The sequence below is a fragment of the Azospirillum sp. TSH58 genome, assembly GCF_003119115.1.
GTDB lineage: Bacteria > Pseudomonadota > Alphaproteobacteria > Azospirillales > Azospirillaceae > Azospirillum.
The window spans coordinates 278775-335917 of the sequence record NZ_CP022367.1 but is presented as its reverse complement, the minus strand read 5'-3'; the positions used below and the strand labels follow the sequence as shown (position 1 = coordinate 335917).

Below are 57143 nucleotides of genomic sequence, written 5' to 3'. Positions count from 1 at the left end.
GTCGAGGCCAACCTGAGCGGCCTCGCCCTGGTCGGCGACGTGGCGCTGCATCTGGTGCTGCCGGCGGTGACGCTGGGGCTGTTCTACCTCGCCATCTACGCCCGGCTGATGCGGGCGGCGATGCTGGAGGTCTACGGCCAGGACTTCGTCCGCACCGCGCAGGCCAAGGGGGTGCGGCCCCGCCGCATCGCGTGGCGCCATGTGCTGCGCAACGCCCTGCTGCCGATCGTCACCACGCTCGGCGTGCAACTGGGCTCCATCCTCGGCGGTGCGGTTCTGGTCGAGACCGTCTTCTCCTGGCCGGGACTGGGCCGGCTGGCCTTCGCCGCCCTGTTCCAGCGCGACCTCAACCTGCTGCTCGGCATCCTCTTCTGCTCGTCGGTGGTCGTGGTCCTCGTCAACATCGCGGTCGATCTCGTCTACACGCTGCTCGACCCGCGCATCGAACTCGGCTGACCGATGGCGCTTCCCGACACTGTTTCCCTGCCCACGCCGCGGACGGACTTCCGCGACCGCGCCATCGGACGGCTGCTGCGCCGCCCGTCGGCGCTGCTGGGGTTGATCCTGCTGGCCGGCATCCTCGCCATGGCCGCCTTCGCCAACGTCGCCTTTCCCGGCGACCCGCTGGACATGGCGGGAATGCCGCTGCTGCGTCCGGGCGAGGACGCCGCGTTCCCGCTCGGCACCGACATGATGGGCCGCGACCTGGCGTCGGGCATTTTCCACGGCGCCCGCGTCTCGCTGCTGATCGGCGGGGTGGCGGCGCTGGTCTCGCTGGTGATCGGCATCGGCATCGGCGCGCTGTCCGGCTATTACGGCGGCCGGGTCGACCGGGCGCTGATGCGGGTGACCGAGCTGTTCCAGACCATCCCGCCTTTCCTGTTCACCTTGGCGCTGGTCGCCATCCTGCAGCCGTCCATCGCCACCATCACCGCAGCGATCGGCATCACCTCCTGGTCGGGGCTGGCGCGGCTGGTGCGGGCGGAGGTGCTGCGCCTGCGCAACAGCGAGCTGGCGCAGGCCTCGATCATCCTCGGCGCGTCCGACGCCCGGATCATCTTCCGGCACATCCTGCCGAACGCGCTGGCGCCGGTGATCGTGTCGGCCTCCATCCTGGTGGCGACCGCCATCCTCACCGAATCCTCGCTGTCCTTCCTCGGCCTCGGCGATCCCAACGTCGTCAGCTGGGGCGGCATGGTGGGGGCGGGGCGCGAGACGATCCGCACCGATCCGCACGTCGCCGCCATCCCCGGCGTCGCCATCGTCATCGCCGTGCTGGCGCTGAACCTGCTGGGCGACGGCCTGAACGACGTGCTGAACACCAAGGGAGAGCGGCGATGAGCGACGCCGTGGCAAAGGAGCCGGTCCTGGCCGTCGACGGGCTGTCGATCGGCTTCCAGACCCGCCGCGGCCTGCTGCCGGCGGTGCGCGAGCTGTCCTTTTCGGTCGGCAGCGGCGAGATGCTGGCCATCGTCGGCGAGAGCGGCTGCGGCAAGTCGCTGACCGCGCTGGCGCTGCTCGGCCTCGTGCCGCCGCCGGGCCGGGTGACCGGCGGCACGGTGCGGCTGGAGGGCCGCGACCTGCTGGCGCTCGACGAGGCGGCGCTGCGGCGGGTGCGCGGCGCCCGCATCTCGATGATCTTCCAGGAGCCGATGACCGCGCTCAACCCGGTGCTGACCGTGGGCGAGCAGATCATGGAGGCGATCCTCGAACATGAGCCGGTCAGCCGCAAGGCGGCGCGCGAGCGGACCCTGGCGCTGCTGGAGCGGGTGCGCATCCCCGATCCGGCGCGCCGCTTCGCCGAATACCCGCACCGCCTGTCGGGCGGCATGCGCCAGCGGGTGATGATCGCCATGGCGCTGGCCGGCGCCCCGGCCGTTCTGGTCGCCGACGAGCCGACCACCGCGCTCGACGTCACCATCCAGGCGCAGATCCTCGGCCTGATCGACGAGCTGCGGCGCGAGCAGGGCACCGCCGTGGTCTTCATCACCCACGACCTCGGCGTGGTGTCGCGCTACGTCGACCGCGTGCTGGTGATGTATGCCGGCCGCAAGGTGGAGGAGCGCGCCACCCGCGATCTCTTCGCCGATCCCCTCCATCCCTACACCCGAGGCCTGATCGCGGCGCAGCCGCGCGCGGGCGCCGGTCCGGCCGGCGCGGTGCGGCAGCGTCTCGCCGAGATTCCCGGAACCGTGCCGGCGCTGGCGGCGATGCCGTCCGGCTGCGCCTTCGCCCCGCGCTGCCCGCTGGCCGGCGAGCGCTGCATCCAGGCCGTTCCGCCGCCGCGCCGGGCCGGAAGCGGCCTCGTCGCCTGCCATCACGCGGGAGAGAACCATGCCGTCTGACACCGCTCTCGCCGCTTCCGCGCCGATCACCGCCGGAGCCTCCACCGCCACCCCGGTGCTGCGGGTGAGCGGGCTGTCCGTCGAGTACCGGACGTCGCGCGGCGTGGTCCACGCGCTGGACGACGTGTCCTTCGACCTAGCGCCCGGCGAGACGCTGGGCATCGTCGGCGAATCCGGCTGCGGGAAATCGACCCTGGCGCGGGCGGTGGTCCGGCTGCTCGACCCCAGCGCCGGCACCATTCGGCTGGGGGACACGGACATCACGCACGCCTCGCGGCGGCGGATGCGCGCGGCGCGGCGGGACCTCCAGATGGTGTTGCAGGACCCGGCGGCCTCGCTCGATCCGCGCTGGACGGTCGGCGATCTGCTGGCCGAGCCGCTGGAGATCCACGGCATCGGCACGCGGGCCGAGCGGCGCGCGCGCGTCGCCGACCTGTTGCGCAAGGTGGGGCTGCCGCCGGAAGCGGCGCAGCGGCGGCCGCACGAATTCTCCGGCGGCCAGCGCCAGCGCGTCGGCATCGCCCGCGCGCTGGCGCTGGAGCCGAAGGTCGTGGTTCTGGACGAACCCGTCTCGGCCCTCGACGTCTCGGTCCAGGCCCAGATCCTCAATCTGCTGACCGACCTCCAGCGCACGCTGGGCGTCAGCTTCCTGTTCATCGGCCACGACCTGTCGGTGGTGGAGCACGTCTCCGACCGCGTGGCGGTGATGTATCTCGGCCGGATCGTCGAGCTGGGCGGCCGCGACAGCCTGTGGCGCCGGCCCGCCCACCCCTACACCCGCGCCCTGCTCGACGCGGCCCCACGCATCGACGGACCCTCCGCCCCCTCCGGACCGGGGCTGATCGGCGACACGCCCAGCCCCTACGACCTGCCGTCGGGCTGCCGCTTCCACACCCGTTGCCCGATCGCCGCCGATCGTTGCCGGCGCGAGGCGCCGGTCACGCGGGCGTTGTCGCCGGGCCACCTCGTCGCCTGCCATTTCGCGGAGGGTGGGGCGGAGGCGTCTCCCCTGCAACCAGCGGGCAGTACCTGAGTGTAGGTTCCCGCCCGGCCATCCGGCCGGGGGAGCGGCGCGATTCCGGCCACCGATCCCGGCAAGAACGGACGGCCCGGTCCATCGGCATGGCCGGAATCGTGGTGTCTTTGACATTCCAGCCAAGCGAGCCACCGCATAATCTGACTCCAGCGCGCAAACACCCGGCGGTTCGAGGTCGGGGATTGCGGCTTCGGGACAGGGCAGGGGCGGCGAGGCGGACAGGGACATGCTCACCATCGGTTTCGTGGTGTTCGACGATTTCCAGGTGATGGGCATGGCCGCGCTGTCGGCCTTCGAGATGGCCAATCTCGTGCTCGACCGCCCGGCCTACCGGGTCCATGTGCTGTCGGAGCGGGGAGGGCCGGTGCGCAACTCGCTGGGCTTCGCCATCGAAACCGAACCGTTCGGCGACGGCGTCTTCGACACGACCGTCACCATCGGTTCGCTGCGGGTCACGCCATCCACGCCCGGCCTGCTCACCTATCTGCGCGACGCCGCCGCGGCCTCGCGCCGGGTCGCCGGCATCTGCACCGGCGCCTATGTGCTGGCCGAGGCCGGTCTGCTCGACGGGCGCCGCGCCACCACCCATTGGAACCACGCCCGGACTTTGCAGCGCCTCTATCCCAATGTGAAGGTGGAGGAGGACCGTATTTTCAGCGTCGACGGCCATGTCTGGACCTCCGCCGGGATGACGGCCGGCATTGACCTCGCCATGGCGCTGGTCGAGGACGATTTCGGGGCCGAGGTCGCCAAGGAGGTGGCACGCAAGCTGGTGGTCTATCTGCGCCGCCCCGGCGGGCAGTCGCAGTTCTCCGCCCTGCTGGATCTGGAGCCGCGCTCCGACCGGGTGCGGCGGGTGCTGGTCTATGCCAAGGAGAATTTGAGGAACGGCCTGTCGGTGGAGGAACTGGCGGAGGCGGCGAATCTCAGCCCGCGCCAGTTCAGCCGCCTGTTCCGCCAGGAGACCGGCCAGACCCCGGCCAAGGCCGTCGAGCATCTGCGGCTGGAGGCGGCGCGCGTCATGATGGAGGAGGGGCGCCATTCCATGGACGTCATCGCCCGCGAGACCGGCTTCGCCGACCGCGAGCGCATGCGCCGCGCCTTCCTGCGCGCCTACGGCCAGCCGCCGCAGGTGGTCCGCCGCGCCGTGGAGAGCGGCCGCCTGTCGGCGCTGGAGTGAGCGCCCGACCGAGCCAGGCCTTCCGAACACCTGGATATCCTACATCTGGCTAGGGCATCCCGCGATGCTTCGGCGGCGGTAGCCTTTTCCATCGTCAGAGACGGCGTTTCCTTGGGAAGGCATTGCTTTTCCTCGCCGCGCCCGCTCGCCTTTTTTCAACCGAACGGACACAGAGCCATGCAACTCACCGGCAACACCATCTTCATCACCGGCGCGACCTCCGGCATCGGCCGCGGGCTGGCCGAGGCGTTCCACACGCTGGGCAATCAGGTCATCATCGCCGGCCGGCGCAAGGCCCTGCTGGAGGAGGTGACCGCCGCCAACCCCGGCATGAAGGCCGTCGAGTTGGACATCGCCGACCCGGCCAACATCCAGGCCGTGGCCGCGCGGCTGATCGCCGAGAACCCGACGCTGAACGTGCTGATCAACAACGCCGGCATCATGCCGTTCGACGACGCCTCCGGCCCCATGGACGACGCGCAGGCGCAGTCGATCCTCACCACCAACCTTCTCGGCCCGATCCGCATGACCTCGGCGCTGATCGAGCATCTGAAGGCGCAGCCGCGCGCGGTGATCGTCAACAACACCTCCGTGCTCGCCTACACGCCGCTGGCCAACACGGCGGTCTATTCGGCCAGCAAGGCGGCGCTGCACAGCTACACGCTGTCCCAGCGCTTCATGCTGCGCGACACCACCGTCACCGTGCAGGAGATCGCGCCGCCGTGGGTCAACACCGACCTGATCAAGAAGGGCGACGACCCCCGCGCCATGCCGCTGGACGCCTTCATCGAACAGACGATGGCGGCGCTGGCCACCGACGCGGAGGAGGCCATCGTCGAGAGCGCCCGCCCGATGCGCGACAACGCCGGCCCGAACGAGCACGCGCTGGTCATGGGCTTCAACAGCTACATCGCCGAGAACCCGATCCCGGTCTGACCGGAGCGGAGGCGGAAAGGGCCGCCGGGCTGCCGTCCCGCGGTTCTTTCCTTCGCCGCCGCCAAAGGCCGCGCGCTGGGCCAGCCGGAGCCTTTGGCCGGGTGACCGGCCATACGGGGAATCGCGTATTCCCGTCAAAGGACCGCTCCCCGATGATCGGTCGGGACGAAGAAGCGTGCGAAAACAATGCGGAAGCCGGATGTCGAAACCGCTTCCCGCGCGCGCCGCCCCATGTCCCGGTCACGCAAGGGAGATCGAGATGATCCACGGCGATATCACCAGCAGCGCCGACACCGTCGGCGTCGCCGTCGTCAATTACAAGATGCCGCGCCTTCACACCAAGGCGGAGGTGCTGGAGAACGCGCAGAAAATCGCCGACATGCTGATCGGCATGAAGACGGGCCTGCCCGGCCTCGACCTCGTGATCTTCCCCGAATATTCGACCCACGGGATCATGTACGATTCCAAGGAGATGTACGAGACCGCCGCGACCATTCCCGGCGACGAGACGGCGATCTTCGCCGCCGCCTGCCGCAAGGCGAAGGTGTGGGGCGTCTTCTCCCTGACCGGCGAGCGGCACGAGGAGCATCCCCACAAGGCGCCCTACAACACGCTGATCCTGATGAACGACCAGGGCGAGATCGTGCAGAAGTACCGCAAGATCATGCCCTGGGTGCCCATCGAGGGCTGGTACCCCGGCACCTGCACCTATGTGTCGGAGGGGCCGAAGGGGCTGAAGATCAGCCTGATCATCTGCGACGACGGCAACTATCCGGAAATCTGGCGCGACTGCGCCATGAAGGGGGCGGAGCTGATCGTCCGCTGCCAGGGCTACATGTATCCGGCCAAGGACCAGCAGGTGCTGATGGCCAAGGCGATGGCCTGGGCCAACAACACCTATGTCGCGGTGGCGAACGCCGCCGGCTTCGACGGCGTCTATTCCTACTTCGGCCATTCCGCCATCGTCGGCTTCGACGGCCGCACGCTCGGCGAATGCGGCGAGGAGGAGTACGGCATCCAGTACGCCCAGCTCTCCAAGTCGCTGATCCGCGACTTCCGCAAGAACGGACAGTCGGAGAACCACCTCTTCAAGCTGGTCCACCGTGGCTACACCGGCATGATCAACAGCCACGACGGGGTGAAGGGGGAGGCGGCCTGTCCCTACGACTTCTACCGCCAGTGGGTGAGCGATCCCGAGGGCACGCGGGCCATGGTGGAATCCTTCACCCGCCCGACGGTCGGCACGCCCGAATGCCCGATCGACGGCATCCCGTGGGACGAGCCGGCGCACCGCTGACCCCCTTCTGAGAGGCGGAGGCATGGCGCTCCAGACCCACCGGATCGTTCGGGAACCCTACTATTGCCCGGCCGGCGACGAGATCGCCCTGTTCGAGGCGGCTCACGCCGACCGGCTGCCGGTGATGCTGAAGGGGCCGACCGGCTGCGGCAAGACCCGCTTCATCGAGCATATGGCGTGGCGGCTCGGCCGCCCGCTCGTCACCGTGGCCTGCAACGAGGACCTGACCGCCTCCGACCTCGTCGGCCGTTACCTGCTGGAGGCGGACGGGACGGTGTGGCAGGACGGGCCGCTGACGCTGGCGGTGCGCCACGGCGCCATCTGCTACCTCGACGAGCTCGTCGAGGCGCGGGCCGACACCACGGTCGTCATCCATCCTCTGGCCGACGACCGGCGGGCGCTGCCGCTCGACAAGCGGAACGAGCTGCTGACCGCACACCCCGACTTCCAGCTCGTCGTCGCCTACAACCCGGGCTACCAGAGCGTGGCGAAGGATTTGAAGGAATCCACCAAGCAGCGCTTCGCCGCGCTGGAATTCGGCTATCCGGCGGCGGCTGTCGAGGCCGACATCGTCGCCCACGAGGCCGGGATCGAACCGGCCCTGGCGCGTCGCGTCGTCGCGGTGGCGGAGCGCAGCCGCAACCTGCGCGGCCGCGGGCTGGAGGAGGGCGCGTCGACCCGCATGCTGATCCACGCCGGCCGGCTGATCGCCCGCGGCGTCGCGCCCGAGGCCGCCTGCCGCATGGCCATCGTCCTGCCGCTGACCGACGACCCTGACCTGCGCGACGCTCTGGCGGCGGCGGTCGGCGCCTGCTTCTGACCGGCGATGGACACTGTTGACGGAGACATTGCTTTGGCCGACGTCGAGCGCCGGCTGAGGGCCTACGGGGCAGCGTTGTGGGGAAGCGATCCGCCCTTGCGGCCCCTGGTCGGGGAGGGCGACCCGGCGGCGCTGCGGTGCCGCTTCGACGCCGACCTCGTCCGACTGCCGCCGGTCTGGCCCTCCCTGACGCTATACCGGGCGGCGCTGGCGCATGTCGGGGCCCACCGGGCCTTCTCGCGCCCTTGGCCGACCAAGGGGCTGAAGCCGCTGCTGACCATCGTCGTCTCGCTGGTCGAGGACGCGCGGGTCGAGCATCTGGCGATGCGGCGCCTTCCCGGACTGCGGCGGCTGTGGGCGCCGTTCCACCGCGTCGAGCCGTCCCCGTCCCTGATGGCGGCGGACCTGCTGGAACGGCTGGCGCGGGCCCTGTTCGACCCCGGATACCGGGACGGCAACGCCTGGATCGACAAGGGGCAGCGCCGGTTCTTCGAAGGGCCGGACCGCTGGGACGATCCGGAGTTCAGCCTGCGGCTCGGCGGCGATCTGGCCGGCGACCTCGGCAAGACGCGGGTTCAGGTCAATGTTCGGGGGCACCGCGTCGACCCCGCCTACCGCGACGACAACGGCGGCCTCTGGCTGTACGACACCCCGCCGGAGCCGCCGCGCGACGCCGACGCCCCGCTGGAGGCGGTTCGCCCGGAGCCTGCGGAGGGGGAGGGCCATCGCCGAAGCGGACCGCCGCAGGCACCACCGTCACCGGCTCCGCTCGCCGTCGCCGAAACCGCCGCTCTGCGGCCGGTGGCGCGCTATTCGGAATGGGACCACCGCATCGGCCTGCACCGGCCCGATTTCGTCCAGGTGGTGGAGTGCGAGCCGGAGCGGCGGCCCCCGCCGGACACGCCCGCCGATCCCCACCTTGTCCAGCGGGTCCGCGCCCTGGTCCGCCACGCGGTGGTGGCGCGGCCGGAGCGGTTGCGGCGGCAGCGGGAGGGCGACGATCTCGACCTCGACGCCTGCATCACGGCGACCACGGCCCGGCGCAACGGCCACGCCCCGGACATCCGGGTCTTCCAGCGGGTGCGGCGGCGTGGCCGCGACCTGTCGGTCCTGCTGCTGCTCGACGCGTCGCACTCCACCAACGATTCGGCCAACGACCCGGCCAACGATCCGGTCAACGACCCGGCGGGGGACGGCACGGTGCTGGACCTCGAACGCCGGTCGGCCGACCTGCTGGCCGGCGCGCTGGCGGCGGCCGGCGACCGCTTCGCCCTGGCGGCCTTCCGCTCCGACGGGCGGGAGGCGGTGCATTGGCTGCCGGTCAAGCGCTTCGCCGAGCCCTACGACGAGGCGGCGCGCGGGCGACTGGCCGGGCTGGACGGGCGCTGGTCGACACGGATGGGGGCGGCGATCCGCCACGCCGGCGTGGCGCTGTCCGCCCAGCCGACCCTGCGCCGCCTGCTGCTGCTGGTCACCGACGGCGAGCCGTCCGACATCGACTGCCCCGATCCGCGCCATCTGGTGGAGGACGCCCGCAAGGCGGTGCGGGAACTGGCCGGGCGGGGCATCGACGTGGTCTGCGTGGCGCTGGGCGGCGATCCCCGGACGCATCACCGCGTCTTCGGCCGGCGCAACGTGCTTCCGGTCGACCGGGTGGAGCGTCTGCCCGAGATCCTCCCGGCCGTCTATGTCCGGCTGACCGGCTGAGTCCCCTTACCGGCCGTTCAGCGCCCGCACCGCCATCGCGGCGGCGGCGGCGCGGTTCTCGACGCCGAGCTTCGCATAGATCTGTTCCAGATGCTTGTCGACCGTGCGCGGGCTGAGGCCGAGGATTTCGGCGATGTCGCGGTTGGGCTTGCCGTTGGCGACCCACATCAGCACCTCCGCCTCCCGCGGGGTCAGGGACAGCTTGTCCTTGAGCTGCGTGTCCTCGCCGGCGCCCGTCTCCTCGGCCAGTTGAAGGAGGATTTCGTCGGCGCCGGTCTGGCCGACCGGGCTCAGGCGCAGGCGGCGGCCGTCCGCGCCGGTGGCGATCACCACGCTGTCGGCCTTGCGTCCGGGACCGCCGGCCTGACGGTCGGCCAGCCAGCGCCGCGCCTCCTCCGGCAAGGAGATGCCGGTCGGGACGCCATCCCCCCCGGCGGTGCCGAAGGCCGCCTCCAGCATGCGGGTGGTCTGCGGCGTGCACCACAGCACCTCGCCCCGGTGGTTGGCGGCCAGCAGGGTGCGGCCGGTGACGTCCAGCGCCGCCCGCGTGCTCTGGGCCACGCGGGCGTTGGCGAGATGGGCGTACATGCGGGCGATCAGGGTCTCGGCGACGATGGGCTTGGTGACGTAATCGACCCCGCCGGCGGCGAAGCCCTTCAGGATGTGCTCCGTCTCGGTCAGGCCGGTCATGAAGATGACGGGGACATGGGCGACCTGGCTGCTGCGCTTCAGGTGCCGGCAGGTTTCGAAGCCGTCCAGCCCCGGCATGATGGCGTCCATCAGGATGACGTCCGGCGTCACCTGCTCCAGCAGGGCCAGCGCCTTGCGGCCGTCCAGCGCCACCAGCACGGTCACCCCGGCCTCCTCCAGCGCGTCGGTCAGGAAGCTGAGGGCTTCGGGCGAATCGTCGACGACAAGAACGACGTCACGCGGTTTGGTTACGGATTTCATCGTCATGGCTGGACTCGTCATGGCTGGACTCGTCATGGCGGGGTTTGTCATGGCCGGGCATGACTGGGCGGGAGTTGTCATGGCTGTCATCGCGGTACACCGCCTCCAGCGCGGCCATATACTGGTTCAGGTCGTAATTGCTGACGAGCGTGCGCATGCGGCCGACGAAGCGCTCCAGCTCCGGATGGGCGGCGGCGATCTCGGCGAGCTTGGCCTGCATGCCGCGCACGTAGCCGATGCGGCCGAGATGGATCAGCTCGGCGATGTGGTGCTGCGGCGGCAGCTCCGACGCGGCGAAGACCGGCGGTCCGGCGTCGGTGTCGGCCGGCGCCTCGTACTCCCACGCGATGCCGCGAAGCCGGCCGATGCAGGCCAGCAGCTTCGGGATGGACACCGGCTTGGCGGCGAACCCGTCGTGGGGCTGGTCGCCGTCGGCGCCGAAACCGGAACCGGCACCGGAGCGGTCCTCCCGCGTGTCGGCGGACACCAGGATGATGGTGGTGTCGGTGTGGCCGGCGGCACGCAGGCGCCGCGCCACCTCCAGCCCGTTCATGCCGGGCATGGAGATGTCGAGCAGCAGGATGTCCGGCCGGTGCAGCTCCGCCAGGGCGAGGCAGTTCGGCCCGTCGGTCGCCTTGAACACGGTGAATCCCAGCTCCGCCAGCAGATCGGCCAGCAGGTTGCGGTGGGCGAGGTCGTCGTCGGTGACCAGAACGGTCAGGCGCGGCCCGCGATAGCCGCGGATCGGATGGTCGGGCTGGCTGGCGGCGGTGGACAGCATCGCCGCCGACATCATCAGCCGCACCCGGAACAGGCTGCCCTTGCCGGGCGTGCTGGTCACGGTGATCTCGCCGCCCATCACCTCGGTCAGCAGCTTGGTGATGGTCAGGCCGAGGCCCATGCCGGGCACCATCGGGTTGGCGGCCGATCCGCGCTCGAACGGTTCGAAGATGCGCTCGCGGTCGGCCTCGGCGATGCCGGGACCGGTGTCCTCCACCTCGAACTCGGCGATCTGGCTGCGGTGGCGCACGCGCAGGCAGACCGAGCCGGAATCGGTGAATTTGATGGCGTTGGACAGCAGGTTGATGAGGATCTGGCGGATGCGCCCCTCGTCGGTGAAGACGACCGGCGGCAGGTCCTCCGGCGCGTCGAAGCGGAAGGCGATGCCCTTGGCCTCCGCCTGGAGGTGGAACATGCCGACGAGCTGGTCGAGCAGGTCGCCGAAGCGCACCTCGCCCCGGTTCAGCTGCAGCCGGCCGCTTTCGATCTTCGACACGTCCAGCAGGCCGTCGAGCAGGCCGGCCAGATGCTCGGCGCTGCGCCGGATGACGCGGACGGCGTCGACCCGGTGCGGCGGCATGGCGGGGTCGCGCTCCAGGATCTGCGCATAGCCGAAGATGGCGCTCAGCGGCGTGCGGAACTCGTGGCCGATGCCGACGAGATAGCGGCTCTTGGCGAGGTTCGCCGCCTCCGCCGCCTCCTTGGCCTTCTGCAGCTGGGCGTCGGTGCGCTCGTGGGCCTCGATCTCCTGGATCAGCAGGGCGGTCTGCTTCTGCGTCTCCTCCTGCGCCACCTTGCGGCTTTCCCGCGCCAGGACGAACAGCCAGGTGGCGACGCCGGCGACGATCATCAGGATGAAGAAGACCTTCCACAGCGTGCTGCCGATCAGCGCCTGCGCCTCGGCGTTGACGGAGGCGACCTCGACATAGACCAGCGACAGCACGGCGCCGACCGCCAGCGCCAGCATCAGCAGCACGCCCAGATAATGGCCGAGCCGGGCCTTCAGCGCCGTCGCCGCCCGCGGCGGCAGGACGGCGTCCAGCGCGCGGCGCAGCTGCACGCCCAGCCGGGCGTCGCTCTTGCAGCCGTCGCCGCAGCGGGCGTCCAGCGAGCAGCAGAGCGAGCAGATCGCCCCGGCATAGACCGGGCAGTGGGCCATGTCCTCCGTCTCGAAGGCGTGCTGGCAGATGCAGCAGCGGATCGCCTCCTCGCCGTTCCAGTCGTCGAAGGGGCGGCGCGCGATGTAGGTGCCGCCGCGCGTCGCCCAGGCGATGGCTGGGGCCGCGACGAAGGCGGTTCCGAAGGCGAGGAAGGGCGCGCAGACCCTCAGTGTCGGCCCCAGCGCGTCGAGGAAGGCCAGCATCGACAGCACCGTCGCCAGCAGCATGGCGCCGACGCCCACCGGGTTGATGTCGTAGAGGTGGGCGCGCTTGAACTCGACGTGGCGCGGGCTGAGGCCCAGCGGCTTGTTCACCACCAGATCGGCGACCAGCGCGCCGATCCAGGAGGCGGCGACGCTGGAATAGAGCCCCAGCACCGGCTCCAGCGTCTTGTAGATGCCGAGTTCCATCAGCATCAGGCCGATGACGACGTTGAACACCACCCAGACCACCCGGCCGGGATGGCTGTGGGTCAGGCGCGAGAAGAAGTTCGACCAGGCGATGGAGCCGGCGTAGGTGTTGGTGACGTTGATCTTGAGCTGCGACAGCACGACGAACAGGCCGGTCAGGCCGAGGGCGAGCTGCGGCGACGGCGTCACATAGTGGAAGGCGACGAGGTACATCTGCGTCGGCTCCGCCGCCATCTCCAGCGGCACGGCGTTCTGCAGCGCCAGCACCACCAGGAAGGAGCCGAGCAGCAGCTTGATCGTGCCGATGACGATCCAGCCCGGCCCGGCGGCCACCAGCGCCGCCCACCAGCGCAGCCGCTTGGCGCCGGTGGCGTCGGGGTCGTAGGGCAGGAAGCGGATGAAATCGACCTGCTCGCCGATCTGCGCCAGGAGGGAGAACACCACCGACGCCGCAGCACCGAACAGCATCAGGTCGAAAGTGCCGCCGGCCTCCGCCGCCTGGCCGGTGAAGCTGGTCCAGGCGTCGAAGGACTCGCGGTCCTGGACGGCGATGAACAGGAAGGGCAGGGCGTGCAGCGCCAGCCACAGCGGCTGCGTCCACAGCTGGAGGCGGCTGATGACGGTGAAGCCGTAGGCGACCAGCGGGATGACCAGAAGCGAGCTGACGACGTAGCCGGCGGCGAGCGGCAGGCCGAAGACCATCTCCAGCGCGGTCGCCATGATCGCCGCCTCGATGGCGAAGAAGATGAAGGTGAAGGAGGCGTAGATCAGCGACGTGATGGTGGAGCCGATGTAGCCGAAGCCGGCGCCGCGCGTCAGCAGGTCCATGTCCACGCCGTAACGGCTGGCGTAGTAGCTGATCGGCAGGGCGCTGGCGAAGATCAGGACGGCGGCGGCCAGGATGGCGAGGGCCGCGTTGGTGAAGCCGTAGCTCAGCGTGATCGCCCCGCCGATGGCCTCCAGCGCCAGGAAGGAGATCGAGCCGAGCGCCGTGTTGGCGACGCGCAACGGCGACCACCGCCGCGCCTTCCGCGCGGTGAAGCGCAGCGCGTAATCCTCCAGCGTCTGGTTGGCGACCCACCGGTTGTAGGTCCGCCGGATCGCGACCACCCTCTGGCGCCCCGCCATCGGCCCCATTCACCCTCCTGAGGATATGTTTGTTATACTGATTGTTTATCTTCCCTGTTTCCGGGCATTTTCGCTAATAAATCCTGCGTCCCCGTCAGTCTGTCAGGAACAGATCGGCCAGACAACAGAGTTAAAACACGTCGTTTCTTGCGGGTGGAGGCAACTGTTCCACTCGCTTCCGGGTGGTTGCGGGTGCTTGGGCGGTTCCAGTCTCCCGCGATTTTATAACGATTTGCCGACCGGCGCCCCTATACGCAAATCCACGTATTGCTGCGATGCACTGTTCGGCCAACCATCGGGCTGTCCTAACGCGGAACGTTCCGCCCACCCCCCAAAAAAACACCGCCTGTCCGACGGCCGCGCCCGGTTGCGCGCCGTCGTTGCAAGGCGACAACGGCGAACAGCAGGAGGTTTCATGTCCTCGGATAAGATCGATGCGGGCAAGCCCGCCGGCGGGCTGCCGTCGCCGCTCCGCCGCAAGCTCCTTCTCGGCATGGCGGCGCTGCCGGCCGTCGGGCTGCTGCCGCGCGGCGCGCTGGCCCAGGCGCTGCCGACCGACGCCGTCAACACGACGAAGCTGGCGGTCACCGACAGCACGGTGAAGGTCGGCATCCTGCATTCCACCACCGGCACCATGGCGATCTCGGAAACCGGCTCGGTCCAGGCCGAGAAGCTGGCCATCGCCCAGATCAACGAGATGGGCGGCGTGCTCGGCCGCAAGATCGAGGTGATCCAGGAGGACGGCGCCAGCGACTGGCCGACCTTCGCCGAGAAGGCGCGCAAGCTGCTGGTCGAGGACAAGGTGGCGGCGGTGTTCGGCTGCTGGACCTCGGCCTCGCGCAAGGCGGTGCTGCCGGTGTTCGAGCAGTACAACGGCATGCTCTACTACCCGACCTTCTACGAGGGGCTGGAGCAGTCGAAGAACGTCATCTACACCGGGCAGGAGGCGACCCAGCAGATCCTCGCCGGGCTGGACTGGGTGACGAAGGAGAAGGGCGCCAAGAGCTTCTTCCTCATCGGCTCCGACTACATCTGGCCGCGCACCTCCAACAAGATCGCCCGCAAACACATCGAGATGAAGGGCCAGAAGGTGGTGGGCGAGGAGTATTTCCCGCTCGGCCACACCCAGTTCAACTCGGTCATCAACAAGATCAAGCTGACCAAGCCGGACGTCATCTACGCCTCGGTGGTCGGCGGCTCGAACGTCGCCTTCTACAAGCAGATGAAGGCGGCGGGCATCGACCTGAACAAGCAGGTGCTGATGACCATCTCGGTCACCGAGGACGAGATGCTCGGCATCGGCGGCGAGAACATCGCCGGCGCCTACGCCTGCATGAAGTACTTCCAGTCGCTGCAGAATCCCAACAACGAGAAGTTCGTCGCCGCCTTCAAGGCGATGTGGGGCGCCAACAGCGTCATCGGCGACGTGACCCAGGCCGGCTATCTCGGCCCCTGGCTGTGGAAGCTGACGGTGGAGAAGGCCAAGAGCTTCGACATCGACAAGATCGCCGTCGCGTCGGAAGGCATCGAGTTCAGCGGCGCGCCGGAAGGCTATGTCCGCGTCCACGGCAACCATCACCTGTGGAGCAAGACCCGCGTCGGCCGCGCCCGCCCGGACGGCCAGTTCGACGTCGTCTACGAGACGGCGGACCTCATCGAGCCGAACCCGTTCCCGAAGGGCTACCAGTAAGGGGCGGGCAATAAGGGGCGGGGCGTCAGACCCCCACCCTGACCCTTCCCCGCTGGGCGGGGGAGGGGACGACGGCCGAACGCCGACAAGGCTCCCGCCTCCCTCCCCTGCAAGAGCGGGGGAGGGCCGGGGTGGGGGCAAGTGTGACGGGAGTTCCCATCATGTTCGAGGGCTACAGCCTGGCCGAGCTCGGGTCGATCTTTGCCATGCAGGGATTCGCGGGGCTCATTCTCTTTTCCGTTTTCGTGCTGATGGCGCTGGGCCTCGCCATCATCTTCGGGCAGATGGGCGTCATCAACATGGCGCACGGGGAGTTCATGATCCTCGGCGCCTACGTGACCTATCTCTGCTCGAACTTCATCTCCAGCACCGTGCCGGCGCTGTTCCCGGCCTATTTCTTCATCGCCATGATCCTGGCCTTCTTCGCCAGCGGGGCGCTGGGGATGCTGGTGGAATGGGGGATGATCCGCTTCCTCTACCGCCGCCCGCTCGACACGCTGCTGGCAACCTGGGGGCTGAGCCTGATCCTCCAGCAGGTCTTCCGCTCGGTCTTTGGCGCGCGCGAGGTCGGCGTGGTCCTGCCGGACTGGCTGATGGGCTCGGTCGCCGTCACCGACACCATCGAGGTGCCGATCAACGGCCTGTTCGTCATGGCCCTGACCATCGCCATCACCGTCGTCATCTACGCCGTGATGTTCCGCTCGCGCTGGGGCCAGGGCGTGCGGGCGGTGATGCAGAACCGCACGATGGCCGGCGCCGTCGGCATCAACACCGAGAAGGTCGACCGCTACACCTTCGGGCTCGGCTGCGGCATCGCCGGGGTGGCGGGCAGCGCCTTCACCATGGTCGGCTCGACCGGTCCGACCTCGGGCCAGCTCTACATCGTCGACACCTTCCTGGTGGTGGTGTTCGGCGGCGCCCAGAGCCTGATCGGCACCATCGCGTCGGCCTTCACCATCAGCCAGGCCCAGTCGACGATGGAGTTCTTCCTCAGCGGCTCGACCGCCAAGGTGCTGACGCTGCTGACCGTCGTCGTGATCCTGATGCTGCGCCCGCAGGGCCTGTTCGTCCTCAAAGTCCGCCGCTGAGGAGTCCTTCACCATGACGCGCAACCCTCAAAACGGTCTTCTCGGGCGCATCGACGGGGACGTCGCCGGCATCCTGCTGCTGGCCGCCCTGCTGGTGATCGTGCTGCCGCTGGGGCTCGACATCTTCCGGCTGAACATGGTCGGCAAGTACCTGACCTACGCCTTCGTGGCGCTCGGCCTCGTGCTGTGCTGGGGCAGCGCCGGCATCCTGTCGCTGGGGCAGGGCATCTTCTTCGGCATCGGCGGCTACTGCATGGCGATGTTCCTGAAGCTGGAGGCCTCCAGCCCCGAGGCGACGAAGATCCAGTCCACCCCCGGCATCCCCGACTTCATGGACTGGAACCAGCTCACGGCGCTGCCCTGGTTCTGGGAGCCGTTCCACAGCCTGACCTTCTCCATCGTCGCGGTGGTGGCGGTCCCGGCGCTGCTCGCCTTCATCGTCGGGCTGGCGATGTTCAAGCGGCGGGTCGGCGGCGTCTATTTCGCCATCATCACCCAGGCCTTTGCCGCCATCCTGACCATCCTGATCGTCGGCCAGCAGGGCTACACCGGCGGCATCAACGGCATCACCGACCTGCGCACGCTGAAGGGCTGGGACATCCGCACCGACGAGGCGAAGCTGGTCCTCTACTTCGTCAACGCCGCCCTGCTGATCGGCTGCATCCTGCTCTGCCTCTATGTCCGCCGCTCCAAGCTCGGGCGCATCCTGGTGGCGCTGCGCGACAAGGAGGACCGGGTCCGCTTCTCCGGCTACGATGTCGCCAACTTCAAGATCTTCGTCTTCTGCTTCGCCGCGGCGCTGTCGGCGGTGGGCGGCGCGATGTTCACGCTGCAGGTCGGCTTCATGTCGCCGTCCTTCGTCGGCATCGTGCCGTCGATCGAGATGGTCATCTACTGCGCGGTCGGCGGCCGGCTGTCGTTGCTGGGCGCGGTGTACGGCACGCTGCTGGTCAACTGGGCCAAGACGATGCTGTCGGAGAGCTTCCCGGAGCTGTGGCTGTTCGCCATGGGCGCCCTGTTCATCGGCGTGGTCATGGTGTTCCCCAACGGGCTGGCCGGGCTCTACCAGCAGTACATCGCCCCGCGGCTGCGCCGCCCGACCGTCGGCCGGGCCAAGATGCCGGGCACCGCGGCGCCGATCATCCCGCCCCACACCGCCGCCGACTGAGGAGGGACGGAGCATGGCCAACAACACCGATTACCTGCTGGCGGTCGAAGGGCTGACCGTGTCCTTCGACGGGTTCAAGGCGGTCAACGACCTGTCCTTCTACGTCGACAGCAACGAGATCCACGTCATCATCGGCCCCAACGGCGCCGGCAAGACCACGGTGCTCGACCTCATCTGCGGGCGGACCAAGGCGTCCGGCGGCTCCATCAAGTTCCGCAACAGGGAGCTGACCGCGATGAAGGAGCACCAGATCGTCACCGCCGGCGTCGGGCGCAAGTTCCAGAACCCGTCGATCTACGACGACCTGACGGTGTTCGAGAATCTGGAGATCTCCTACCCCCGTGGCCGCAGCGTGTTCGGCGCGCTCGCCTTCAAGCGCGACGCCGCGGTGCGCGACCGGGTGGCGGAGATCGCCGAGATGATCTTCCTGTCCGATCATCTCGACCAGCGCGCCGAGCATCTCAGCCACGGCCAGAAGCAGTGGCTGGAGATCGGCATGCTGCTGATCCAGGACCCCGAGCTGCTGATGCTCGACGAGCCGGTTGCCGGCATGAGCGTGAACGAGCGCAAGAAGACCGCCGAGCTGCTGAACCGCATCATCCAGAACCGCTCGGTGCTGGTGATCGAGCACGACATGAAGTTCGTCGAGGACATCGCCCACCGCGTCACCGTCCTGCACCAGGGCAGGATCCTGTCGGAAGGCAGCATGGAGCGGGTGAAGAACGATCCCAAGGTCGTCGAAGTCTATCTGGGCCATTGAGTCTATCCAGGCCATTGAGCGGGGGATCAAGAGATGCTGTCCGTCAATCAACTCCGCGTGTCCTACGGCGAGAGCGAGGTCCTGCACGGGCTGGACTTCACCGTGGCGCCCAACGAGATCGTCGCCATCATGGGCCGGAACGGCATGGGCAAGACGACGCTGATGAAGTCGCTGATGGGGATCGTGCCGGCGCGCTCCGGCGCCATCCGCATCGGCGGCGACGAGATCACCGGCCTGAAGAGCTACGAGCGGGTGGCGAAGGGCGTCGCCTATGTCCCGCAGGGGCGCATGATTTTCCCGACCATGACCGTGCAGGAGAACATCGAGACGGGGCTGAGCGTCCATGGCGGGCGCAGCGTGCCGGGGGACCTGTACGAGCTGTTCCCGGTGCTGCTGGAGATGAAGGGCCGGCGCGGCGGCAACCTGTCGGGCGGGCAGCAGCAGCAGCTCGCCATCGCCCGCGCGCTCGCCACCAAGCCGAAGGTGCTGCTGCTGGACGAGCCGACGGAGGGCATCCAGCCGTCGATCATCCGCGAGATGGCCCGCACCCTGCGCCGCATCCGCGACGAGAAGGGCCTCAGCATCATCGTGTCGGAGCAGGTGCTGAGCTTCGCGCTCGACATCGCCGACCGCGTGCTGGTGATCGAGAACGGCGAGATCGTCCATGAGGACAGCCGCGATCAGGTCGACGAGGCGAAGGTGGCGCGGCTGCTGTCGGTTTAGGGCGCGGCCAGGGATTGCCCCCTCCCTAACCCTCCCCCGCTTCGCAGGGGAGGGGACTTGGTTCTCCCTCCCCTGCGTCAGCGGGGGAGGGTCGGGGTGGGGGCACGCGCTGCCCGCACCCCACCTCTCCACCACAGAAGGATGCGCCATGACATCCGCAACGTCCGCGTCCACCGCCTGCGCCGTGGTCGCCCTGCTGACCGCCGTGGCGACGCCGCTGACCGGGTACCCCGCGGTGCCGACCGCCGGACTCGTCCTCTCGGCCGCGCTGGCCGCCGCCGCCGCCGCGCTGGCCCACCGCCAGGGCGCCGGACTCCGCCGGCTCGGCGAGCGGGCCGCCGCGCTGGCCGGCGATGCAAAGGGCGTGGGGAGCGATCCGCAACGCGACCTCGCCGCCGCCCTCGACCGCATCGCCGCCGCCGCCGAGGCCCGCGCCGCCCACGAGGCGCAGCGCGACGCCGAGCGCACGGCGACGGAGGAGCGCGCCGCCCGGCTGGAGGCGCTGACCCGCGACTTCGAAGGCAAGGTCGGCCGGCTGGTGCAGACCGTCTCCTCGGCGGCCGGCGAGATGACCGACACCGCCACCGCGATGAGCGGCACCGCCGAGCGCAGCAACCGGCTGTCGGCGGCGATGTCGCAGTCCTCGGCCCAGGCGTCGATGAACGTCCAGACCGTGGCGACGGCGACCGAGGAGCTGTCGGCCTCGATCCAGGAGATCGGGCGGCAGGTCGCCTCCTCGGCGGCCATCGCCGGCAAGGCCGTCGCCGACACCCGCCGCACCGACGCGGTGGTGCAGAGCCTCGCCGACAGCGCCGCGCGGATCGGGCAGGTGGTCGGGCTGATCCACGGCATCGCCGGGCAGACCAACCTGCTGGCGCTGAACGCGACCATCGAGGCGGCGCGGGCGGGGGAGGCCGGCAAGGGCTTCGCCGTCGTCGCCAGCGAGGTCAAGACGCTGGCCAACCAGACCGCCAAGGCGACGGAGGACATCTCCACCCAGGTCGGCGCCATCCAGTCGGCCACGGCCGAGGCGGTGGAGGCGATCCGCGCCATCGCCGGGACCATCGCCGAGATCAACGAGATCGCCTCGGCCATCGCCGCCGCCGTCGAGCAGCAGGGGGCGGCCACCCGCGAGATCGCCCGCAACGTCCAGGAGGCGGCGCGCGGCACCGAGAGCGTGGCCTCCAACATCGTCGGCGTGTCGGACGCCGCGTCCGACACCGGCATGGCGGCCGGGCAGGTGCTGGGCGCCGCCTCCCAGGTCGCCGGCCACGCCGACGAGCTGAGCCGCGAGGTCAACAATTTCCTGGCGGAGGTCAGCCTGCAATCGGCGCTGCGCCGCCGCGCCTCGGTGGCCGGGCGCCTGATGGCGGCGGGCACGGTGCGGCGCGTCCAGGGCCTGGCGCCGGGCGCACCGGCGACCGCGGCGGTCAACAAGAGCGGCATCGCCGTCACCGACGAGGCGGTGAAGGTCGGCATCCTCCATTCCGCCACCGGCACCATGGCGCTGAGCGAGGGCGGGTCGATCCAGGCGGAGATGCTGGCGATCCAGCAGATCAACGAGGCCGGCGGCGTGCTGGGTCGGCGGATCGAGATCGTGCAGGAGGACGGCGCCAGCGACTGGCCGACCTTCGCCGCCCGCGCCGACACGCTGCTGGCGCAGGACAAGGTGGCGGCGATCTTCGGCTGCTGGACCTCGGCCTCGCGCAAGGAGGTGCTGCCGGTCCTGGAGAAGCGCAACGGCCTGCTCTACTACCCGACCTTCTACGAGGGGCTGGAGCAATCCCGCCACGTCATCTACACCGGGCAGGAGGCGACCCAGCAGATCCTCGCCGGGCTGGACTGGGTGATGCGGGAGAAGGGGGCGAAAAGCTTCTTCCTCGTCGGGTCGGACTACATCTGGCCGCGCGCTTCCAACGCCATCGCGCGGCGCCACATCGAGGCCAAGGGCTGCCGCGTCGTCGGCGAGGACTACGCCGAACTCGGCGACACCCGCTTCGAGAGCATCGTCGCGCGCATCAAGGCGGCCAGGCCCGACGTCGTCTACGCCATCGTCGTCGGCGGCTCGAACGTCGCCTTCTACAAGCAGCTCAAGGCCGCCGGGATCGAGCTGGACCGCCAGATCCTGATGACCAACAGCGTCACCGAGGACGAGATGATGGGCATCGGCGGCGACTACATCGCCGGGGCCTTCACCTGCGCCAAGTATTTCCAGAACCTGGAACTGCCGGCCAACCGCGCCTTCGTCGCCGCCTTCAAGGCGATGTGGGGAGCGGACAGCGTCATCGGCGACGTCACCCACAACGCCTATCTCGGCCCCTGGCTGTGGAAGCTGGCGGTCGAAAAGGCCGGCAGCTTCGACGTGGCGCGCGTCGTCGCCGCCTCGCCCGGCATCGAGTTCGCCGGAGCGCCGGCCGGGCCGCTGCGCATCCACGAGAACCATCACCTGTGGACCCGCACCCGCATCGGCCGCGCCCGGCGCGACGGCCAGTTCGACGTGGTCTTCGAGACCCGGGACCTGATCGAGCCGAACCCCTTCCCGGACGGCTTCCGGGAACTGGCGGCGTAAGGGCCGCCCAAAGCCCCCTCTCCCGCGAAGCGGGGGAGGGCCGGGGAGGGGGCTCGCAGCAACCACTCCTTCGTCACCCATCAGTCCACCAATAAGGAAGAGCAAACCATGGCTGACACCCTGATCAAGGCCGACCTGTCGCAGTCTCCCTACGAGAACGACATGATCCACAACCGCTGGCATCCGGACATCCCGATGGCGGTGACGGTGAAGCCGGGCGACGACTTCATCCTGGAATGCTACGACTGGACCGGCGGCCAGATCAAAAACGACGACGATGCCGCCGACGTGCGCGACGTTGATCTCAGCCAGGTGCATTTCCTGTCCGGCCCGGTCGGGGTCGAGGGGGCGGAGCCGGGCGACCTGCTGGTCGTCGACCTGCTGGACATCGGCGCCTTCCCGCAGCAGCAATGGGGCTTCAACGGCTTCTTCTCCAAGCAGAACGGCGGCGGCTTCCTGACCGAGCATTTCCCGCTGGCCCAGAAGTCGATCTGGGACTTCGAAGGCATGTTCACCAAGTCGCGCCACATTCCCGGCGTGCGCTTCGCCGGGCTGATCCATCCCGGCCTGATCGGCTGCCTGCCGTCGCACGATCTGCTGGCCAAGTGGAACAAGCGCGAGCAGGCGTTGATCGACACCAATCCGACCCGCGTCCCCGGCCTCGCCAACCCGCCCTACGCGCCGACCGCCCACATGGGCCGGCTGAAGGGCGAGGCCCGCGACAAGGCGGCGGCGGAGGGCGCGCGCACCGTGCCGCCGCGCGAGCATGGCGGCAATTGCGACATCAAGGACCTGTCGCGCGGCTCGCGCATCTATTTCCCGGTCTATGTGAAGGGCGCCGGCCTGTCGATGGGCGACCTGCATTTCAGCCAGGGCGACGGCGAGATCACCTTCTGCGGCGCCATCGAAATGGCCGGCTGGGCGCATCTCAAGGTCAACCTGATCAAGGACGGCATGGCGAAGTACGGGATCAAGAACCCGATCTTCAAGCCGAGCCCGATCGTCCCGACCTACAACGATTACCTGATCTTCGAGGGCATCTCCGTCGACGAGGCGGGCGAGCAGCATTACCTGGACGTCCATGTCGCCTACCGGCAGGCCTGCCTCAACGCCATCGAGTATCTGAAGAAGTTCGGCTACTCCGGCGCCCAGGCCTATTCGATCCTCGGCACGGCGCCGGTGCAGGGCCACATCAGCGGCGTGGTCGACGTGCCGAACGCCTGCGCGACCCTGTTCCTGCCGACGCAGATCTTCGACTTCGACATCACCCCGAACGCCGACGGTCCGACGAAGTTCATCAAAGGCGACGTCGACATGCCGATCGCCCAGGACCGCGTGTAACGAGACCGATCAAGGAAGAAGGTGGAGGCCGCGCCATGCCGATGTACGATTACGAGTGCCCGACCTGCGGCGATTTCACGGGAATGCGGCCGATGGCGGAAAGCGGCCTGCCGCAGCCGTGCCCCGATTGCGGGGCGCCGTCGCCGCGGGTGATCCGCATGGCGCCGGCCTTCTCCGCGCTGTCGGCCGCCACCCGGACGGCGCACACCACCAACGAACGCAGCGCCGACCGGCCCAAGCTGTTGTCGGAGGTCGGGCCGAAGCACAAGCACGGGCCGGGCTGCGGCTGCTGCGGTGGCGGCGGCAAGAAGGGACGGTCGGTGCTCCGCACCCCCGACGGGGCGAAGGGGTTCCCGACGGCACGGCCGTGGATGATCAGCCACTGACACCTCCGTAACCTCCACCATCGAACGGCCCGCCTCTCCCGAGGCGGGCCGTTTGCTTTTCCGGGTCCGGAATCCGAAGGGGCCCTGCGCCAATCGTCCGCTTCCCCAACATCGCTGTTGACCGAAGCTGTATTATCGATCATACAGATTCCTGTCTTATAGAGAGACAGACACCGGTTTCCAGCGAGAGGGAGGCGGGGCACTGTGAAGTCGTCGGTTGAACCGCTGAAGGCGCGCAGGATCTATCTGCTGCTGCGCGACCGCATCGTCGCCGGCGACCTGCCGCCGGGCGGGCGCCTGCCGGGGGAACCGGCGCTGGCCACCGAGCACGCGGTGTCGCGGGTGACCGTGCGCCGGGCGCTCGACCTGCTGGAGAAGGAAGGGCTGGTGCAGCGCAAGGCCGGCTCCGGCACCTTCGTCCATGACAGCCGCGCGGTCCGTCCCATCGTCGCCGACCTCTCCAACGTGCTGTCGCACCTGATCGACATGGGGCGCAGCACCGACGTGAAGCTGCTCTCCTTCGGCTACGTCGCGCCGCCGGAGGCCATCGCCGAAAGCCTGGGCCTGAAGCCGGGCGAGCGGGTGCAGCGGTCGGTGCGCGTCCGGCTGATCGACGGGGAGCCCTTCTCCTACCTGACCACCCATGTGCCGGAATGGCTCGGCCTGACCTATTCGGAGGCGGAGCTGGCGGCGCGCCCGCTGCTGGAGCTGATCGAGCGGTCGGGCGTGAAGACCGAGCGCGCCACCCAGGCGATCAACGCCACGCTGGCCGGGCCGGAGGCGGCGGCGGCGCTCGATCTGGAGATCGGCTCGCCGCTGCTGACGCTGACCCGCATCGTGCACGACCCGTCCGGCCGCGGGGTGGAGCATCTGCACGCGCTGTACCGGCCCGATCGCTACAGCTTCCACATGGATCTGGTGCGCATCGGCGACGACGGGGAACGGCGCTGGAGTCCGGCGCTGGGCCGGCCGCGCGTCCCCGACAAAACCAAGGCCAGCAAAGCCAAGGCCGAGAAGACCAAGGCCGACAAGAACAAAGCGGGCGAAAAGCCCACCCGCGGCTCGCGGGCCATCAAGCAGAGGAGTTGAGCGTTATGGGACGTTCGGTTCAGGACTCCGCACTTTCCGGCATCTCCCGCCGCACGGTGCTCAAGGCGGGAGCCGCGGCGGCCGCCTTCGTGACGGTGCCGGTGGCCGCCCCGTCGATTCTGCGGGCGCAGACCCCGGCCGTGAAGATCGGCATCCTCCAGCCGGTGACCGGCGCGCTCGCCCATGACGGCGACCTCGGCCGGCTCGGCGCCGAGATGGCGATCAACGAGATCAACGCCGCGGGCGGCCTCAAGGCGCTGGGCGGCGCCAAGATCGAGATGGTCTTCGGCGACGCCCGCTCCACGCCGGAGGCCGGCACGCAGGAGGTCGAGCGCATGCAGGCCGAGGGCGTGTGCGCCATCGTCGGCGGCTTCGCCAGCCCGATCTGCCTCGCCGCCTCGCAGGCGGCGGCGCGCTACGATCTGCCCTATCTGGTCGATGTCGGCGTGTCGGACCAGATCATGGCGCGCGGCCTGACCAACACCTTCCGCTTCAGCCCCGGCTTCGGCAAGGTCACCCAGGTCGCGCTCGACAACCTGACCAAGATCAACGAGCTGGCCGGCAAGCCGGCGAAGACCGTCGTGCTGGTGCATGAGGACGGCCTGTTCGGCTCCGGCCTCGCCAAGCTGCTGCAGACCGAGCTGCCCAAGCGCGGCTTCGAGATCCTGGAGACCATCGCCCATCCGACCCCGGCGCGCGACATGTCCAACGTGGCGCTGCGCATCCGCTCGCTGAACCCGGACTTGGTCATCCCGTCCAACTACTACGGCGAATTCGTACTGCTCGCCCGCACCATGCAGCAGCAGCGCATCAAGCCGAAGGGCGTCTACGCGATCCTCGGCGGCGCGGCGTCGAACGGGCGCTTCGTCAAGGAATTCCCGCAGGCGGCGCAGAACGTCATCGACTGCAACCACTGGCACGACCCGCAGAATCCGCAGGCCCAGGCGCTGCGCAAGGCGGTGCAGGCCCAGGGCAAGTCCTTCGCCTACAACGTCCCGCTGAACTATTCGAACCTGCTGCTGCTCGCCGACGCCATCGAACGCGCCGGTTCCGCCGACCGCAAGAAGATCATCGAGGCGCTGAACGGCTCCACCTTCGCCGGTCACATCATGCCCTACGGCCCGACGAAGTTCGTGAACGGCCAGAACGAGGGCGCCACCCCGATCAACACGCAGATCCAGGGCGAGGACATCAAGGTGATCTTCCCCGAGTACTTCGCGGAGGCGAAGGCCAACTTCCCGGCGGCGTAACCCGTCCCGTCGCCTTCGCACCTCCCGCATTTCCCCGCCCGTCCCGCGGCGCCGCGCAGCGGCCGCCCGGTCGGGCGGGGGGAACCATTTCCCTCATGCGCGGGCTGCCATGTATTCACCTCAGATCATCCTGGAAGCGGCGCTGAACGGGCTGATGACCGGCGCGGTCTACGCGCTGATCGCCCTCGGCCTGACGCTGATCTACGGCGTGCTCCACATCATCAACTTCGCCCACGGCGCGCTGCTGACCTGCGCGATGTTCGCCGTCTGGGTCGCCTGGGCCTGGCTCGGCCTCGACCCCTATCTGGTGATCGTGCCCCTGGTGCCGCTGATGTTCGTGCTGGGCTACGGGCTGCAGCGCTTCGTCATCGGGCCGGCCAGCCACGGCGACGACGGCAACATCCTGCTGGTCACGCTCGGCCTGTCGATCGTGCTGGAGAATGTGCTGCTGGCGCTGTTCCAGTCGGACACCCGCACGCTCGACACCGATTATTCGTTCCAGGTGGTCGCTCTGGGGCCGTTGCTGCTCTCCTACCCGCGGGTGATCGGGCTGGGGGTGGCGGTGGTGGTGACCGGGCTGCTCTGGCTCGTGCTGAACCGCACCGACACCGGCAAGGCGATCCGCGCCGTCGCCAAGGAGAAGCTGGGCGCCAATCTGGTCGGCATCGACGTGCCGCACGTCTACGCCGTCACCTTCGGGCTGGGCTGCGCCTGCCTCGCCGTGGCCGCCGCGCTGCTGATGCCGACCTTCTACGTCAACCCGCGCATCGGCAGCGCCTTCGTGCTGGTCGCCTTCACCGTTGTGGTGCTGGGCGGCATGGGCTCGCTCCCCGGCGCGCTGCTGGGCGGCCTGTTCATTGGCGTGGTGGAGAGCCTGTGCGGCCTGCTGCTGGGCGACAGCCTGGGGCAGATCGGCATCTTCCTGATCTTCATCGCCGTGCTGCTGGTGCGGCCGACCGGCCTGTTCGGAGCCAAGGCATGACCGCGCGCGACCTGATCCCGATCGCCGTCCTGGCCGTCCTCGCCGCGCTGCTGCCGCTGGTGGTGACGTCCAGCCCGGTGATGAACTTCCTCGTCTTCACGCTGATCGTGACGCTGGGCGCGCAGGGCTGGAACATCCTGGGCGGCTTCGGCGGCCAGTTCAGCTTCGGCCACGCCGCCTTCTTCGGCACCGGCGCCTATGTGACGGCGATCCTGCAACTGCGCTACGGCGTCAACGCCTGGGCCGGGCTGCTGGCGGCGATGGCGGCGGGGGCGGCGGTCGCCTGGACCATCGGCTTCCTCAGCTTCCGCTCCGGCCTGCGCGGCTCCTACTTCGCGCTGGTGACGCTGGCCTTCGCCGAGGTGTTCCGCATCCTCGCCAACGCCGCCTCCTTCACCGGCGGCGCCGCCGGCCTGCTGATCAAGCTGGACGTCCATCCCGCCAACCTGCAATTCGCCGACCGCGCGGTCTTCTATTGGCTGGTCCTGGCCTTCGTCACCGGGGTGCTGCTGCTGACGCGCTGGATCCAGCGCTCCCGCTTCGGCGCGCAGCTCGTCGCGGTGCGCGAGAACGAGGACGCGGCCAAGGCGCTGGGCGTCGACTCGCTCAAGGTGAAGCTGCGCGCCATCGCCCTGTCGGGCGCGGTGACGGCGCTGTCCGGCTGCCTCTACGCCCAGTATTTCCTCTACATCGACGCCCACATCGCCTACGGCAGCTGGATCTCGGTGGAACTGCTGCTCGCCCCGATCATCGGCGGCGTCGGCACCGTCTTCGGGCCGGTGGTGGGCGCCCTGACCCTGCACGGGCTGGGCGAACTCGCCAAGCAGTTCGCCGGCCGCATCCCCGGCATCGACCTGATCGTCTTCGGCAGCGTTCTGGTGCTGGCCGTCGCCTTCGCCCGCGGCGGCATCCTGGGCCTGCTGGAGCGGCTGCGCGACCGTGGGCGCGGGCTGGTGGCGCGCGGCGCCAAGGAGGTTTCCCATGCTGGCCGTTGAGTGCGTGTCCAAGCGCTTCGGCGGGCTGATGGCGGTGGACAACGCCTCGCTCGCGCTGGAGCCGGGCGGCATCGTCGGCCTGATCGGGCCGAACGGCGCCGGCAAGACCACGCTGTTCTCGATGATCTCCGGCTTCGTCGCGCCGAGCGACGGGCGGATCCTGTTCGAGGGCACCGACATCACCGGCGAGGAGCCGCACCGCCGCGCCGAACGCGGCATCGGCCGCACCTTCCAGATCGTCCAGCCCTTCGCCGGGCTGACGGTGTGCGAGAACATCGCGGTCGGCGCCTATCTGCGCCACGCCAAGCGCGCCGACGCCATCGCCAAGGCGCGCGAGGTGGCCCGCCGGGTCGGGCTGGCGGCCGAGCTGGACCGGCCGGCCGGCGGCCTGACGGTGGCCGGCCGCAAGCGGCTGGAACTGGCCCGCGCGCTCGCCACCGAGCCGAAGCTGCTGCTGCTGGACGAGGTGCTGGCCGGCCTGAACCCGTCGGAGATCCGCGACATCATCCCGGTGATCCGGGGCATCCGCGACGAAGGGGTGACGATCCTGATGATCGAACACGTCATGCAGGCGGTGATGAACCTGTGCGAGCGCGTCTATGTGCTGGCGCAGGGCCGCATGATCGCCGAGGGCAGGCCCGCCGCCGTCTGCGCCGACCCCCGCGTGATCGAGGCCTATCTCGGCCACGGCGCCGCCGCCCGCCTGAACGCGGAGGGGGCGGCCCATGGCTGAGGCGCTTCTGAGCATAGAGGGACTGAAGACCGGCTACGGCGCCACCGAGGTGCTGCGCGGCATCGACATGGCCGTGCTGGACGGCGAGATCGTCACGGTCCTCGGCTCCAACGGCGTCGGCAAGACGACGCTGAACAAGGTGCTGTCGGGCGTGCTGCCGCCCTGGGCGGGCGAGATCCGCTTCGCCGGCAAGCGCATCGACGGCCGCTCCGCCGCGCGCATCGTGGAGGAGGGACTGATCCAGGTGCCGGAAGGCCGCAAGATCTTTCCCAACCTGTCGATCCGCGAGAATCTGGAGCTGGGCAGCTACCGGCGCGGCAAGCCGAACCGGGCGCGGAACCTGGAGCGCATCTTCGCCACCTTCCCCCGCCTGAAGGAGCGCGAGGGCCAGCTCGCCGGCACGCTGTCGGGCGGCGAGCAGCAGATGCTCGCCATCGGGCGCGGCATGATGGCCGAACCCCTCCTGCTGATCCTCGACGAGCCGTCGCTCGGCCTGTCGCCGCTGGTGGTGGAGGAGATGTTCGGGCTGATCCGCAAGCTGAACGCGGGCGGGCTGGCGATCCTGCTGGTCGAACAGAACGTCGTCCAGTCGCTGGAGGTCGCCCGCCGGGCCTACATCCTCGAAAACGGCGTCTTCGCGCTGTCGGGACCGTCCGACGAGATCGCGCGCGACCCCGAATTGAAACGCACCTATCTCGGCCTCTGAGGGGCCGTCCGCTCGGGAGCGGTGACATGACAAGCCTGTCCTTTGACGTCAAGCCGGCGAGCGCGCTGCTCGCCGCCGCCCGGCCGTCCTGGCTCGACCGTTGGGGCACCTTTGCCGCCGGCCTGACCTTCGCCGACCTGCCGGCCCCGGTGGTGGAGCGGGCGAAGCTGGTGCTGCTGGACTGCGTCGGCGTGATCGTCGCCGGCATGCAGGAACCGGAATGCCGCGCGCTCGCCGCCCGCCTCGCCGAAACCGGCGGTCCCGGCGGCCCTGGCGCTGATTGCCCGGCCATCGGCGCGGGGCGCGGGTTCGCCGCCGGGTCCGCCGCCTTCCTCAACGGCGTGGCCGGAACCATGCTGGAGCTGGACGAGGGCAACCAGTACGCCCGCGGCCATCCGGCGATCCACGTCGTGCCGGCCCTCCTCGCCGCCGGCCCGCGCCGGAAGGCGACGGGCGCCGACCTGCTGACCGCGCTGGCGCTCGGCTACGAGATCGGGTCACGCATCGGCATCGCCGCCAAGCTGCTGGTCACCACCCACCCGCACGGCACCTGGGGCACGGCGGGGGCGGCGCTGGCCGTCGCCCACCTGAACCGCGCCGACGCGGCGATGATGATCGAGACGCTCAACATCGCCTCCACCCTCGGCCTCGCCACCAGCCGGCGGACGATGCTGGAGGGCGGCACGGTGCGCAACGCCTACGCCGGACTGTCGAACCAGCTCGGCCTGACCGCCTGGGATCTGGCGGCGAGCGGCTTCGTCGGCGAGACCGACGGGGTGGGCAGCGTGTTCGGCGGCGTCATCGCCACCGACTTCCGCCCGGAGCTGATGGTGGAGGAGCTGGGGACGCGCTGGGAGATCGCCCGCAACTACTTCAAGCGCCACGCCGCCTGCCGCTACACCCACGGCGCGCTCGACGCGCTGGGCGACATCGTGGCGCGTGCCGGCGGGCGGATCGACCCGGCGGAGGTCGCGGCCATCGAGGTCGACACCTATGTCTGGGCCGCCCAGCTCGACGGGCCCGAGCCGAAGAACATGCTGGCGGCGAAATTCTCGCTGCCCTTCGCGCTGGCGACCTTCCTCGCCAACGGCGCCGCCACCCCCGACGCCTTCCGCGACGGCGCCCGCCAGGACGCGGCGACCCGCGAGCTTGCCCGACGGGTGACCGTTCGCGAGGACCGCGGCCTGACCGCCCGCCTTCCCGGCCTGCGCCCGGCCCGCGTCCGCCTGACCCTGGCCGACGGCCGGCGCTTCGAGGCGGAGGCGCTGACCAACAAGGGCGACACCGAGGACCCCTACAGCCCGGACGAGGTGCGCGCCAAGTTCGCCGACCTCGCCGGTCCGGTCTGGGGCGCCTCCCACGCCGCCGCCATTGCCGACTGCGTCGCGTCGATCGACCGCGCGGCCGACCTTTCAACCCTGACCCGGCTTCTGTCGGCGCCCGCCGCCGCCGGGGGGAGCGTCTGAGATGACCCGACCCGATCTCACCTTCAAACACCGGCTCGCCGAGGACCGCGTCGTCCTGGCTCCCGGCGTCTACGACGCCTTCACCGCCTCGCTGGCGGCGGCGGCGGGGTTCGAGGCGCTGTACCTGTCGGGCGCTGCCATCGCCTACACCCGGCTCGGCCGGCCCGACATCGGGCTGGTCTCGGTCAGCGAGGTGGCGGACACCATCGCGCTGGTGCGCGACCGCGTGCCGACGCCGCTGGTGGTGGACGCCGACACCGGCTACGGCAACGCTCTCAACGTGCAGCGCACCGTGCGCATGTTCGAGCGCGCCGGCGCCACCGCCCTGCAGCTTGAGGACCAGAGCTTCCCCAAGCGCTGCGGCCACCTGACCGACAAGGCGGTGATTCCGGCTGGCGAGATGGCCGGCAAGATCAAGGCGGCGGTCGACGCCCGGACCAGCGAGGGCACGCTGATCATCGCCCGCACCGACGCGGTGGCGGTGGAGGGCGTCCCGGCGGCGCTCGACCGCGCCCGCCTCTATGTCGAGGCCGGCGCCGACGTGCTGTTCGTCGAGGCGCCCAAGAGCCGCGAGCAGCTTTCCGCCATCGCCACCGATCTCGGCGGCATCCGCCCGCTGCTGGCGAATATGGTCGAGGGCGGGCAGACCCCGATCAGCTCCGCCGCCGATCTCGGCGACCTCGGCTACCGGCTGGTGATCTTCCCCGGCGGCATCGTGCGGGCGCTGGCCCGGCAGGCGCAGGACTATTACGCCTCGCTGGCGGCCCACGGCACCACCCAGCCCTTCCGCGACCGCATGTTCGACTTCAACGCGCTGAACGATCTCATCGGCACGCCGGAGATGCTGGCGCTCGGCGAAACCTACAAGGACTTCACCTCCGCCAAGCGGGAGGACGCGGCATGACCACCCAGAAAACCACCACGATCGACCCCGTCACGCTGGCCGTCCTGAAGGGCCGGCTGGAGCAGATCGCCGACGAGATGGACGCGACGCTCTACCGCTCCGCCTTCAACCCGATCATCGCCGAGGCGCGCGACGCCTGCCACGGCCTCTACCACGCCGAGACCGGCGCCACGCTGGTGCAGGGCACCAACGGACTGCCGATCTTCGTCGGCGCCATGGCCTTCGCGGTCAAGGCGGTGATCGACAAGGTGGCGCGGGAGGGCGACCTGCACCCCGACGACATCTTCCTGTTCAACGACCCCTACGACGGCGGCACCCACCTGAACGATTTCCGGCTGGTGCGGCCGATCTTCCGCCAGGGGCAATTGTTCTGCTGGATGGCGTCGGTCGGCCACTGGCTCGATATCGGCGGGAACGTGCCGGGCAACTTCAACGCGCGGGCCACCGACAGCTTCCAGGAGGGCGTGCGCTTCCCGCCGGTGAAGCTGGTCAAGGCCGGGGTGATGAACCACGACCTGCTGGCGATCCTCGCCGCCAACTCCCGCGTTCCGGTGTCGAACTACGGCGACCTGAACGGGCAGCTCAACGCGCTCGACCTCGGCGTGCGCCGCCTGACCGAGCTGCTGGACGAGCATGGCGAGGACACCGTCGCCGCCGCCTTCGACGCCTTCACCGCGCGGGCCGAGGCGCTGATGCGCAGCGCCCTGTCCAAGCTGCCCGACGGCACCTACAGCTTCGAGGACTATCTCGACAACGACGGCATCACGTCGGAGAAGCTGCGGATCGCGCTCGACCTGACCATCACGGGCGACCGGATGGTGCTGGACTTCTCCCGCTCCGCCGCACCCTGCGCCGGGCCGCTCAACATCGCCTATTCCACGGCGGTGGCCTGCTGCTACGTCGCGCTGAAGCATGTCTTCACCGACGTGCCGGCCAACGCCGGCTGCCTCAACCCGATCACATTCGTCATCCCCGAGACGACCCTGCTGGCGGTGAAGCCGCCCAAGCCGGTCGGCGGCTACACCGAGACCATCCTGCGCGTCATCGGCGTGGTGTTCGGCGCGCTGGCCCTGGCCGATCCGGCCCGCGCCACCGCCGCGCCCTTCGGCACCATCAACGCGCTGTCGCTGGCCGGACACCGTCCGGACGGCTCGCGCTGGGTGATGTTCTCCTTCTTCGGCGGCGGCCTGGGCGGCAACCCGGAGAGCGACGGGCTGAACCACGCCAACAACCCGATCTCCACCGCCACCATCCCGCCGGTGGAAATCCTGGAGGCGGCCTATCCGGTGATGTTCACCCAATGGGCGCTACGCCCGGATTCCGCCGGGGCCGGCCTGCACCGCGGCGGGCTGGGGGCGGTCTACGAGATCGAGGCGCTGACCGCCGCCGACGTCTTCCTGCTGGGCGAGCGCGGCGTCTTCGCGCCCTTCGGGGTGGCCGGCGGCACGCCCGCCGCGCTGAACCGCTTCACCTGGCAGAGCGACGAGGGCGAGAAATCGCCGCCGCTCGCCTCCAAGGTCACCGACGTGAAGATCCGCGACGGCCAGCGCGTGCGGCTGGAGACTCCCGGCGGCGGTGGCTGGGGCGACCCGCGCCGCCGCGACGCGGAGGCCGTGGCCCGCGACGTGCGGCTCGGCTACCTCGGCCGCGAGGCGGCGCGCAGCGCCTACGGCGTGGCGCTGACCGACGACGGCGCGCTCGACATCGCCGCCACCGCGGCGCTCCGCGAATCCTCCGCCGCCTGACGAATTCGGGACCAAGATCATGAGCACGAGCAACGCCACTCCGCGCGGTGCCATCGTCGGCGTCGATGTCGGCGGCACCTTCACCGACCTGTTCCATTACGACGAGGCGCGCGGCAGCTTCCGCACCGCCAAGGTCCCGTCCAACCGCGGCGACGAGGCGGTCGGCTTCCTCGCCGGGTTGCAGAGCTTCGGCGCGGTCGCCGAGCTGGGCTCCATCGTCCACGGCACCACCGTCGGCACCAACGCGCTGCTGGAGCGCAAGGGCGCCAAGGTCGGCCTCATCACCACCGCCGGCTTCCGCGACGTGCTGGAGATGCGCCGCCGCGATCGCCGCCAGACCTGGGGCCTGTGGGGCGACTTCGTCCCCGTGGTCGACCGCGACATGCGGCTGGAGGTGGCCGAGCGCACGCTGGCCGACGGCACCGTCCGCGCCGCCGTCGATCCGGAGGAGGTGCGCGCTTGCGCCCGCCGTCTGGCAGACATGGGGGCGGAGGCGCTGGCCATCGTCTTCATCAACGCCTACGCCAATCCGGCCAACGAGCTGGCGGCGCTGGAGGCGGCGCGCGAGGTGTGGCCCAACGCCAACCTCGAATGCTCGTCGCGCATCTTGCCGGAAATCCGCGAGTTCGAGCGCACCTCGACCACCGCGCTCAACGCCTATCTCCAGCCGGTGGTCGGCAGCTACCTCGCCAAGCTCGACAACGCGCTGGCGGGGGAGGGGTTCGGCGGGCGCTTCCACATCGTCCAGTCGAACGGCGGCGTCATGTCCACCGACACCGCCCGGCGCCTGCCGGTGCGCACCGCCTTGTCCGGACCGGCGGCCGGCGTCATCGCCGCCGCAGCGATCTCCAAGGCGGCGGGCTTCCCCAACGTCATCACCGGCGACCTCGGCGGCACCAGCTTCGACGTGTCGCTGGTGGTGGAGGGGCAGACCATGCTGGCCGCCCAGACCACCATCGACTTCGGCCTGGTCGTCCGCACCCCGATGATCGAGATCACCACCATCGGCGCCGGCGGCGGCTCCATCGCCGGGGTCGATCCCGGCGGCATGCTCCAGGTCGGGCCGGAGAGCGCCGGCTCGCGGCCGGGGCCGGTCTGCTACGGCCAGGGCAACACCCGCCCGACGCTGACCGACGCCAACGTGCTGCTCGGCCGCATCAACGCGGAGCGTCCGATCGGCGGCAAGCTTGCCCGGCTCGACGTCGACGCCGCCCGCACCGCCATTGCCACCCACGTCGCCGAGCCGCTGGGCCTCGACGTCATGGCGGCGGCGGAGGCGGTGGTGCGCATCGCCAACAGCAAGATGGCCGGCGCCATCCGCCTCGTCTCCATCGAGCGCGGCCACGACCCGGCCAAGTTCGCCGCGGTGCCCTTCGGTGGCGGCGGCGCGCTGCATGTCGGCGCGCTGATCAAGGAGGTCGGGCTGAAGGCGGCGCTGGTGCCGCGCTTCCCCGGCGTGACCTCGGCGCTCGGCTGCGTCATCGCCGACATCCGCCACGATCAGGTGCAGACGGTCAACCTGCCGCTGGCCGGCATCGATGCCGCGTCGCTCGACCGCCGCATGGTGGAGGAGGCGACCGCCGCCCGCGCCGTCGTGGAATCCGCCGGCCTCAGCGTCGAGCGCATCGACCTCGTCTTCGAACTCGACATGCACTACATCGGCCAGACCCACACGGTCGCCGTGCCGCTGCCGGTGACGGTCGAGAGCGGGACCACGGGCGTCGACGAGGAGACCATCCGCGCCGCCTTCGAGCGCGCCTATCAGGCCTCCTTCAGCCGGCTGCTGCCGGGCGTCGGCGCCAAGATTGTCAATTTGCGCACCGCCGCCATCGGCCGCCGCCCGCATTTCGACCTCGCCGCGCTGGCTCCGGCCGCCGGTACGACGGTGGAGGGCGCCTACACCGGCGCGCGGCCCGTCTGGTTCGACGGGGCGTGGCACGAGACGGCGGTCTACAACCGCCTCGACCTGCCGGTCGGCGCGCTTATCCAGGGACCGGCCATCCTGGAGCAGCCCGACGCCACCACCGTCATCGACCCCGACCTCAGCGCCCGCGTCGACGGTTACGGCAACGTCATCGTGGAAAGGAGCGCCCAATGAGCGCCACCGCCATTCCCATGGAGCGAACCGCGCTGCTGGTCTGCGACCTGCAGAACGATTTCCTGCACGCCGAGGGGGCCTACGGCCGCGCCGGCCAGACCGCGCCGGAGATACTGGCCCTGCCGGAGCGGGTGAAGCCGCTGGCCGACCTGTTGCGGTCGCGCGGCGGCTGGGTGATCTCGACCAACTTCACCCTGGTTCCCGGCCGCGGCGGCGAGCCGATGATCTCCCCCCACCTGAAGGCGTTGCGCCCCTTCCTGGCGAAGGGCGACTTCCAGCCGGGAGGCTGGGGGCACCGCACGGTGGACACGCTCCAGCCCGTCGATGTCGAGGTGGAGAAGATCGCCTATTCCGCCTTCTACATGTCGCGGCTGGAGTGGGTGCTGCGCAAATGCGGGGTGGAGCGGCTGCTGGTCTGCGGCATCGTCACCAACGGCGGCGTCGCCTCCACCGTGCGCGACGCCCATGTCCGCGATTTCGACACCATCCTGCTGGAGGACGGCTGCGCCGCCTTCACGCCGCAGGTCCACGACGTCTCGGTCGCTGCACTGCGCCCGGTCTGCCGCGTGGCGACGGTCGCGACGATGCTGGAGGAGCTGTCCGCGCCATGAGCCGCATCCTGCCCGCCGAGGGCGTGACGTTCGAATTCACGGTGCCCGTCGTCGTGATCGGCGGCGGTGCGGCCGGTATGATCGCGGCGCTCGCCGCCCATGAGCGCGGGGCGGAGGTGCTGGTGCTGGAGCGCGACGCGCTGCCCCAGGGCTCCACCGCCCTGTCGGCCGGCCTGATCCCGGCGCCGGGCACGCGCTGGCAGCGCGCCGCCGGGATCGAGGACAGCCCGGAGCGGTTCGCCGCCGACATCATCGCCAAGGCGAAGGGGGAGCCCGACCCGGCGGACGTGTCCCGCGTCGCCCGCGCGGTCGGCCCGGCGCTGGAATGGCTGGCCGACCGCTACGGCCTGCCGTTCTCGGTGGTCGACAACTTCACCTATCCCGGCCACAGCGCCCGGCGCATGCACGGGCTGCCCAGCCGGTCGGGGGCGGAGCTGATCGACCGGCTGCGCGGCGCCGTGGAGGCCGCCGGCATCGACGTGCTGTGCGAGGCGCATGTGACCGCGCTCTACGCCGACGGCCCGCGTGTCCGTGGCGTGGAGATCACCCGGCCCGACGGCAGCGTCGAGCGGGTCGGCTGCGCGGCATTGATTCTCGCCTGCAACGGCTATGGCGGCAACAGGGCGCTGGTCGAACGCCATGTGCCGGAGCTGGCCGACGCGCTCTATTTCGGCCATCCCGGCAACCAGGGCGACGCGCTGCTCTGGGGCGAGGCGCTGGGCGCGGCGACGCGGCACCTGTCGGGGCACCAGGGCCACGGCTCGGTCGCCCATCCCGCCGGCATCCTGGTCACCTGGGCGACGGTCACCGAAGGCGGCGTGCAGGTGAACACCGAGGGCAAGCGCTTTTCCAACGAGGCGCAGGGCTATTCGGAGCAGGCCGCCGTCGTGCTGCGCCAGCCCGACGGCATCGCCTGGACCGTCTTCGACGAGCGCATCGCCGCCGTCGCCCGCCAGTTCGAGGATTTCCGGCAGGCCGAGGCGATGGGCGCGGTGCTCGGCGCCGACGATCCGGTGGACCTCGCCCGGCAGATGAAGGTCGACGCGGCGGCTCTGGCCGCCACGCTGGCCGAGGTCGACCGTTTGAAGGCCGAGGGGGTGAGCGACGGCTTCGGCCGGGATTTCGCCGGCTCGGCGCCGCTGGTCGCACCCTTCCGTGCCGTCCGAGTCACCGGCGCCCTGTTCCACACCCAGGGCGGGCTGGTTGTCGATGACGACGCTCGCGTGCTGGTCAGGACGTCGGACGGGCAGGGTGGTCCGCTGCCCAACCTCTACGCCGCCGGCGGGGCCGCCTGCGGCGTGTCGGGAGCGAAGGCGTCCGGCTATCTGTCCGGCAACGGGCTGCTGACCGCGGTGGCGCTGGGGCGCATCGCCGGGGCCGCCGCCGCGGAGGCCGTGAGGGAGGAGAACACTCAATGACGCAGCACCCCCGCAGCCTGTTCGACAAGGTCTGGGACGCCCATCTGGTGGCGACCCGGCCGGACGGTCAGGCGCTGCTCGCCATCGACCGCCATTTCCTGCACGAGGGCTCGTTCCACGCCTTCGGCATGATCGACCACGCCAAACGCGCGGTGCGGCGGCCGGAGCTGACCTTCGCCGTCGCCGACCATTACGTGCCCTCGCACAGCCGCGCCACGCCGATCGCCGACCCCGAGATCGCCAACATGGTGACGATGCTGGAAGCGAACGCCGGCCGCCACGGCCTGCGCCACTTCGGCCTGCACGACCCGGCGCAGGGCATCGTCCATGTGCTGGCGCCGGAGCAGGGGCTGACCCTGCCGGGCCTGACCATCGTCTGCGGCGACAGCCACACCTCCACCCACGGCGCCTTCGGGGCGCTCGCCTTCGGCATCGGCGCCACCGAGGTGTCGCATGTGCTGGCGACCCAGACGCTGTGGCAGCGCCGGCCCAAGACCATGCGCGTCACTGTGGACGGCGTCCTGGGCGCCCATGTGACGGCCAAGGACCTGATCCTGGCGGTGATCGGCTTCATCGGCGCCGACGGTGCCGCCGGGCATGTGATCGAGTACGCCGGCAGCGCCATCCGCGCCCTGTCGATGGAAGGCCGGCTGACCGTCTGCAACATGTCGATCGAGGCGGGGGCGCGGGCCGGCATGATCGCACCCGACGACACCACCTTCTCCTGGATCGAGGGTCGGAATTACGCCCCCAAGGGGGACCTTTTCGACCGCGCCGTCGCGCAGTGGCGGACCCTGCCCAGCGACCCGGACGCCGCCTTCGACCGCGAGGTGTCGCTTGACGCCGCGGCCATCGCCCCCTCCGTCACCTGGGGCACCAGCCCGGAGACCGCGGTTGCGGTGACCGACGCGGTTCCCGATCCCAGTGCCGAGAGCGACCCGGTGCGGGCCGGCCAGATGCGCAAGATGCTCGATTACATGGGGCTGACCCCCGGCACGCGGCTGGAGGAGGTCGGCATCGACCGCGTCTTCATCGGGTCCTGCACCAACGCCCGGCTGGAGGATCTGCGCGCCGCCGCCGCCGTGCTGCGCGGCCGCCGCGCCGTGGTGCCGGGGCTGGTGGTTCCGGGATCGGTCCCGGTGCGCCGTCAGGCCGAGGCGGAGGGGCTGGACCGCGTCTTCACCGACGCCGGCCTGGAGTGGGGCGAGCCCGGCTGTTCGATGTGCGTCGGCATCAACGGCGACCTCGTCCCGGCCGGGGAGCGCTGCGCCTCCACCACCAACCGCAACTTCCCCGGTCGCCAGGGGCCGAACGCGCGCACGCATCTGATGAGTCCGGGGATGGCCGCCGCCGCCGCCGTGACCGGCAAACTCACCGATGTCCGCAAGCTGGGAGCTTCGTAACGATGGACCCCTTCGTCACGCTGACCGCGCCGGCGGTGCCGCTCGACATTGCCAACATCGACACCGACCAGTTGCTCCCGGCGCGCTTCCTGAAGAAGCCGCGCAGCGCCGGCTATGGCAACTTCCTCCTCCACGACGAGCGCAAGCCCGGCTTTCCGCTGGATGACCCCGCCTATGCCGGGGCGCGCGTGCTGGTGACCGACCGCAACTTCGGCTGCGGGTCGTCGCGGGAGGGGGCGGTCTACGCGCTGGTCGACGGCGGGTTCCGCTGCGTCGTCGCCCCCAGCTTCGGCGACATCTTCGCCGCCAACGCCGCCAAGAACGGCCTGCTGACCATCACCCTGCCGGAGGAGACGGTGGCGGACCTGCGCCGCCAGTTGCAGGAGGCGCCGGGCGCCGCCGTCACCGTGGACCTGCCGGCCCAGTCCCTGACCGGCCCGGATGGTCGGCCGGTGCCCTTCGCCATCGACCCCTTCAAGAAGGAATGCCTGATCGAGGGCCTCGACGACGTGGCCCTGACCCTGCGCCACCAGGACGCCATCGACGCCTTCGACCGCGCGGACGCCGAGGCCCGGCCCTGGCTGGTGCCGGGAGCCTGACGGGGCGTTGACGGCTCTGCGCCGAATTACAGTGCCGCGTCGCACACCACCCGGTTGCGGCCGCCGTTCTTGGCGCGGTACAGCGCCTCGTCCGCCCGCGCGAGCACCGCAGCGACGCCGTTCTCACCCGGTCGCAACGCGCTGACGCCGATGCTGACCGTGAAGGTGAGGACGGAGCCGGCGCCGTTGGCGATCCGTACGTCGGTTTCCGCCAGCGCGCGGCGCAGCCGCTCCGCCAGCAGCGCCGCCCCCTGCGGCGGCGTTTCGGGCAGCAGGATGGCGAACTCCTCGCCGCCCAGCCGGCCCAGCACGTCGGCACCGCGCACCAGGGTGCGGCAGACGCGGACCACGGTGCGGATGGCCTCGTCTCCGGTGGCGTGGCCGTAGGTGTCGTTGACCTTCTTGAAATGGTCGATGTCCAGCATGATCGCCGACAGCGGCTGGCCGTTGCGCTGCGCCCGCGCCACCTCGTCGGCGGCCCGCGCCATGAAGCGTCCGCGGTTCAGCGCCCCGGTCAGTGAATCGGTGGTGGCGAGGCGCTCCAACTGACGCTGCATGTCGACCACGCGGGACGCGGCGAGCAGCCGGGCGCGCAGCCAAGTCAGGTCCAGCGGCTTGCGGAGAAACTCGTCGGCTCCGTTCTCCACGACCTCGAAGAACTGGTTGGTGATGCTGCCGGGGATCATCAGCATGAGGTAGAGGTGCCGTTCCCGTTGCGCCGCGCGCAAGTGCCAGCAAACCTCCACCCCTTCCATCTCGCCGACGCGGAAATCGACGAGCGCGATGTCGATGGGCTCGTCACGGCAGCGGGCTAAGGCTGCGCGACCGCTCTCGGCGAAGGCCGTCTGATGACCGAAGCCTTCAAGCTGCTGGCACAGCACCGTGCGCGCCATGCGCGAATCGTCCACCACCAAAATCCGCATGCGGCCTCCACGACCATTGCTCCAGAGAAGCACAAAGCCTTGAAGGAAACATTACAACTGTATGGATTTCCAAATGAACCCGTATCGACGGTCGGTGTGGTCCTGTTCGACCGAAAATAGAGCGGGCGCAAGCATCGTTCGTCGTAGGGCGGTGGATTTTCAACGACAGGTCAATGGGATTCGGCGAATGCAGGGCGAGCAAAGGGCGGATGGGTGGGATAACCCGCAACAACCGTCAAGCGCCGCTCGCACAAGGCCTTCGGAGACCGCAAATTTCTCCTATCCCGATCCCCGGCTCCGGGCTCAGGTCGATCAAGCCACCAAGCGACATCCCCGGCACTGCCCGTGAAGGGCGCCGAACCGGCGATGGCACAGGCTGATGGCACAGTTGGGGGACCAGCCTGCTGGCTTCACCCTAAGCGCCTGTAGTGCAATGATTTCTAGGAAAGGTTGGTTGGGGGACTAGGATTCGAACCTAGGCTGGCGGAGTCAGAGTCCGCTGTCCTACCGCTAGACGATCCCCCAGACCGTCGCCGGGGCGGCGCTGTGCCGCGTCCCGTCGTGGGCCGCCCTTTTAGCAAAGAGGGCAGGGCTTGTATAGCCCTTTTTTCGGCTCTCATGCCTTGGTGTGGGCGTGCGGACACAATTCAATGACATTCGTGGGCTTTCACTGGGACGTGAAACCGGGTTAAGATGACTCCCTTAAGCATGGCGGGGAGGAGACGTGGACCTTCAGGTGCACAGCGAGCGGCAAAACGACACCGGACGGTTGCGTTCGTCGGCCCCTGCGCGCCCGGTCTTCGCAGCCCTCGACCTCGGCACCAACAATTGCCGCCTGCTGATCGCCCGTCCAATTCCCGGCGGCTTCCGCGTCATCGACGCCTTCTCTCGGATCGTCCGGCTGGGCGAGGGGCTGACCCGCAACGACCGGCTGTCCGACTCGGCGATGGAGCGCACCCTCGCCGCCCTGAAGATCTGCGGGTCCAAGATCGAGCGGCGCGGCGTCACCGCCGCCCGCGCGGTGGCGACCGAGGCCTGCCGCCGCGCCCGGAACTGCGGCGAGTTCATCGACGCGGTGGAGCGGGAAACCGGCATCGCCATCGAGATCATCTCCAGCCAGGAGGAAGGGCGCCTCGCGCTCGCCGGCTGTGCGTCGCTGCTCGACCCGAACGTGCCCTATGCCGTGGTGTTCGACATCGGCGGCGGCTCGACCGAGCTGATGTGGCTGGCGGTGGAGCGCGGGCGGCCCCCGCGCATCCTCGACCAGACCTCCATCCAGTGCGGCGTCATCGGCCTGACCGAACAGTTCGGCGGCGCCGACGCCGACCGCGCCATGTACCGGCGGATGGTGGATGAGGTGGCGGCGGCCATCGCCTCCTTCGAGGCGCGCAACGGCATCCGCGAACGGGCGCTGGCCGGGCAGGTGCAGATGCTCGGCACCTCCGGCACGGTGACGACGCTGGCCGGGGTGCATCTCGGCCTCTGCCGCTACGACCGGCGGGCGGTGGACGGCAGCTTTCTGCGCATCGACCACGCCCGGGCGGTCATCGAACGTCTCGTCGCGCTGGACTTCGACGGGCGGGCGCGGCATCCCTGCATCGGACAGGACCGCGCGGATCTGGTGATCGCCGGATGCGCGGTGCTGGACGCGCTGTGCGACTGTTGGCCGGTGGAGCGTTTGCGCATCGCCGACCGTGGGCTGCGCGAGGGCATCCTCGTGGAGCTGATCGGGTCGACGCGGCAAATCTATTAAGGAAATGTGAGACCATGGTTGGAAAGCCTCCGTCCTCCTCGACGCCGGGTGGGCGCCGCGCCACCGTCCGCGTGAAGTCCGCGGCCAAGCGCACCACCTCCTCGGCCCGCTGGCTGGAGCGGCATCTGAACGACCCCTACGTGCATGAGGCGACGAAGCGCGGCTTCCGCTCCCGCGCGGCCTTCAAGCTGCTGCAGCTGGACGAGAAGTTCCATCTGCTGGGGCCGGGCAAGCGCGTGGTCGACCTCGGCGCCGCCCCCGGCGGCTGGACCCAGGTGGCGGTGGACAAGGTGCAGACCGGGCGCGAGGGCTGGAAGGTCGTCGGGCTGGACATCCTGCCCATGGACCCGGTGCCCGGCGCCACCACCATGCAGGCCGACTTCCTGGAGGAGGGCGCGGCCGAGCGGCTGAAGGAGGCTCTGGGCGGCCCCGCCGACCTGGTGCTGAGCGACATGGCGGCCCCGACCATCGGGCACCAGTCCACCGACCATCTGCGCATCATGGCGCTGGCCGAAGCCGCCTACGACTTCGCGGAGGAGGTGCTGGCCCCCGGCGGGGCCTTCGTCGCCAAGCTGTTCCAGGGCGGGGCGGAGAAGTCCCTGCTGGAGCGCCTGAAGCGCGACTTCACCACGGTGCGCCACGCCAAGCCGCCGGCCAGCCGCGCCGAATCCTCCGAAACCTATGTGGTCGCCACCGGTTTCCGTGGGGCCAACGCGAACGATTAGGTCCACCTCCGGCTGCGGTCCGTTCGCGCAGGTCATGGCTGGCTTGCGCGGATGAGGCCCGGCACACGACAGTTTGTGGTTCAGGCGCCTTCACAAGCCCACGGTCTTGTGTATAGTGCGCCAAATTTTTTTCCGGCCCCTTTTTATCTCCCGGGAGACCGCCGATGGCCCGCTCGTCCACGATCCGCGAAGCTCTGACCTTCGACGACGTCCTCTTGGTTCCGGCCGAAAGTTCGGTCCTGCCGAACGAGGTGGACACCCGGACGCGCCTGACCAAGACCATCGAACTGGGCATCCCGCTGATGTCCTCCGCGATGGACACCGTGACCGAAAGCAGCCTCGCCATCGCCATGGCCCAGGCCGGCGGCATCGGCGTGGTCCACCGCAACCTGACCATCGAGCAGCAGGCCGAGGAGGTCCGCAAGGTCAAGCGGTACGAGTCCGGCATGGTGGTCAACCCGATCACCATCACGCCGGGCCAGACGCTGGCCGACGCGCTCCAGCTGATGGCCGACTACCGCATCTCCGGCATTCCGGTGGTGGAAAGCCGCGACTCCCGCGGCAGCGGCAAGCTGGTCGGCATCCTGACCAACCGCGACGTCCGCTTCGCCACAAACCCGAACCAGCCGGTCAGCGAGCTGATGACCAAGGACGTGGTGTCGGTGCGCGAGGGCGTCAGCCAGGACGAGGCCAAGCGCCTGCTGCACCAGCACCGCATCGAGAAGCTGCTGGTGGTGGACGAAGCCCATCGCTGCATCGGCCTCGTCACGGTGAAGGACATGGAGAAGGCGCAGGCCTATCCCAACGCCTGCAAGGACGCCCAGGGCCGCCTGCGCGTCGCCGCCGCCACCGGCACCGGATCGGACGGGCTGCGCCGCGCCGAGGCGCTGTTCGACGCCGGCGTGGACGTGCTGGTGGTCGACACCGCGCACGGCCACTCGCTGAAGGTGCTGGATCAGGTGCGCGCCGCGCGCAACATGTCCAACTACACCCAGGTGATCGCCGGCAACGTGGCGACCGCCGAGGCGGCGAAGGCGCTGGTCGATGCCGGCGCGGACGCCGTCAAGGTCGGTATCGGCCCCGGCTCCATCTGCACCACCCGCATCGTCGCCGGTGTCGGCGTTCCGCAGCTCACCGCCATCATGGACGTGGTCGAGGCCTGCGAGAAGCTGGGCATCCCGGTGATCGCCGACGGCGGCATCAAGTTCTCGGGCGACCTCGCCAAGGCCATCGCGGCGGGCGCCAGCGTGGCGATGCTGGGCAGCCTGTTCGCCGGCACCGACGAGAGCCCCGGCGAGGTCATCCTCTACCAGGGCCGCTCCTACAAGAGCTACCGCGGCATGGGCTCGGTGGGCGCCATGGCCCGCGGCTCGGCCGACCGCTACTTCCAGCAGGAAGTCTCGACCATGAAGCTGGTGCCGGAAGGCGTCGAAGGCCGCGTGCCCTACAAAGGCCCGGTGTCGGCGGTGATCCACCAGCTCGTCGGCGGCCTGCGCGCGGCCATGGGCTACACCGGCAGCCAGTCCATCGCCGAAATGCAGGCGAAGTGCGAGTTCGTCCGCATCACCAACGCGGGCCTGCGCGAAAGCCATGTCCACGACATCACCATCACCAACGAGTCCCCGAACTACCGCCAGGGCTGATCGGGCGTCCGTCGGGTGGCGGTTCGAAGAGGCGAGGGGGCGTTCCCCTCGCCTTTTTCATGCCCACGCCTCGGTCCTTCTGGTCAGCGGTTGGCGGTGAAGTGGCTGAACAGCGCCACGCTCGCCGCGACGGTGGCGTTGAGGGACTCCACCGCCCCGGTGGTCGGGATGGACAGGCGCTGGACGGGCAGGGTAGCGGGCACGCCCTGGCCTTCCTCGCCCAGCACCAGCCGGACGTCGCGCGGCCAGCGGAAGGCCGCCATGTCGGCACCCCCGGCGTCCAGGGCGACCAGCGGCCCGGCGGCCCGGCTCACGTCCTCCCACCGGCCGCCGCGCAGCAGCGTCAGCTCGAACTGGGCGTTCGACGCGGCGCGCAGGCATTTTGGATGGTAGGGGTGGGCCGCGCCGTCGAGCAGGATCACCCGGCGGGCGCCGAAGGCGGCGGCGCTGCGCAGCAGGGCGCCGAGGTTGTTGGGGTCGCCCAGCGCGCAGACGAGTTCGAGCCCCTGCGGCGGTTGCGAGAGGTCGATGGGCGGTGCGTCGGGCACGGTGCCGACCAGCAGGGGAAAGCCGGTGCCCGAGGCGTCCAGGGTGCGGAACAGGGCGGGGGCCAGTTGGACGATTTCCAGCCCCGCGGGCAGGCGCCAGCCCTCGGCCTGCACCGGGTCGGTGACGAGCAGGGTGGAAAAGCGCTCCGGCCAACGGGCCAGCGCCTCGGGAACCGTCTTCAGCCCAGCCAGCAGGAACTTGCCCTGCTTCTTCAGGCCACGGCTTTCCAGCAGCGACTCCCACAGCTTGAACTGCGGATTCTGCGGGCTTTCGATCAGGCGCGGCGGGCGGGTCATGCGAAGCGGGCTTTCCAGGGCAGGCTTTCCAGGGCGGACGGTTGTCGTTGCCGCTGCGGACCTTAAGGCGCCGGCCGCCGGCTTGGGAAGGCCGATCCGGTGCCGGCCCGGTTCTCCCGCCGTCGCTCCGCTGCTATCATCCTGAAACCACGGAAAGGCGGTGTTCCATCATGCTTGCTCTGCGCCCGAACTGCGAATGCTGCGACCGGGATCTGCCTCCGGAGTCCGGCGACGCCTACATCTGCTCCTTCGAATGCACCTTCTGCGGCGACTGCCGGGATCGCGTGCTGAAGGGCTTCTGTCCGAATTGTGGGGGCGAGCTGGTGCGACGGCCCGTCCGCCCGGCGGGGAAGCTCATCAACAACCCGGCTTCCACGGAACGGGTGCTCAAGGCCGGAGGCTGCCCACCGGCCTTTTGACGCGCGGTCGGGTCGGGCGCCGACCCGGGACAGCAGCGGCCCCCGGTGTCACGACGGCACCACGCCGGTGGCCGGCCGGATGCGGGACACGAGCAGGGCGCCGATCGTGCGGAGCAGGCGGTCCGGCGGCACCGGCTTGGCGAGTATGGGGGCCTGCCGCAGTCGTTCGTTCGTGGTGTTCAAGCTGCCGTAGCCCGTGCAGAACAGGAATGGCACTCCCATGTCGTCCAGCAGTTCAGCCACGGGAAAGGACGGCTGGCCGAACAGATTGACGTCCAGCACCGCCAGGTCCGGCGGCGACGTGCGGGCCAGATCGATGGCGTCCTGGACGCGCGCAACTGGACCGACGACCCGGTATCCGGCGTCCTCCAACACCTGTTGCAGGCCCATGGCCGTCAGGGCTTCGTCCTCCACCACCAGGATGCGGGCGCCGGGGTCCGCCGCCTTCTGGTCTTTGACCGCCTTGGGGGGCGGTTTCCGCGCGGGATGGACACCGCTCACCACGAAGCAGTCGCCGGGCAGCGCGATGCGGCAGCTGAGACCCTCGGGCGGCCATTCCAGGACCAGTTCGCCGTGCATCTGGCTGAGGATGGTCTGTTCCAGCAGGATCGAGCCGAAACCATGGCGGGTCGGCGGAGCCACCGTCGGGCCGCCGCTCTCCGTCCATTCCACGCGCAGCAGGCCGGCCGCCTTGTCCACCCGCCAGGATACGGCGACACGCCCGGCGGTCACCGACAGCGCTCCGTATTTGACGGCGTTCGTTACCAACTCGTGCAAGACCATCGAGAAGGACTGGACGGCTTCCGCCGCGATGGCCACGGGCGGGCCGGAGACGGTGAACATTATGTCCTGCGTGAAGGCGGACAACTCCTCCTGTGCCAAGGTGGCGAGGTCGGCCCCCGACCAACGGCTGGCCGCCAGCAGGGAATGGGCACGAGCCATGGCGGTGACCCGCCCCTCCACCGCGCTCGCGAATTCCTTCGGGTCCTCCGTCCGGCTGAGCAGGACGATGGACTGCACGACCGCCAGCGTATTCTTGGCCCGGTGATCCACCTCGCGCATCAGCAGACGCAGGCGGCTTTCGGCCTCTTTGCGGCCGGTCATGTCAGCGGCCATGCTGACGACCAGATGCCGCCCCTTGGAGTCGCGCCCGATGGGCGAGGATCGGAACGCCCAGGTGAGCCGGCGTCCGTCGGCGGTCCGGATGTCGTAATCGCCTTCGTCTATGGGGCGGTCGAACTGATGGAGACGCTGGATGTCCATGCGCATGGTTCCGCAGCGCTCGCCATAGGCGCGTTCCAGCCAGCCGCCGATGGTGGACAGTTCGGCGGCGGTGTAGCCCGTGGTGTCCAGCCAAGCCTGACTGATCAGCACCACCTCGCCATCCTCGGCATGGACCATGACCGGGAAGGGGGCGTCCTCAATGGCCCGGCGCAGCCGCTCCTCGCTTTGCGCCAGCGCCAGTTCCGCTTCCTTGATGGCGTGGATGTCCGTGCCGGTGCCGATCCAGCGACCGGTCCGCGTCTCCCGCACGGCCAGGATGAGGTGCCAGCGGTAGGATCCGTCAGAACGGCGCAGGCGGTGTTCGGACTCGAAGCGGGCGTCGCGTCCGACGGCGGACTCCCAACCCGCCAGCGCGCCGGGAAGGTCGTCCGGATGCACCGCCTGCATCCAGCCTTCGCCCGAAAGCTGGTCGGCCGACAGGCCCGTGTAGGTCTGGAAGCTCTGGTTGGAGTAGATGTTCCGGCCCTTTGGGTCGGCCACGAACAACGCGCCGGGCAGAGCTTCCGTCGTCGTGCGCAGCATGTCGTCGCGTTCGGCCAGCGCGCGCTTGGCGGCGTTGGCGTCCGTGTTGTCCACGAAAATGGTCACTGACGCCACGATGCGGCCGTCGCCATCCCGCACGGGGGCGCTGCTGACGTCCAGTTCCAGCGTGCGGCCGTCCGGGCGATGGTAGATCATCGGCTCCCAGTCGATCGCCGCGCCTTCGCGCAGGGCGCGGACGGTCGGGTATTCCTCCATGGCGTAGGGAGACCCGTCAGCGTGTCTGGCACCATAGCCTTCGTAGCGGGACGCATCCTCGCCCGTCGTGGGTGGCGCCTGTGTGATCGCGATGGCCCGGTCGTTGAGGATGATTCCCTCGCCACCCGGAGCGTTGGAGATGGAAATGCCGATGGGGGCTTGCCGGAGCACCGCCTCGAACAGGCTGCGCTCGCGCTGAAGGATGGCCTCGCGGTCGCGCAGTGCGGTTTCCACTGAATGCCGGCGACGACATTCGCGCCACAGGACGATGAACAGAAGCCCCGCGGTGAGGGCGATGAACGCCCAGCCCTTGTAGGTCTGGATGGTCGTGACGTTCGTGGCGAACAGCAGGTCGACCGCCCGGTCCGAGGCCGCGATCCATGCAGACGACACGATTGCATAACACAGGGCCACAAACAGCGGGAACCTCAGGCTGCCCGCTTCGGTTCCCGCAGGATTGGCCGGCGAATTGGCGGACGATGCGCCGGAAGCGCGGGAAATGCCGCTGCAAGCCTCAGTCATGCGGGCACCCGATCCGGTTCCTGGAGACAGCGGTTTCCCGACGAACGATGCCTGCGGGGGCGACCCTTGCCCGTTCTATGACATTCGAAAGATTTTGGCCCATGTGCACCGATAATGCTCTCGGTTGAGGTGCCTCGAATTCTTGAAGAATTGTCACACGCTCATTTTATCCGCGCAAGAAGCGCGAGCATCGACATGGTGGCGGTCGCCTTAAAAGCAACAAACGGAGGTGGATGAAACGGAGGCGGCGGCCGATTCTTTGTCAGAGACTTTCCGTATGTATCGATTGGCAGGTCATGGATTTGCGATCCTTTGCTCACGATATTGCGCAGCGGCAACCCCGCCTGGCAAAGTGCTCAGCGTAGATGTCTGCCTAGGAACAGCAGGGGGCCGCGTTGGGTTGCGTCGATGAATCCGGCGCGCTGGTAAAAGTCGACGTTGCGGGCGAAGACCGCGGTGACGAGGTGGACGCCGGGAAGGCCATCCGCCCGGCAATCCTCGGCGTAGGCGTCAACGAGAGCCCGTCCGATTCCGCGGTCCCGATAGCTTGGCCGGACGTTGACGTGCAGATGGGCGGGAAAGGCGGCGAAGCGGTCGGCGAAGACCTCGTATTTTGGGATGATGCGGGCGAGGTCCACCGCCCCGGCGCTGTCCTTGCAGCCGGTCAGATAGCCGAGGATGGCGCCGTCCCCGTCCAAGGCGAACCACACGTCGTCCGGCGCCCGCTCCACATACCAGCCCGTCCAGGTGCGGAAGAAGCCCGCGCGCTCCGCCGCCGAGGCGAAGTCCTTGCGCAGCGTGGACAGGAAGAAGATGTCCTCCAACGCGGCGAGGGCGGCCTCGCGGTCGGGCAGGGCGGACAAACGAACCAGCATCGATGACCAGACCTCAGCGGCGTTGCGCCAGCGTGAAGGAGGTGGTGCGCGGCGCCAGCATCGTGTAGCGGCCCTTCGCCTTCATCACGCCGGCGCCTTCCGCGGCCTCCGCCCCATGGCCCCAGAACAGGTCGCCGCGCACCGCCCCCTTGATGGCGCCGCCGGTGTCCTGGGCGACGACGAGGCGCTTGATCTCGCCCTGCGGCACCGGGGCCTCGCGGACGTCCAGCCACAGCGGCACGCCCAGCGGGACATGGCCGGGGTCCACGGCGAGGCTGCGGCCCGCCGTCAGCTCCATGTTGCGCGCCCCGCGCGCGCCGACGTCGGGACGGAGCTGGAAGAAGACGTAGGACGGGTTCATGTTCATCACGCGGCGGGCCTCGCCGGGATGCTCGGTCAGCCAGCGGCGGATCAGCGGCATGGTCACCTGCTCCGGCGTGGCGTAGCCGATGTCGATCAGGTGCCGCCCGATGGGGACGTAGCGGTGGCCGTTCTGCCCGCCATAGCCCAGAGCCACCACCGATCCGTCGGTCATCCGCACGCGGCCCGACCCCTGGATTTCCAGGAAGAAGGCGTCGATGGGGTCGTCCACCCACAGGATCTCCAGCCCCTTGCCCTTCAGCGCGCCGTCGGTGATGCGGGCGCGGCTGGGCAGGCCGCGCTTGGTCCGCTTCGGCGCCTTGTAGAGGGGAACGTTGAAGCGCTCGGTCCGCGTCCAGCTGCCGCGCAGCTCGACCTCGTAATAGCCGGTGAACAGCCCCTCCTGCCCCTCGGACAGGGCGACGGGGGTGAAGTGATCCTCGAAGAAGCGGCGGGCCGTCTCGGGCTGGGCGTCGGGAAGGCCGCGCAGCGCCTCGCAGATCGGGCGCCAGTCCGAGGTGGTGCCGGCGGCGGGGTTGGGGCCGAGCGGCTTTCCGGCGGGCTGCGACGCCACCCAGCGGCAGGTGCGCTGAAGCGCCGGCAGGGCCTGCGCGTGGTCGTCGTCGATCCAGCCCGGCAGGGCGCGGAAATCCGCGGAGACCTTCTCCATTCCCGGTCGCCAGGACGCCGCGGTGGCGTTGCCGCCCGGTCCGGCCCCGGTCGCCGTGTCGCCCGCACAGCCGGCCAGAAGGCCGAACGCAAGAAGGGTGGAGACGCGCGCCATCGCACGCGCCATGACACTGCCAACCGCAGCCGCCATCGCGGACCCCGCACCAAGATTCAATGAAGACGACAAAGACGAGGGATGGCTGGACTTGCCGCGGCCAAGACGGCTGAAACAAGAACAACTACCCCTTTTTTGCCTCATTCATGGGATTGCGGTCAACCGCTCTTCGCACGGACGGTTTCAAGGCGGGCGTCTTGTCACAGGGCGCTGGCCCTTGCGGCGACTCGAAGGGCAGCCGCGCGTGCGCGGGGGATGACAACCGACCCCCGCTCGGGTTATCGAGCAGGGAATTTATCCGAGGACCATCCCATGACCCCCGCCGCCCGCCTTCAGGCGGTCATCGACCTGCTGACCGAGATCGACGAAACCCCGCGCCCCGCCGACGCGGTGATGAGCGCTTATTTCCGCGCCCGCCGCTACATCGGGTCGAAAGACCGCACCGCGGTGGCGCAGACGGCCTACGCGATCCTGCGGCGGCACGCCCGGCTGTGCTGGTGGCTGGAGCGTCAGGGCCATCCGCCGACCCCGCGCGCCCGCGCGCTCGCCAACGAGATCCTGGCCGAGGGCAAGGCCGCCGCGACGGTGAAGGCGCTGTTCGGCGCCACCAAGTTCGCCCCGGACCCGCTGGCGCCGGAGGAGGCGAAGCTCGCCAACGAGCTGGACACCCACACGCTGGAACATCCGCAGATGCCGGAGAGCGTGGCCGTGGAATGCCCGCCCTGGGCGGAGGAGCCGATGCGCGCCGCCATGGGCGACCGCTTCGCGGTGGAGATGCGGACCCTGCTGGACTCCGCGCCGCTCGACCTGCGCATCAACCCGGTGAAGGCCAACCGCGAGAGCGCGATCAAGGCGCTGGCCCGCGCTCAGATCACGGCGACGCCGACGCAGTGGTCGCCGCTGGGCCTGCGCGTCCAGGGACGCCCGCCGCTGGGCGCCGTGGACGCCTTCAAGGACGGTCTGGTCGAGATCCAGGACGAGGGCTCGCAGCTCGTGGCGATCGCGGTGGCGCCGAAGCCGGGGCAGCAGGTGGTGGATTTCTGCGCGGGGGCCGGCGGCAAGACGCTGGCCATCGCCGCTCTGATGAAGAACAAGGGCCGCGTCGTCGCCTGCGACGTGCTGGCCGGGCGCCTGAAGCGCGCCGCCGAGCGGTTCCGCCGCGCCGGCCTGCACAACATCGAGGCGCACCCGCTGTCCAGCGAGCGCGACCCCTGGGTGAAGCGCCACAAGCGCAAGTTCGACCGCGTGCTGGTGGACGCGCCGTGCAGCGGCACCGGCACCTGGCGCCGCAACCCCGACAGCCGCTGGCGCCAGCTCGGCCCCGGCCTGGCGGAGCTGGTGCCGCTCCAGGCGAACATCCTGGACAGCGCCGCCCGTCTGGTGAAGCCCGGCGGTCGGCTGATCTACGCCACCTGCTCCCTGCTGCCGGAGGAGAACGAGAATCAGGTGGCCGCCTTCCTGGAGACCCACCCCGACTTCACCGTGCTGCCGGTCGCCGAGGTCTGGGCGGAGGAGGGCGCGGGCACCCCGCCCGCCGAAGGGCCGTATCTGCGCCTGACCCCGGCCCGCCACGACACCGACGGCTTCTTCGCCGCCGTGATGGTGCGCAAGGCGGAGGAGGAGCCGGCTGCGGAGGTGGACCGGATGGCCGAGGCTGATCCGGCGCCTTCAGAAGGGTAACAACGGCGGGGAGAAGCTTTTCCCGTGGGATGCGTCAGGCCGGCGGTGTGCCGCCGGTCTGCACGTTTCCGGTTTGCGGCTTTCCCGTTCCGGCCTTCAGGACTTCCAACAGGCCGCTGGCGACCGTGTTCTGGCTGTCGCTGGCGCTTCCGGCAATCGCGCCCAGGACACCGGTTCCGCCTTTCGACGCGCCCGACGCAAAGGCCGATTGGAGCATGGACAGCGCCGCCTGCGCGTTGCCGGGATCGCTCGAAGCCGGCTTGCCGACGGTATCCGGCGGCGGTGGGTTTTCGGCGGCAGGCTTGCTCGCGACGGCTGGTGTCTCCGTGGCGATTTTGCTTTCCGCGGCGGGCGCCGGGGTCGGAGCGGCGGCGGCGGCCTTCGGGGAAGCGGATTTGGCCCCGATGCCGGGAATGTCCACCGTTTCCGCAAATGTCTGGAACGCGTTGCCGAAGACGGTCCGGTCGAAGCCGAGTTCCTGAAGCTTCTGCTCGGCGGCCTCGCCGTCCGGCGCGTACAGGTCCGCGAAGCCGGCGTCCTCCCCCATGGAGGCCAGCGCGGATTTGAAGCCTTCCATATTTTTCGTGAATCCGCTGGCGTCGCTGAGAATGGCCGTCTGGTCGGTCGGCTTTCCATAGGCGCCACGGGTCGCCGCGATTTCGCTCTTGAACGCGTCCTGAACCGGCTTCAGGCGTTCGTTCATCTCGTCCATCGAGATGTCGCCGCGCTGCTGGGCTTCCTGAATCTCCTGGGTCTTGCGCCCGACCTCGGACAGCGCGCCGGACATCCGGCTGCCGTAGGCCTGCAGTTTCTGCCAGGCGGCCTCCGAGTCGGCGAGCCGCTGTTTGTCCTCTTCGTCACGGGGGCGTTCGGAGACGTAGCGGTTGAAGGTCGCCTTGGTTGCCATCGATTTCAGCCCGGTCACGGCGTCTTCAGCGCTGATCTTGCCGGAGTTGACGAGTCCCTCCAGCATGCCGCGCGCTTTTGAGTCGAGTTGCTTAAACACATCGGCGGCGGCGCCGTTCAAGGCCTGCCCGAGTTTGCTCACGGACACGGCGTCCGTGTGCCCGCGGCTTCCCACACTTGAAAGCGGGTGTCCGGAGGAGTCGGTTCCGGACTGTACAGGCTTCCAATAACCGGTGGCGGACAGAGGACGTGACGTGTTGATCGCGCCGCTGACCATTGGTTCGCCTCCCGATCTTCGTTTGAAATGCTTTTTTTACTTTCTCCATTTTGCCAAAATCAATGAATAATCTATTAATAATGATTAGTGACCTAAGTGTACATGAGTATGCATTTTGACTTTATGCATTGTCGAAGGCAATCATGTGTTTCATGATGCAGAATAAAAAAATGAGAGTGTCCTTGAATCGATTGATCTTTGCTCGCAGGCCGATGTTTGCATCGTGTGGGAATGACCCGATGGAGATTGTTTGTTTGGAACCGGACGTGAAGAAGTCTGCGAGGGAAACGGGTTGTGGGCCGAACGGATGTGGAATGCGGGCCGTCCTCATGCGGGGGCGCGCGGGTGGACCTGCTGATTTCGTGCGGGTCATATCGCGAGGTTTGCGGTTAGGGTGCGACCTTTCCCCGCATGTTGGAGCGCAATGATGTGGAACACGTCCCGCTGGCGGAGCGCCGCCCTGTCCGCCCTTTTCTTGTTGGGGCTGGGCACCTCCGCCGAAGCGGCTGAGCCGGTCAAGGTCAAGGTGTTCGTCGGCGCCATGTTCGAGATCGGCAAGAACACCGGCGACCGCGCCGGCGAGTTCCAGAACTGGTACGAGCGCTACTGGCAGTCCGCCGAGCCGATCACCGTGAAGGGCGCGCTGAACCCCGTCTACTGCAACGCCGACGGCGTCTGCGGCGCGGTTCTCGGCATGGGCAAGGTCAGCTCCTCCGCGTCGATGCAGGCGATCCTGCTGAACTCGCAGCTCGACCTGTCGCAGGCCTATTTCATCATTTCCGGCGTGGCCGGCACGCCCCCGTCGCGCGGCACCATCGCCGAGGTCAATTGGGCGACCTGGCTGGTGGATTACGATCTGGGCCACCGCTGGGCGCCGGAGGAGGGCAAGCCGGGCGAGCCGACCTTCATGCCGCGCAAGGGCTACGAGTCCGTCCGCCTGTTCCAGCTGAACCCGGCGCTGGTCTCCTGGGCGATGAAGCTGACCGGCGACACGCCGTTGAAGGATTCCGACAGCGCCCGCGCCTACCGCCAGCGCTACCCGCAGGACGCCGCCCGGCGCGCGCCCTTCGTCGGCACCGGCACGCACATGACCGGCGACACCTTCTTCCACGGCCCGGGCATGTCCGAACAGGCGCAGTACATCGCCAAGCTCTACGGCGCCGACGACTACGTCATCACCGAGATGGAGGCCGCGGCGATCACCCTGGTCATCAAGCGCACCCTCGGCTCCGACCGGGTGATGAGCCTGCGCGGTGCCGTGAACTTCGACCAGGGCAACCCCAAGGAAACCACGCTGGAGCATCTCGACCCGAAGCCGGGCGAGACCGCCGGCGGCTTCGCCGAGACGGTGGAGAACGTGGCGCTGGTCGGCGCGCGCATGACCGACCACATCGTCGCCCATTGGGACCAGTGGCAGGCCGGCGTTCCGGCGCTTCCCGCCCAGTGACCCGAAGGCCGGCGGTGCGGCGGACCTCCCGCCGCCGCTCCGGCCCTTTTGGCTGACTGGACATGCTCCGGCCCGGTTCCCAGTTTCCATTGGGGTGGGAAACGGGTCCGGAGGTGTCCCATGAACGAAGGACTGGTGATTCGCGACGCGCGCCCGTCGGATGCGGTGGGCATCGCCAAGGTCCATGTCGCCACGTGGCAATCCACCTATCCGGGCCTCGTTCCCGATGCCTATCTCGTCAACCTGTCGGAAGCCGCCGCGGCGATGCGCTGGCACAACGCCGTCCAGGCCCATGGGCCGGGGCAGGGCGCCCTGGTTGTGGTGGACGCCGCCGACACCGTGGTCGGATTCGCCACCTACGGCGGGCGCCGCATTCCCGTCGAGGGTTTTGAGGGGGAATTCTACGCCCTGTACCTGCTGGACGAGGCGCAGGGGCAGGGATTGGGCCGCCGCCTGATGGCGACGATGGCCGAACGGCTCCAGGAGGGTGGCAAGCACACCGCCGTGGTCTGGTGCCTGCGCGAGAATCCGGCGCGCTGGTTCTACGAACGGTTGGGCGGCTTGCGGGTGGCGGAACGGCCCATCCGCTTCGCCGGGGCGGAACTGGTGGAGATCGCCTATGGCTGGCGCGACCTCGCCCCGCTTGCACGCTTGTCCGCGGGGCCTGAAATGCGGTAGTCAGGGGCTTGTCCCCCCGCATCAGGTTGTCGTCCATGTCCGCCGAGCGCGTTCTCATCCTCGATTTCGGGTCGCAGGTGACCCAGCTCATCGCCCGCCGCGTCCGTGAAGCCGGCGTCTATTGCGAAATCCATCCGTTCAGCATGAGCGAGGAGCGGATTCGCGACTACGCGCCGAAGGCGATCATCCTGTCGGGCAGCCCGGCCTCCGTCACCGAAGAGAACGGCCCGCGCGCGCCGGAGGTGGTCTTCACGCTGGGCGTCCCGGTCCTGGGCATCTGCTACGGCCAGCAGACGATGTGCCACCAGCTCGGCGGTGCCGTGTCGGGCTCCGACCACCGCGAGTTCGGCCGCGCCTTCATCGAGGTGAAGCAGACCTGCGCGCTGTTCGACGGCTTGTGGGCGGTCGGTTCGCGCGAGCAGGTGTGGATGAGCCACGGCGACCGCGTCACCGCCCTGCCGGACGGCTTCCAGGCCGTGGCGGTCAGCGACGGCGCGCCCTTCGCCGCCATCGCCGACGACGCCCGCCAGTTCTACGGCGTGCAGTTCCACCCGGAGGTCGTGCACACCCCGCACGGCGCCCAGCTCCTGTCGAACTTCGTGCACCGCGTCGCGGGCCTGAAGGGCGACTGGACGATGGCCGCCTTCAAGCAGCAGGCCATCGAGAAGATCCGCGCCCAGGTCGGCACCGGCAAGGTGATCTGCGGCCTGTCGGGCGGCGTCGATTCCTCGGTGGCCGCCGTGCTGATCCATGAGGCCATCGGCGACCAGCTCACCTGCATCTTCGTCGACACCGGCCTGATGCGCGCCGGCGAGGCGGAGGAGGTGGTGACGCTGTTCCGCGATCACTACAACATCCCGCTGGTCCACCGGAACGCGTCCGAGCTGTTCCTGGGCAAGCTGGCCGGCGTCACCGACCCGGAGCAGAAGCGCAAGATCATCGGCGGCCTGTTCATCGAGGTGTTCGACGAGGAGAGCGCCAAGGTCGGCGGCGCGCAGTTCCTGGCCCAGGGCACGCTGTACCCCGACGTGATCGAGAGCGTGTCCTTCACCGGCGGCCCGTCGGTCACCATCAAGTCGCACCACAACGTCGGCGGCCTGCCGGAGCGCATGAAGCTGAAGCTGGTGGAGCCGCTGCGCGAGCTGTTCAAGGACGAGGTGCGGGCGCTCGGCCGCGAACTCGGCCTGCCGGCCGCCTTCATCGGCCGCCACCCGTTCCCCGGCCCCGGCCTCGCCATCCGCGTTCCCGGCGAGATCACTCCGGAGAAGCTGGACATCCTGCGCAAGGCCGACACGGTCTATCTGGAGGAGATCCGCAACGCCGGCCTCTACGACGCGATCTGGCAGGCCTTCGCGGTGCTGCTGCCGGTGCGCACCGTGGGCGTGATGGGCGATGGGCGGACCTACGACCATGTGCTGGCCCTGCGTGCGGTGACCTCCACCGACGGCATGACCGCCGACTGGTACCCGTTCCCCCACGATTTCCTGGCCCGCGTGTCCAACCGCATCGTCAACGAGGTGCGCGGGGTCAACCGGGTGGTCTACGACATCACTTCGAAGCCGCCCGGCACGATCGAGTGGGAGTGATATCAAGGACTTAAGTCTACGGTAAATCAGTACTGTTGCTGCTTAGATTGGGCTAGGGTCCGGACTCATAACCAGTAGGCGACGGTTGCCACGATGTGGACGGCGGCCATGAAGTTGGTGGCGGAGCGGTCGTATCGGGTGGCGATGCGCCGGAAATCCTTGAGGCGTCCGAACATGCGCTCGATGACGTTACGGTTCCGATAAAGGTAGGGAGAGAAGCAGTT

48 protein-coding genes, 1 tRNA gene and 1 pseudogene (2 of these 50 cut by a window edge) are annotated in these 57143 nt (G+C 69.4%); 40 read left to right on the top strand and 10 right to left on the bottom strand.

Annotated features, from left to right (window positions below; all coding sequences use genetic code 11):
* The 9 genes from TSH58p_RS23190 to TSH58p_RS23150 all read left to right on the top strand — a co-directional run.
* Positions 1–456: the final stretch of an ABC transporter permease gene (locus TSH58p_RS23190; protein WP_109070129.1), read on the top strand. The gene continues 513 nt to the left of window position 1, outside the view; only the last 456 of its 969 coding nucleotides appear in the window; the start codon falls outside the window, past its left edge; its stop codon occupies positions 454–456.
* A gap of 3 nt (positions 457–459) precedes the next feature.
* Positions 460–1341, top strand: coding sequence for an ABC transporter permease (locus TSH58p_RS23185; protein ID WP_109070130.1), 882 nt, complete (start codon positions 460–462; stop codon positions 1339–1341).
* The gene (locus TSH58p_RS23180) at positions 1338–2345 is read left to right on the top strand and encodes an ABC transporter ATP-binding protein (protein WP_109070131.1); all 1008 of its coding nucleotides are present in this window, start codon (positions 1338–1340) and stop codon (positions 2343–2345) included. Before TSH58p_RS23185 ends, TSH58p_RS23180 begins: the two co-directional genes overlap by 4 nt.
* The gene (locus tag TSH58p_RS23175; protein ID WP_109070132.1) at positions 2335–3378 is read left to right on the top strand and encodes an ABC transporter ATP-binding protein; all 1044 of its coding nucleotides are present in this window, start codon (positions 2335–2337) and stop codon (positions 3376–3378) included. Before TSH58p_RS23180 ends, TSH58p_RS23175 begins: the two co-directional genes overlap by 11 nt.
* Positions 3379–3607: 229 nt before the next feature.
* Positions 3608–4561, top strand: a complete 954-nt coding sequence (locus tag TSH58p_RS23170) for a GlxA family transcriptional regulator (RefSeq protein ID WP_109070133.1) — start codon at positions 3608–3610, stop codon at positions 4559–4561.
* Positions 4562–4738: 177 nt separating this feature from the next.
* Entirely contained in the window at positions 4739–5497 is a 759-nt protein-coding gene (locus tag TSH58p_RS23165) for an SDR family oxidoreductase (protein WP_109070134.1), read from the top strand.
* Between the two features lie 259 nt (positions 5498–5756).
* Positions 5757–6794 (top strand): aliphatic amidase, encoded by a 1038-nt coding sequence (locus tag TSH58p_RS23160; RefSeq protein ID WP_109070135.1) that lies wholly within the window; start codon positions 5757–5759, stop codon positions 6792–6794.
* A gap of 22 nt (positions 6795–6816) precedes the next feature.
* Positions 6817–7614, top strand: coding sequence for a CbbQ/NirQ/NorQ/GpvN family protein (locus TSH58p_RS23155; protein ID WP_109070136.1), 798 nt, complete (start codon positions 6817–6819; stop codon positions 7612–7614).
* 33 nt (positions 7615–7647) lie between these two features.
* Positions 7648–9321: a nitric oxide reductase activation protein NorD gene (locus tag TSH58p_RS23150; protein WP_146205868.1), complete on the top strand. Its 1674-nt coding sequence runs from the start codon at positions 7648–7650 to the stop codon at positions 9319–9321.
* 6 nt (positions 9322–9327) lie between these two features.
* On the opposite strand, the gene TSH58p_RS23145 is transcribed toward TSH58p_RS23150, so the two are convergent.
* Positions 9328–10278: a response regulator transcription factor gene (locus TSH58p_RS23145; RefSeq protein WP_109070138.1), complete on the bottom strand. Its 951-nt coding sequence runs from the start codon at positions 10276–10278 to the stop codon at positions 9328–9330.
* Entirely contained in the window at positions 10247–13750 is a 3504-nt protein-coding gene (locus TSH58p_RS23140) for an ATP-binding protein (RefSeq protein ID WP_109070173.1), read from the bottom strand. Before TSH58p_RS23140 ends, TSH58p_RS23145 begins: the two co-directional genes overlap by 32 nt.
* 415 nt (positions 13751–14165) lie before the next feature.
* Between TSH58p_RS23140 and urtA (TSH58p_RS23135) the strand changes: the two genes are divergently transcribed.
* The 23 genes and pseudogenes from urtA (TSH58p_RS23135) (at position 14166) to leuD (ending at position 39474) form a co-directional block, all read left to right on the top strand.
* Complete coding sequence (urtA, locus tag TSH58p_RS23135; RefSeq protein ID WP_109070139.1) at positions 14166–15440, top strand: urea ABC transporter substrate-binding protein; 1275 nt, start codon at positions 14166–14168, stop codon at positions 15438–15440.
* Positions 15441–15601: 161 nt separating this feature from the next.
* Entirely contained in the window at positions 15602–16528 is a 927-nt protein-coding gene (gene urtB / locus TSH58p_RS23130) for an urea ABC transporter permease subunit UrtB (RefSeq protein WP_109070140.1), read from the top strand.
* Between the two features lie 13 nt (positions 16529–16541).
* Positions 16542–17696, top strand: coding sequence for an urea ABC transporter permease subunit UrtC (gene urtC / locus TSH58p_RS23125; RefSeq protein WP_109070141.1), 1155 nt, complete (start codon positions 16542–16544; stop codon positions 17694–17696).
* Between the two features lie 13 nt (positions 17697–17709).
* A complete protein-coding gene (urtD, locus tag TSH58p_RS23120; RefSeq protein WP_109070142.1) occupies positions 17710–18456 on the top strand; it encodes an urea ABC transporter ATP-binding protein UrtD in 747 nt (248 codons plus the stop codon).
* Positions 18457–18489: 33 nt separating this feature from the next.
* Positions 18490–19179 (top strand): urea ABC transporter ATP-binding subunit UrtE, encoded by a 690-nt coding sequence (gene urtE, locus TSH58p_RS23115; protein WP_109070143.1) that lies wholly within the window; start codon positions 18490–18492, stop codon positions 19177–19179.
* A pseudogene (locus tag TSH58p_RS34720) lies at positions 19121–20332 on the top strand (methyl-accepting chemotaxis protein); the annotation flags it as partial. The gene urtE and the pseudogene TSH58p_RS34720, both read left to right, overlap by 59 nt.
* A gap of 213 nt (positions 20333–20545) precedes the next feature.
* Complete coding sequence (urtA, locus tag TSH58p_RS34240) at positions 20546–21748, top strand: urea ABC transporter substrate-binding protein (RefSeq protein WP_199230133.1); 1203 nt, start codon at positions 20546–20548, stop codon at positions 21746–21748.
* Positions 21749–21856: 108 nt separating this feature from the next.
* On the top strand, positions 21857–23089 hold the full coding sequence (gene fmdA / locus TSH58p_RS23105; RefSeq protein WP_094302374.1) for a formamidase: 1233 nt from the start codon (positions 21857–21859) through the stop codon (positions 23087–23089).
* Positions 23090–23124: 35 nt separating this feature from the next.
* Positions 23125–23475 carry a zinc ribbon domain-containing protein gene (locus TSH58p_RS23100; RefSeq protein ID WP_109070145.1) on the top strand — a complete coding sequence of 117 codons (351 nt, stop codon included), beginning with the start codon at positions 23125–23127 and terminating at the stop codon, positions 23473–23475.
* A 204-nt stretch (positions 23476–23679) separates the two neighbouring features.
* Positions 23680–24564, top strand: a complete 885-nt coding sequence (locus TSH58p_RS23095; protein WP_109070146.1) for a GntR family transcriptional regulator — start codon at positions 23680–23682, stop codon at positions 24562–24564.
* A 5-nt stretch (positions 24565–24569) separates the two neighbouring features.
* The gene (locus tag TSH58p_RS23090) at positions 24570–25814 is read left to right on the top strand and encodes an ABC transporter substrate-binding protein (RefSeq protein WP_109070147.1); all 1245 of its coding nucleotides are present in this window, start codon (positions 24570–24572) and stop codon (positions 25812–25814) included.
* Positions 25815–25923: 109 nt separating this feature from the next.
* Complete coding sequence (locus TSH58p_RS23085; RefSeq protein ID WP_109070148.1) at positions 25924–26796, top strand: branched-chain amino acid ABC transporter permease; 873 nt, start codon at positions 25924–25926, stop codon at positions 26794–26796.
* Entirely contained in the window at positions 26793–27791 is a 999-nt protein-coding gene (locus TSH58p_RS23080) for a branched-chain amino acid ABC transporter permease (protein WP_109070149.1), read from the top strand. The genes TSH58p_RS23085 and TSH58p_RS23080 overlap by 4 nt, the downstream gene beginning before the upstream one ends.
* Entirely contained in the window at positions 27778–28524 is a 747-nt protein-coding gene (locus TSH58p_RS23075) for an ABC transporter ATP-binding protein (RefSeq protein WP_109070150.1), read from the top strand. The genes TSH58p_RS23080 and TSH58p_RS23075 overlap by 14 nt, the downstream gene beginning before the upstream one ends.
* Positions 28517–29230 (top strand): ABC transporter ATP-binding protein, encoded by a 714-nt coding sequence (locus tag TSH58p_RS23070; protein ID WP_109070151.1) that lies wholly within the window; start codon positions 28517–28519, stop codon positions 29228–29230. Before TSH58p_RS23075 ends, TSH58p_RS23070 begins: the two co-directional genes overlap by 8 nt.
* Before the next feature lie 26 nt (positions 29231–29256).
* Complete coding sequence (locus TSH58p_RS23065) at positions 29257–30696, top strand: MmgE/PrpD family protein (RefSeq protein ID WP_109070152.1); 1440 nt, start codon at positions 29257–29259, stop codon at positions 30694–30696.
* 1 nt (position 30697) lies between these two features.
* The gene (locus tag TSH58p_RS23060; RefSeq protein WP_109070153.1) at positions 30698–31600 is read left to right on the top strand and encodes an oxaloacetate decarboxylase; all 903 of its coding nucleotides are present in this window, start codon (positions 30698–30700) and stop codon (positions 31598–31600) included.
* Entirely contained in the window at positions 31597–33345 is a 1749-nt protein-coding gene (locus tag TSH58p_RS23055) for a hydantoinase B/oxoprolinase family protein (RefSeq protein WP_109070154.1), read from the top strand. The genes TSH58p_RS23060 and TSH58p_RS23055 overlap by 4 nt, the downstream gene beginning before the upstream one ends.
* Positions 33346–33364: 19 nt before the next feature.
* Positions 33365–35443 carry a hydantoinase/oxoprolinase family protein gene (locus TSH58p_RS23050; RefSeq protein ID WP_109070155.1) on the top strand — a complete coding sequence of 693 codons (2079 nt, stop codon included), beginning with the start codon at positions 33365–33367 and terminating at the stop codon, positions 35441–35443.
* Positions 35440–36054 (top strand): cysteine hydrolase family protein, encoded by a 615-nt coding sequence (locus TSH58p_RS23045; protein WP_109070156.1) that lies wholly within the window; start codon positions 35440–35442, stop codon positions 36052–36054. The genes TSH58p_RS23050 and TSH58p_RS23045 overlap by 4 nt, the downstream gene beginning before the upstream one ends.
* A complete protein-coding gene (locus tag TSH58p_RS23040) occupies positions 36051–37472 on the top strand; it encodes an FAD-dependent oxidoreductase (protein WP_109070157.1) in 1422 nt (473 codons plus the stop codon). Before TSH58p_RS23045 ends, TSH58p_RS23040 begins: the two co-directional genes overlap by 4 nt.
* Positions 37469–38875, top strand: a complete 1407-nt coding sequence (gene leuC, locus TSH58p_RS23035; RefSeq protein WP_109070158.1) for a 3-isopropylmalate dehydratase large subunit — start codon at positions 37469–37471, stop codon at positions 38873–38875. Before TSH58p_RS23040 ends, leuC begins: the two co-directional genes overlap by 4 nt.
* 2 nt (positions 38876–38877) lie before the next feature.
* A complete protein-coding gene (leuD, locus tag TSH58p_RS23030; protein WP_109070159.1) occupies positions 38878–39474 on the top strand; it encodes a 3-isopropylmalate dehydratase small subunit in 597 nt (198 codons plus the stop codon).
* A 26-nt stretch (positions 39475–39500) separates the two neighbouring features.
* Here the strand turns inward: leuD and TSH58p_RS23025 are convergent, their stop codons facing one another.
* Together TSH58p_RS23025 and TSH58p_RS23020 are read right to left on the bottom strand one after the other, a co-directional pair.
* Complete coding sequence (locus tag TSH58p_RS23025) at positions 39501–40397, bottom strand: diguanylate cyclase (protein ID WP_109070160.1); 897 nt, start codon at positions 40395–40397, stop codon at positions 39501–39503.
* Positions 40398–40848: 451 nt separating this feature from the next.
* Positions 40849–40922, bottom strand: a tRNA-Gln gene (locus TSH58p_RS23020).
* 199 nt (positions 40923–41121) lie between these two features.
* Between TSH58p_RS23020 and TSH58p_RS23015 the strand changes: the two genes are divergently transcribed.
* From TSH58p_RS23015 to guaB, 3 genes are all read left to right on the top strand, one after another.
* Positions 41122–42150, top strand: coding sequence for a Ppx/GppA phosphatase family protein (locus TSH58p_RS23015; protein ID WP_109070161.1), 1029 nt, complete (start codon positions 41122–41124; stop codon positions 42148–42150).
* A gap of 14 nt (positions 42151–42164) precedes the next feature.
* On the top strand, positions 42165–42875 hold the full coding sequence (locus TSH58p_RS23010) for an RlmE family RNA methyltransferase (RefSeq protein ID WP_109070162.1): 711 nt from the start codon (positions 42165–42167) through the stop codon (positions 42873–42875).
* Positions 42876–43039: 164 nt separating this feature from the next.
* Positions 43040–44518 (top strand): IMP dehydrogenase, encoded by a 1479-nt coding sequence (gene guaB / locus TSH58p_RS23005; RefSeq protein ID WP_109070163.1) that lies wholly within the window; start codon positions 43040–43042, stop codon positions 44516–44518.
* Between the two features lie 83 nt (positions 44519–44601).
* Here the strand turns inward: guaB and TSH58p_RS23000 are convergent, their stop codons facing one another.
* Entirely contained in the window at positions 44602–45363 is a 762-nt protein-coding gene (locus TSH58p_RS23000) for an RNA methyltransferase (protein ID WP_109070164.1), read from the bottom strand.
* 170 nt (positions 45364–45533) lie between these two features.
* On the opposite strand from TSH58p_RS23000, the gene TSH58p_RS22995 reads away from it, so the two are divergent.
* Positions 45534–45782 (top strand): DUF1272 domain-containing protein, encoded by a 249-nt coding sequence (locus tag TSH58p_RS22995; protein ID WP_162600081.1) that lies wholly within the window; start codon positions 45534–45536, stop codon positions 45780–45782.
* Between the two features lie 48 nt (positions 45783–45830).
* Here TSH58p_RS22995 and TSH58p_RS22990 read toward each other — a convergent pair whose 3' ends face one another.
* The 3 genes from TSH58p_RS22990 to TSH58p_RS22980 form a co-directional block, all read right to left on the bottom strand.
* On the bottom strand, positions 45831–48197 hold the full coding sequence (locus tag TSH58p_RS22990; RefSeq protein ID WP_158282606.1) for a PAS domain S-box protein: 2367 nt from the start codon (positions 48195–48197) through the stop codon (positions 45831–45833).
* 485 nt (positions 48198–48682) lie between these two features.
* Positions 48683–49201 (bottom strand): GNAT family N-acetyltransferase, encoded by a 519-nt coding sequence (locus TSH58p_RS22985; RefSeq protein WP_109070166.1) that lies wholly within the window; start codon positions 49199–49201, stop codon positions 48683–48685.
* 13 nt (positions 49202–49214) lie between these two features.
* Positions 49215–50357, bottom strand: coding sequence for a murein transglycosylase A (locus TSH58p_RS22980; protein ID WP_247874047.1), 1143 nt, complete (start codon positions 50355–50357; stop codon positions 49215–49217).
* Positions 50358–50657: 300 nt separating this feature from the next.
* On the opposite strand from TSH58p_RS22980, the gene TSH58p_RS22975 reads away from it, so the two are divergent.
* Positions 50658–52025, top strand: coding sequence for an RsmB/NOP family class I SAM-dependent RNA methyltransferase (locus tag TSH58p_RS22975; RefSeq protein WP_109070168.1), 1368 nt, complete (start codon positions 50658–50660; stop codon positions 52023–52025).
* Positions 52026–52059: 34 nt separating this feature from the next.
* On the opposite strand, the gene TSH58p_RS22970 is transcribed toward TSH58p_RS22975, so the two are convergent.
* Positions 52060–53073 (bottom strand): hypothetical protein, encoded by a 1014-nt coding sequence (locus TSH58p_RS22970; protein WP_247874048.1) that lies wholly within the window; start codon positions 53071–53073, stop codon positions 52060–52062.
* Between the two features lie 562 nt (positions 53074–53635).
* Here TSH58p_RS22970 and TSH58p_RS22965 point away from each other — a divergent pair.
* The 3 genes from TSH58p_RS22965 to guaA all read left to right on the top strand — a co-directional run bounded on the left by TSH58p_RS22965 (position 53636) and on the right by guaA (position 56919).
* Positions 53636–54655, top strand: coding sequence for a purine nucleoside permease (locus tag TSH58p_RS22965; RefSeq protein WP_109070176.1), 1020 nt, complete (start codon positions 53636–53638; stop codon positions 54653–54655).
* Between the two features lie 120 nt (positions 54656–54775).
* Positions 54776–55333, top strand: a complete 558-nt coding sequence (locus TSH58p_RS22960) for a GNAT family N-acetyltransferase (RefSeq protein WP_109070169.1) — start codon at positions 54776–54778, stop codon at positions 55331–55333.
* A 35-nt stretch (positions 55334–55368) separates the two neighbouring features.
* Positions 55369–56919 (top strand): glutamine-hydrolyzing GMP synthase, encoded by a 1551-nt coding sequence (gene guaA / locus TSH58p_RS22955; RefSeq protein ID WP_109070170.1) that lies wholly within the window; start codon positions 55369–55371, stop codon positions 56917–56919.
* A gap of 65 nt (positions 56920–56984) precedes the next feature.
* Here the strand turns inward: guaA and TSH58p_RS22950 are convergent.
* Positions 56985–57143, bottom strand: a protein-coding gene (locus tag TSH58p_RS22950; protein ID WP_109469197.1) for an IS5-like element ISAzba5 family transposase (it continues 599 nt past the right edge of the window). Within the gene, positions 56985–57143 belong to an annotated coding region that runs on past the window's edge; the region does not span the whole gene.

Excerpts from the sequence above, each read along its gene's own strand:
- TSH58p_RS23090 (WP_109070147.1), top strand. The coding sequence starts at position 24,570 with ATGGGACGTTCGGTTCAGGACTCCGCACTTTCCGGCATCTCCCGCCGC.
- TSH58p_RS23180 (WP_109070131.1), top strand. The coding sequence starts at position 1,338 with ATGAGCGACGCCGTGGCAAAGGAGCCGGTCCTGGCCGTCGACGGGCTG.
- TSH58p_RS23000 (WP_109070164.1), bottom strand. The coding sequence starts at position 45,363 with ATGACCCGCCCGCCGCGCCTGATCGAAAGCCCGCAGAATCCGCAGTTC.
- TSH58p_RS23165 (WP_109070134.1), top strand. The coding sequence starts at position 4,739 with ATGCAACTCACCGGCAACACCATCTTCATCACCGGCGCGACCTCCGGC.
- TSH58p_RS22960 (WP_109070169.1), top strand. The coding sequence starts at position 54,776 with ATGAACGAAGGACTGGTGATTCGCGACGCGCGCCCGTCGGATGCGGTG.
- urtA (WP_109070139.1), top strand. The coding sequence starts at position 14,166 with ATGTCCTCGGATAAGATCGATGCGGGCAAGCCCGCCGGCGGGCTGCCG.
- TSH58p_RS23080 (WP_109070149.1), top strand. The coding sequence starts at position 26,793 with ATGACCGCGCGCGACCTGATCCCGATCGCCGTCCTGGCCGTCCTCGCC.
- TSH58p_RS22965 (WP_109070176.1), top strand. The coding sequence starts at position 53,636 with ATGTGGAACACGTCCCGCTGGCGGAGCGCCGCCCTGTCCGCCCTTTTC.
- TSH58p_RS23160 (WP_109070135.1), top strand. The coding sequence starts at position 5,757 with ATGATCCACGGCGATATCACCAGCAGCGCCGACACCGTCGGCGTCGCC.
- TSH58p_RS23065 (WP_109070152.1), top strand. The coding sequence starts at position 29,257 with ATGACAAGCCTGTCCTTTGACGTCAAGCCGGCGAGCGCGCTGCTCGCC.
- TSH58p_RS22975 (WP_109070168.1), top strand. The coding sequence starts at position 50,658 with ATGACCCCCGCCGCCCGCCTTCAGGCGGTCATCGACCTGCTGACCGAG.
- TSH58p_RS22995 (WP_162600081.1), top strand. The coding sequence starts at position 45,534 with ATGCTTGCTCTGCGCCCGAACTGCGAATGCTGCGACCGGGATCTGCCT.
- urtD (WP_109070142.1), top strand. The coding sequence starts at position 17,710 with ATGGCCAACAACACCGATTACCTGCTGGCGGTCGAAGGGCTGACCGTG.
- leuC (WP_109070158.1), top strand. The coding sequence starts at position 37,469 with ATGACGCAGCACCCCCGCAGCCTGTTCGACAAGGTCTGGGACGCCCAT.
- urtA (WP_199230133.1), top strand. The coding sequence starts at position 20,546 with ATGGCGGCGGGCACGGTGCGGCGCGTCCAGGGCCTGGCGCCGGGCGCA.
- TSH58p_RS23050 (WP_109070155.1), top strand. The coding sequence starts at position 33,365 with ATGAGCACGAGCAACGCCACTCCGCGCGGTGCCATCGTCGGCGTCGAT.
- TSH58p_RS23055 (WP_109070154.1), top strand. The coding sequence starts at position 31,597 with ATGACCACCCAGAAAACCACCACGATCGACCCCGTCACGCTGGCCGTC.
- TSH58p_RS22980 (WP_247874047.1), bottom strand. The coding sequence starts at position 50,357 with ATGGCGCGTGCGATGGCGCGCGTCTCCACCCTTCTTGCGTTCGGCCTT.
- TSH58p_RS23085 (WP_109070148.1), top strand. The coding sequence starts at position 25,924 with ATGTATTCACCTCAGATCATCCTGGAAGCGGCGCTGAACGGGCTGATG.
- TSH58p_RS23075 (WP_109070150.1), top strand. The coding sequence starts at position 27,778 with ATGCTGGCCGTTGAGTGCGTGTCCAAGCGCTTCGGCGGGCTGATGGCG.
- urtE (WP_109070143.1), top strand. The coding sequence starts at position 18,490 with ATGCTGTCCGTCAATCAACTCCGCGTGTCCTACGGCGAGAGCGAGGTC.
- TSH58p_RS23140 (WP_109070173.1), bottom strand. The coding sequence starts at position 13,750 with ATGGCGGGGCGCCAGAGGGTGGTCGCGATCCGGCGGACCTACAACCGG.
- urtB (WP_109070140.1), top strand. The coding sequence starts at position 15,602 with ATGTTCGAGGGCTACAGCCTGGCCGAGCTCGGGTCGATCTTTGCCATG.
- TSH58p_RS23185 (WP_109070130.1), top strand. The coding sequence starts at position 460 with ATGGCGCTTCCCGACACTGTTTCCCTGCCCACGCCGCGGACGGACTTC.
- TSH58p_RS22985 (WP_109070166.1), bottom strand. The coding sequence starts at position 49,201 with ATGCTGGTTCGTTTGTCCGCCCTGCCCGACCGCGAGGCCGCCCTCGCC.
- guaA (WP_109070170.1), top strand. The coding sequence starts at position 55,369 with ATGTCCGCCGAGCGCGTTCTCATCCTCGATTTCGGGTCGCAGGTGACC.
- TSH58p_RS23175 (WP_109070132.1), top strand. The coding sequence starts at position 2,335 with ATGCCGTCTGACACCGCTCTCGCCGCTTCCGCGCCGATCACCGCCGGA.
- TSH58p_RS23155 (WP_109070136.1), top strand. The coding sequence starts at position 6,817 with ATGGCGCTCCAGACCCACCGGATCGTTCGGGAACCCTACTATTGCCCG.
- urtC (WP_109070141.1), top strand. The coding sequence starts at position 16,542 with ATGACGCGCAACCCTCAAAACGGTCTTCTCGGGCGCATCGACGGGGAC.
- leuD (WP_109070159.1), top strand. The coding sequence starts at position 38,878 with ATGGACCCCTTCGTCACGCTGACCGCGCCGGCGGTGCCGCTCGACATT.
- TSH58p_RS23145 (WP_109070138.1), bottom strand. The coding sequence starts at position 10,278 with ATGACGATGAAATCCGTAACCAAACCGCGTGACGTCGTTCTTGTCGTC.
- TSH58p_RS23025 (WP_109070160.1), bottom strand. The coding sequence starts at position 40,397 with ATGCGGATTTTGGTGGTGGACGATTCGCGCATGGCGCGCACGGTGCTG.
- guaB (WP_109070163.1), top strand. The coding sequence starts at position 43,040 with ATGGCCCGCTCGTCCACGATCCGCGAAGCTCTGACCTTCGACGACGTC.
- TSH58p_RS23040 (WP_109070157.1), top strand. The coding sequence starts at position 36,051 with ATGAGCCGCATCCTGCCCGCCGAGGGCGTGACGTTCGAATTCACGGTG.
- TSH58p_RS23070 (WP_109070151.1), top strand. The coding sequence starts at position 28,517 with ATGGCTGAGGCGCTTCTGAGCATAGAGGGACTGAAGACCGGCTACGGC.
- fmdA (WP_094302374.1), top strand. The coding sequence starts at position 21,857 with ATGGCTGACACCCTGATCAAGGCCGACCTGTCGCAGTCTCCCTACGAG.
- TSH58p_RS23170 (WP_109070133.1), top strand. The coding sequence starts at position 3,608 with ATGCTCACCATCGGTTTCGTGGTGTTCGACGATTTCCAGGTGATGGGC.
- TSH58p_RS23100 (WP_109070145.1), top strand. The coding sequence starts at position 23,125 with ATGCCGATGTACGATTACGAGTGCCCGACCTGCGGCGATTTCACGGGA.
- TSH58p_RS23045 (WP_109070156.1), top strand. The coding sequence starts at position 35,440 with ATGAGCGCCACCGCCATTCCCATGGAGCGAACCGCGCTGCTGGTCTGC.
- TSH58p_RS23060 (WP_109070153.1), top strand. The coding sequence starts at position 30,698 with ATGACCCGACCCGATCTCACCTTCAAACACCGGCTCGCCGAGGACCGC.
- TSH58p_RS23010 (WP_109070162.1), top strand. The coding sequence starts at position 42,165 with ATGGTTGGAAAGCCTCCGTCCTCCTCGACGCCGGGTGGGCGCCGCGCC.